Genomic DNA, 57,671 nt, shown 5'->3' with positions numbered 1-57,671 from the left:
TCGGTTTGCCGGCAGAAGCACGCTGCGTCCTGACGGGTGAGCGAACTAAGGGCTGGCGCTACGCCCCCGCAGTGCCATGCTCATCGGATGCATTCGCACTGGCGTCGCTATACTACCGTCGGTATGGCGATAGTGGTCAGGCACTGAGTCATTTGGGACGCGCGACGGATGGCGTGGCGCGGATGGCCGTGCCAATACTGAAGAATTTTGCGGCAAAGCAGAAGTGAATCCTAGCCTGTTCGCCCATCTCTGTCGCTGACTTCTTAGGACTCCTAGACAAGGTCCCGCTCCATCAGCATGGCGGCTAAGCGGCTTCGTGGCGGAGCCCGTTACTGGCCGCTCAGCCAACGCTTTCCAGTAGGCCGCGTTGCCACAGCCAGGCGGCGATGCGCTGGGCCTTGTGGCTGGGCATGCTGGCGGCCAGCATGTTAAGCAGCTGGGTCAGTGGCAGTGGCTGCGCCAGCCTGGCCAAGTTCGGAAACAACGCTTCGTTCTCCAGGAAGGCTAGCGGCCGCTCCAGCTGGGGATGGTCGAGCGCCGAGTGCAGGAACACCTGGTCGTCCACCACGCAGGGCAGCTCGACGATCGCGGCGTCGCCATGCAGGCGCAGCGGCAGGGCCGGGTTAAACCCGGCCAGGGGCTTGAGCACGGGCGGCTGGTACGCGGCCAGGCGTGCACGCTCTGTGGACAGGGTGGCCAGCAGGTCCGGGCCCGTCGCGCCGTCGCCGCAGGGCTCGCATCGCGCGCGGGCTTGCCAGAAGGGCTTCTCGGCGCACCAGGCCTGGCCGTAATACGCTTCAGTCCAGTGCGCATGGCGCGCGCAGGCCTCCACCAGCCGCCCCTCGAAGAAGCGGCGCGCCAGCGCGTGGCGGATTTTGCGGTCGTCGCTCAGCACGGTATGCAGTGCCACCGCTGCCTGCAGCGAGAGGCGCATCGCTTTTTCCACACCGGACGAGGAAACCGGATCGAGCGCGAAGGCCGCGTCGCCCAGCTTCAGGCGGCCGTCCTGCCAACTGTCGGGTGCAAGGTAGGGTGTGGCCGAGCACATTTGCACCGCACCCAACAGGGGAAGTTCGGCCGCCGCGCGCAGCAGCTGGCTGGCCGCGCAGGCGGCGCGAAGGCGGGACTCCGGCCCGGCCGGCTGGGCTTGGCGGGCCGCGAGTGGATCGAAGACCAGCATCAGCCGATAGCGCCGGCCGGGGAGGCAGCCGGCCCACAGCCAGCCGTGTTCGAGCGCTTCAACCTGGGTGGCGCCGTCCAGCTGCGGCAGGACCGATTGGTCGACCTCGCCCCACAAGGCCGCCAGCCGAGGCGCGCAGTTGATGCGGGGTGCCGCGCTGCGCCCGCTGGCGTCGAGGAGGTAGCGGGCGCGCACTTGGCGGCCGGCCTGGCCGCACTGCAGGCTGACGCGCCAGTCGCCCGCCGCGCCTGTCAGGTGCAGCAGACGGGCAGGCTGTTCGATCTCGACGCCACGGCGCCGCGCCAGCTCCAGCAGGGCCTCGTCTAATCGGCCCCGGTCGACGATGGCCGAACCGGCCGGTCGCAGCAGGTCGGGTTCCCGGTGGCGCCACAGCACCCGGCTGCCCGCGTGGGCGACGTGGGGCACCTCCGCCAGCGCGTCGTTGGCGTCAAGCAGGGCGATGATGTTGCGCACCCCCGGTGTGAGCGCCTCACCCACCTGCGCACGCGGCCAGACGGCGCTGCGTTCGACCAGCAGGACGCGGTAGCCCAGCTGCTGCAGGCGCAACGCGGCGCAAACGCCGGCCGGGCCGGCGCCGAGCACCAGTGCATCGTACGGGCTGTCGCCGTCGCGCATCGGACTCAGTCCGCTTTGCCGGCCGGCGCGGCGAACCAGTCAGGCGCCAGCTGCCTCAGGCGCTGGTGCGCGCCTATCGTGTAGTGCAGCCAGCCGCGGATGTAGTCGCAGGCACTGCGCCCACGCGCCAGCACCTCGTGGTGGCAGCCGCCGCCGCACAGATAGCGCGCCCAGCAGTTCGAGCAGGGCTGCTGCTGGTGCACATGACGTTCGCTGAGCCAGATCGCCTGGCGGGCGCGGTCGACCCCGCCATCGAGCGAGCCCATGGCGCCCTGCGCGTCACCGACGAAGCGGTGGCATGCCGATAGCTCGCCGTCAGCCGACACACCGAAGTAGCCGGCGCCCGCGCCGCAGGGGTAGGGCCGGTGCGTTCCGCGCTGCAGTTCGCGCAGCGCGTTCTGCATGTTCATGAACGGATAGCGTCGGCCCCGCAGCATGTTCTGCTCGAATGCCAGGCCGCAGGCGATCATCGCTTCCAACATCTCGGCCAGCTCGGCCTCGCCCATTTCGGCGCGGCCGTTGGCGGCGCGCAGCAGCGGCGAGAAGCCGACGCTGTGGAAGCCCATGCCGATGAACAGATCGAGCGTGCTCGGTAGGTTCAGGTTGAACGGCGTGACGGTGACGCGCGCCGACACCTGCATGCGGCGCTGCATCGCCAGCAGCGGCGCGATGCGTTCGAGGATGCGGTCGAAGGACCCCTTGCCGCCCTTGAAGGGGCGCAGCCGGTTGTGTTGTTCGGCCGCGCCGTCCAGGCTGATCGTGACGGCGTAGCCGTGCTGCTCGAAGAAGTCGGCGTCGTCCGCCCGCAGCAAGGTGCCGTTGGTGGTGATCGAGAAGCGGCAGTCGACCTGCCGCAGCGCCGCCTGCCGGCTGGCGTACTCGGTCACGCTGCGCAGCACCGCGCGGTTCGACAGGGGTTCACCGCCCATGAAGGCAAGGTTCACCTTGGCGCCTGGCGCCGCCTGCGACAACAACAGGTCGACCGCTTTGAGCGCCTGGGGCTCCGCCATGCTCTTGGCCTTGTCGCCGAACTCGCCCTGCTGCGCGTAGCAATAGGTGCAGCCCAGATTGCACTTCTGCGCGATCGCGAGCGACAGCGCGTGCATCGGCGGCGCGGCCAGCGGGGTGTCGTCGATCAGCGTCTCGGCGCGCAAACCGCAGCTGTCGACCAGTCCTTGCAGCCTGGCCGGGTCGTCGCTGCCCAGCGCCGCGCGGAACTGCTCGGTTAGCTCGGGCGGCAGGTGGTACAGGCGCGTGCCGTTGACCATCAACAGCTGCGCCCCCTGGGCGTCGTCGACCAAGTGGGCGTGGCGCTGGCGCGGCCGCGAGGCCGGCACGATGCGGCTTCTCAGCGCCCGCGCCAGGGCGGCGCCGTTTGCCGCATCGGCCATGGCGTTAGGATTCATCGGCATCCTTGCCACGGATGATGAAGCGCAGGTCTTCCTGCCAGGACTTGAATAGGTCGTCGTAGGAATACAGCCGGGTGTCGGCGCGGTTGTCCGGGATGTAAGTGCCGGTGCGCTTCTTGGCGAACCACATGTCGCCGTGCGACAGGCCGTTGACACCCGGTTCGACGTTGACATAATCGGGGCGCGAGGCGGCCCAGTAGTAGCAGGCGCACTCGCGGTAGTCGTTCTGCCACGGCGCGCACAGGCCCTGGGTCAGCTCGCCCGGCTGCAGCAGCGCCGGATTGAAGGCGGCCGTGTCGGGTTCGAAGAAGGTGCGTAGCCGCAGCTCGACGGTGATGGCGGGCGTGTCCGGGCCGGCCAGCACCTCGGTGCTGGCGTCCGACTGGGCGGTGAATTCGCAGCTGACCATCTGGCCCTGCAGGTGCAGGATGCGGGCGATCGAGTTCGACCACTCCATGAAGGACACCGCGTTCGGATTGGCCACCGAGGCCAGCGTGCCCGAGCTGCCGTCGGGGAACACCGGCCCGGTGGTGTTGACCATGGTGCCGACTTCCAGGCCTGCGAAGCGCAACAGGCGGCGCGTGACCAGGTGCTGGTAGGCGGGCTCGGCGTCGATCACGTAGTTGTTGTTCTCGACCAGCACGATGCCTTCGAAGGCGCGCCGCCACAGGTTGCGGAAGTCGAATTCCAGGCCGGGGAAGCAGTTGGAAATCGCGCTGCGTGGCAGGATTGAGGCCGGATTGCCGGCGCCGCGGTGGTGGATTTGCGCGGTCAGGTTGCTCGCGCTCAGGCTGGGCTGTTTGGCGGCCATCACAGTTCTCCTGCAGGGGTGTCGGGTTGGCTGAACATGGCGTTGCGGGCGGCCTTGACCACCATGTCGATGTGGCGCCGCGTCAGTGTCAGGCTGCGGCCGTCGGCGCCGCGCATCAGCGCCGGCATCTTGCGCAGCGCGATCGCCGACAGGTCGCCGATTTCCTCGGGCAGGCGCAGCGTCTGGGCGAACCACGGCGCGCCGCCGGCCGACAGGGCGCTGAACACCCGCTCGTGCAGGGCGCGCAGGGCTAGGTTGTCGACCAGCGAGGCGGCGGCGATCGGCTCGTAGTAGCGCTCGAAGTCGCTGCTGTTCTGGCGCACCATTGTGCTGGCCACGTTGAGGCGGCCGTTGACCGGGTTGCCGTTCATGACCGCCGTGTTCATCAGCCGCACCGTCTCCAGCGCGCGCAGCACCAGTTCGGTGGCCTGCTCCAGCGATACCTCCTGCTCCGGTACGGTGGGGCCGTGCAAGAGCTGCTCCATCTCGTCGGACACGACGCGGATAGGCAGCGTGTCCGGCGCGTAGGCCGGCGGGCCGGCGCCGATGGTGGCCTGGGCCGTCAAAGTGCTGCCGTCTGCCAGCTTCAGCACCACCCGCACTAGGCCGTCGCATTCGTCGTCCAGGTAGCCCCAGCTGACCTGCTGGCCCTGGGCGTTGGCGTAGCCGGCGTAGATACCGGCCGGGTTGGTCAGCGTCGGGCCGCTGCCTTCGGTGTAGTTGAGCCAATCGCCGCGCGCGGCGTCGTACAGCACCAGATCTTCGCTGTTGATGACGGGGTCTGGCACCAGCACCGGCACACCGTCGCCTTGCGGTTCCAGGCGCTGCATGCGGCTGCCATAGACCTTGCCGGCGGCCGGCGTGTAGCGCAGGCGAACTTCCGGGAATGCGTCGGTGGGCGCGATAAACTGCACGTGGCCCAGCGGCAGCGTCTTGCCTTGTTTGAAGTTCTCGCACCAGCCATTCAGCGCGTGGCGGGCGTGGTCCTTCAGGCCGAGCAGGTTGGCGTGGATCTTGTCGTTGCGGTTGTTGGTACGGCGGTAGATTTTGATGTTGCCCAGTTCGACGTCCCAATGCAGGTTGGCCAGCGCCAGGCCCTGCTGGGCCAGCAGTTCGGTGGTCAACGGCTGCAGCTCTTCAGGTTCCTCGCTGGTGCGCGCGTACACCTCGAGAAAGGGCGCGACCGGGCGCACCAGTTTGTCGTCGTCCTTGAAGCGGATGTTGGCGGGCACGTAGGCGCGCACGATGCGGCCGCTCTGAGGATCGACCTCGAAACTCTCGCGCGGCACGATGCGGCGGTAATTCATCGGGCTGTCCGGATCGGTCTCCAGGTCGAAGGCCTCGAGCGGCTCGGCGGCGCCGCCCAGGCGGGCCACGGCCAGCGGCGGCAGGATTCTCAGTTCCAGTATCGGCATGATGGACTCCTAGAGCAAGGCGGTATCGATGTTGCCCGAAAGGATGCGCAGGATCAGCTCGCGCATGTTGCGGTCGGCTTCGCGCAGCGATGCCAGATAGGCATGGCGGGACTCGGGGGTGAGCAGCTGCAGCGCCTCGACCACGCTGGCCGAGGCGGTCAGCAGGTCGAGGTGGCCGCGCCACTTGTTGGCCTCGCCGAACGGGCTGTTGAGGGTGTAGGGCATTTGGAATGGCGGCCCGGCGTAGCCGGCGGCCGGATCGTCGGCCGAGACGGGCGACTGCATCAGGATCTCGGAGATAGCGCGCAGGTTGTACATCTCACCGAAGGTGGCGTTGACGATGGCGCCGCGCGGCGTGATCGCGCCGGCCGAGTTCAAGCCGCCGTACAGCGTGAAGCTGTGGATCAGGTAGTTCAGCAGCATGCGGTAGCGGATGTTGTGCAGCGTGGCCCACAGCGCCGATTCGGGATGGCTGATGCGGGTGGCGGTGGCACTTTCGTCGCTGCCGTCGTCATCGGGATCGAGCGAGACGTAGGGGTTGATGGCCACTTGGCGGGCCGGCGCCCAGGTGGCACGCCCGGGGCGGGCGCCGGCCAGCAGACCGGCCTTGCTCTCGGGTTGCAGCGCCTGCCACTGCGGCGCTGCGAAATCGGGCGGGCGGGCCGCGTTCCAATGTTCGGCCGTCAGCGGCGTGCGCTCGATCAGCTCGCGCATCTCGACATAGATGCGCAGGAAGCGCACGAAGTGCGAGGCGGTGGTGCCGCTGGTGGCCTCGCCCTGCTGGGCGATGGCGTGCAGGGCGGCGACCATGTCGTCGCGGCAGGTCTGCGGCACCACCAGCACGTCCGGCGTCTGCGTCGGCTGGCCGCTGGGGCGGCCCCGATGGCCGCCCTGGTAGCCGCGGCCCCACTCGGCGAAGTCGGCCTGGGCGGGCAGGGTCGAGGCGTCGAAGGCGGCGTCGGGCAGGTAGTCGGGATCGGCCACCAGCGGAATGAGGGTGTTGAACAGCGCCGCCACCTGGTGCGGATCGGCGGTCTGGGCGTGCACGCGCAGGCGGATTTCGTCGCCCAGCGCACCGCCGTCCCAGTCGACAGGTGATTCGGCGTACACGTACTTGGCCAGCGAGTCGAGCGTCAGCGGTTCCAGCGTGAACGGGAATGGGTAGAAGGGCGAATCCCAGGGCTCGTCCTCGCGTTCCATGTGCAGCGGGGAGCCGATCAGGCGCAGCGCGTTTTGCACCGAGATCAGGTGGCCCATCTCCTCTTTCGCGATGCCCAATATCACCTCCTGCCAGGTCCGCACGCTGTCGCGAAACTCCTCGGGCACCTGGGGGCCGCCCAGCGAATAGGCGGCGTACAGGTATTGCACCATCAGACAGTGTTCAATTTCAGCGTCGATCGACAGCAGGTAGGTGATGTAGTCGCGCGGCGAAAATTCCAGGTTCAGTGCCGGCGCCCTGGCGGCTTTGGCGGCCGCTGCCGGCGCCACCGTGCCGCGCAACAGCTGTGGCGTGGTTGATGGCAGGCCGTGCTCGGTGCCGGTTCGGGGCAGGAGGGCGGAGGGGGCGCCGAGGTGGCGGCGGATCTGTGCAGCTCGCATTTCGTGTCCTTCTCATGTCGGACATCCCGAGGGATGCGTTGCGATAGGCGTCGGGACAAGCGAAGTGCTCTTCGGCTCAAGGCGACGGCGTTCAACGGCAATAGCGTGATCAGGCAAACGAGACAGGTGGTGCGCCGCGTCGCGGGCCGATCTGGAAAACTTGCGTCAGGCTGGCTTGGACAGGTGGCATGCCGGCGCCGCCAGGGCGGGCCAACAGTTGTGCGAGTATCGCAACGACTTATAAAATCTTCAACTATTAAAAATCGCCATGGTTGCGGAAACACCACCTGCAACGCTAGCATCATGCGTCACCGGGATTGATGATCTGGCGTGCTCATTGGGGTTTGTGACAGTTGGGAAACGTCAAGGGGGTATGGGCGGGTGTGAAGCGACCGGCGTGGATCGGGCCGTTTGACGAGTGGGAAGAGCGCGGCCGCGTTGGATTAGCCAACCTATCACCGGCGAACGTCAAACATCGTGTGCGGCGCAATCAGCTTAACCAGCGAGTATTCGATGGCATGGTAAAAAATGACCGCATGTTGCGCAAAACTCCAACGACCGCACTATGAAAGATGTTCCTGAAATTGGAGAAAAACGCAACACGAGCTAAACTACCATGAACGGTGATAATCCCAATTATCACCGAAGCGTTTATGGTATATTGGACGCTCGCGGCCGGCCTCTGATGGCCGTGCAAATACGGATGGCGTGTCCGTCCCTGCGGGCTTAGTCGGCGCCATCGCGCCGCGCCGGCGCCCCGGCCACGCACGCTCGCGGCCACGCTCGCCCCAACTTCCAACCCAGGATGCCATGCCCAAAGAACAGGAACCAATTGAATCTCCCGGCGCCGACTCGCTGACGGTGGACGATCTGGCCGGCAGCGGCTACGAGGGCGTGCTGGCCGCGGAACCGGACGGCCTGCAATATGGTTGGTCCAACGCCTTCCTCGCGCGCGCCGGCGCGGCGCGGGAGGCCGGCGCGACGCGCCAGGCGAAGGTGCTGGGCATCCTGGCATCGATCACCTCGATGCGGCTATCCCCCGAAACCAAGACCACGCCCTTCCTGCCCGGCATGACCTGGCCGGACGGCGCACGCTCCCCGCTGCCGGGCGACCTGGCGCCGGACGTTCCCGATTGGCTGGCGTTGGTGGCGCCCGGGGTCGCCGACGTCGCGCTGCGCACCCGCATGGCGGACCTGGTTTGGCTGCTGGGCAAGCGCCATGGCGTCTCGTTCGCCCAATTGGCGATCGACGGCTACATGGCCACCTCTCTGCGTTCGGACGAGTGGACCGAATCGGGTGGCATGTGCTGGCATCGCGCGCTGCAGCTGGCCAAGGGCATCGGCAAGGCCGGCGCCGACCGGGTGGCGCTGATCCGCCAGCGGCTGCTCGCCGCCTTCCATGCCAGCGCGCGCGACCTGGCCGAGGGGATGGCGCCGCGCTGGTACGTGGATATCCTGTTCGTGGAACGGTGCCCGGACGTCGACGCGATGACCGTCGCCGGCGAACTGGCCGATATCGCCCAGCGCCACACGGGGGCCGGCAACCACTGGATGGCGCGCGATTATTTCGACTACGCCCGCCTGTGGTACGGGCGCGCCCAGGATGGCGATCGCGGCATGGCCATGCTGCACGAGGTGGCGCGCAGCTGGGAGGCGCAAGGCGACGCCGCCGGCCCGGGCCCACTGGCCTTGCACCTGTATCAAAACGCCGTCAAGGCGTTGCGCGATCTGCCGGGCGCCCAGCGCGACCGGCTGGCTGGCTTTGGCGCGGTTGAACGGGTGCGCCAGAAATTGCTGCTGGCCGGCCAGCACGTGCTCGGCGACATGTCCACGCTCCAGGGACCGGGCGTCGCGGTGGACGATTTCATCGCCTACGCCCAGCAGCGTGTCCAGTGCCTGCGCCCGACCGACGCCCTGCTCGCCTTCGTCACCATGGAACAGCCGCCCAGCGCGGCCGCGTTCCGCCAGGGCGCGCTGGCGGGCCTCGATTCGAGCATCGGCCGGCTGTTCTCCTCCACGACGCTGGCCGGCGACGGGCGCGTGGTCGAGCAGCATTGCGGCGTCGGCGACGCGCCCACCGAAGAGCAGATCATGTCCGAGATGGTCAGGTCCTTCGACCGGCAGGCGCAGATCATCGGCGGGACCATGATCGCCCCTGCCCTGCATGTCATGCGCCAGCGGTTCTCGTTGTCGGTGGCCGACTTCGTGTTCATGGCCGAGCATTCGCCGCTGGTGCCGCGCGAGCGCGTCGACCTGGTGGCCAAGGGCCTGCACGCCGGCTTCCATCTCGATTTCGCGCAGGCGACGCACATCCTCCTGCCGCAGTTCGAGCAGATGGTGCGAGTGCAGCTGAAGGCCGCCGGCGCCCTGACCAGCAGCCATGAAGGCGGCGTCGACATGGAGATCGGCTTGTCGGCGCTGGCTGAGCGGCCGCAGATGCGCGAGGTGTTCGGCGAGGACGTCACGTTCGAGATCCGGGCCCTGATGTGCCATCAGCAGGGCGCCAACCTGAGGAACGCGGTTGCCCACGGCCTGGCCGACGGCGCCCTGTGCGAATCGGCCCAGGCGGTGTACGCCTGGTGGTTGATCCTGCGGCTGGTCCTGCAGGCGTTGCGGGCGATGGTGTCCGCCGATGGCGCCGCCACCCAGGCATCTGGATCCTGAGCAGATGGCCAAGACGACCCAATGCCTTCCGGCGGACGTCCGCCGCTACAGCCACCTGGACTATGTGGCGCTGCGCGCATACTGCGCGCATATGCCGCCGGCGCGCATCGCGCAGCTGTACTACAGCCATGACAGCGAGCCGGTGCGAATGGGGCTGGAGTCCTTTCTCACCGGGCTTCTCGACACCCTGGTCGAGCAGGCGGCGCAAAACGACCCGACATGGCGCGGGACGATCGCGGCCGCGCGCAAGGATGGTGCGATACCGGCGGCGCTGCTTGGCGAACTGATACGCGTCGCCGACCTGCCCGCGCCCTCCCCCTCCCCCGGCGATCAGATTTCGGTGTGGTTCCGCCCTTTGACGGTGCGCATATTGGGCGCCGAAGGCATCCATACCGTGCGGGATCTGACCGACCTGGTCGCGCAGCGGGGGCCCGGCTGGTGGCGGGCCATTCCGCGCATCGGCCACGGGCGCGCGGGCGCGATCGCGCAGTGGCTGCGCCGGCATGGGGAGCAGCTCGGTGAACTGCCGCTGGCGGCGCAGGAAACGCGGCGCGCGCCGGCGTTGGTGATGCTCGATCCGGCCGCCCCGCGCCTGGCGCCCTTGGGCAGCTTCGTCCTGCCGGCCGGGCTGGACGGCCATGACGGGATCAACCGCGGCCGGGAATTCTGCTTCATCGGCGCCAAGGACGACCTGGAAGCGTTCGATTGCTACCTGTCCAAGTACCATCACCAGCCGCATACGCTACGGGCCTATCGGCGCGAGGTTGAGCGCCTGGTCCTGTGGTCGGCGTTCGTCGCCGGAAAACCCGTCTCGTCACTGCTGGTCGACGACTGCGAGGCCTACATGCGGTTCGTGGAAAACCCTTCCGAAGAGTTCCGCGGCACGAAGGCGCCGCGCTCGAGCAAGCTGTGGAAGCCTTTCGCCCAGGAGAATCTGGATCCCGGCTCGGTGAAGTACGCCATCAAGATCTTGCGCGGCGCTTTCGACTACCTGGTGAAGGTCCGTTATCTCGGCGGTAATCCATGGGCGGTTGTCGCCGACCCGGTCGTGACGCAGGGTGTGGAGCAACTTCAGATCGACAAGGCGCTGAGTGAAGATGCGTGGAACGGCTTGATCACCGTGCTCGAGCGTCGCGGCCAGGTGGCCGGAAACAGCCAGGACCGGGTGGCGTTGGCGGCGATCCTGCTGATGGGCGACTCGGGCCTGCGCAGAAACGAGGTGGCGGGGGCGAACCGGGCGAAACTGGGGCCGTGCAAGGTGCCGGGCGCCATCAAGGGCAAGGGGAAAGGCGGGAAGGCGGAGGGCACCGTGTGGATGCTCTCGGTGCTGGGCAAGCGCAGCAAGTGGCGCAAGGTGCCGGTCAGCCATCGGACCATCGCCGCCTTGCGCGCGCACTGGAACGACCTGGGCGTCGACTTCGATGCGCCGGCCGATCTGCCGCTCGTGTCGCCGGTCGTGATCCCCGGCACGCAGGCGGCAAGATCCAAACATGAAGGCGATGCCCCCCGGGGATATGGTGGCGGGGCGCTATACGACCTGGTGAAGGCGGCGCTGGGGCGGGTGCGTCGTGATCTGCAGGCGCTGGATGGCGATGGTGGGTTGCCTGAAATGGCGGTCGAGGACATCGAGCAGTTCGGCACCACGTCGCCGCATGCCTTTCGGCATACCTTCGGCACGCTGGCCGTCCGCAAGATGCCGGTCACCGTGGTCCAGGAGATATTGGGCCATGAGGATTCCGCAACGACGAGCATCTACGTGCAGGAGAAGGAACGGCGGATCGCCGACGAGGCCGCGCGGTACTATGCGTCGCTGGATCAGTCCGAGTCCTGAATTCCACGGATGAAGCACGTCGTGTCCGAGTCATGACGTGGTTCGATTCCCCGTTTGCATAAAAAAAAAGACGGTACCTTCGAAGGTACCGTCTTTTATTGATGCCTGGTTCTTATCCAGCACCGCTAGGATCCGTGTCCATCTTAAACACGGTTGAATCGCGAGATGGCTAGTTCCTTGGTTTGGCCAGGACCATGGCTTCTACCGCCATCACCGCGTCTTTTCCGATCACTGGCTCAGCCCATTGACCGAACTCCACAAGCGCGTATTGCAATTGCGCCAGCTTGCGTTCGTCGGTGCTTCCGAGAAAATGCGGCACTCTCGCATCTTCGATATTGCCGGTATCGTAATCGAAGACCTCGAGCCAATTTGGACCATCGACCATAGCGGACAGCTTAGCAAACAGCGTGTCCAATTCCGCGTCCCGGTATTCCGATCCAGCGCATGCAAAGTCGATGTTCAGTGAGAGCGAGCCCCCATCAAACTCGATACTGCCTTCGTTCATTGCCTGCTCAAAATCGACGTGTTTAACTTGCAGGAACGGGGCCATAGCCGAGTGGATCATTTCAATGGTGGTAGCCTCGTTGGTATTGATGATGCCGGATAAGCGGCAGTCGTGTTGCGACATAGCGTTGCTCCTTGAATGTTATGTTGGCGATTTCCGGGCATTGCGGCTTAATGCAGACGGTGCATGTCGCCGTGCAGGAACGCGATGTAGGCAGAAGCTTGTGGTAGTGATGCGAAGCGAGCGTGCACACCGAAATTCCCCTCCACGTCTGCGATGTGCAGTGCGTGTGGATATTCCTTGTGCTCGTCCAATTTGAGCTCCATGGCCGGCAGATGGAATTGCTTATGGCGGTAAAGGTCCATGCCGGTGCCTACGTCGACGATCCGGATGATGCTAGCGTCCAATATGCCGCATCCGCCATATTCACCTTCGGGTACCAGCAAGGGAATCTGCAGGCTGCCTGCGGAGCGCCCGATGCGGCCGACCACGTCGTGCTCGTCGAGCCAGCTGCGGCCCGTTGTGGTGTCGCCATAGAAGACGCGCACGGTGGTGCCCTCCTCACGGCATTCCTCCAGTACCTTGCGCACCGAAGCTGCCGTATTGAAGTTGAACCAGGTGCCCACTTTTCGTGTACCGATGAGCTTGACCAGATCTTGGTACTGCTGGTACTGGTTCAGGGTACCAACTTCGTCTTGATTGATCTGGGCGAGGTTCGAAGTCGGCAGCAACATCTTGAGGCGTTTCAGGCGCTTTACCAGCTCGCGTATTTCGTCTAAAACGTTCTGGAAGCCGTGGCAGCTGTATCCGCTGCCGGTGTTGATGACGAAAAGTTGTTGTTCTGGATTCAGGGTAACTTGCATGATTAGCTCCTAGTGTAGAAAGCGGAGCCCCCACGAGAGGGGTTCCGCGGGTTTGAAAGAAATGGGTGCGTCCCACGTGGGCCAATGGCCCATGAGACAGAGGTTGATGATCGGTTGGGCTGCGATCTATTGTGATTGCGTCCCGGTCGATCTGGTGCTTGCCGTGAGTCGGGTGTTAATGCTCGACAGTCGTTTCCGCGCGTTCGGAATTGGATTCCTTGCGTGGCTCGCTATGCTCTTTGTTGCGGCCAAAGAGTCCGAACAAGCGCCCGGACGATTGACGTCCCGAGTAGCGGACGCGGCCAGGCGTAAACTGCCCGGACCATGCTACGCCTTCACATTCGGCTTGCCGGCGGATACGCAACTTGTGCGATTCACCGGTATGCACCTTGATCAGCTCGCAGTGGATTTCTTCGACTTTGAGCAGGTAGCCGATATCGCTTTGCGCCAGCTTCAGCTTGTCTTGCAGCGCTTTGATGTTGGCAAAGCGTTTGCCGATCAGCCCCGTGATGAGAGCCGTGACAATGCCACTGCCGGCGGCAATGAGCGATGGGATGATGCTCGGTTCGATATGCATGATGTCTCCTTATGGATGAGAATCCGCTTGCGCGGTTGGGTTGAAATACTTGAAGGGAAAGACGACGTTGCAAGATGCGTGAGCGAGCTCACACAAGTTTCCGCCCTGGTTGGACGACGCACGCGATGTGCGATAAGCCGATGGACGGCTCAGAAAATCAATACCTAGGGATGCACTGGTGGACACCCATAGGAATTGGTTTTTCGTCGGAGAGCGCGGTGGCGCCAGAGGTGGCGCTGAGGTAGGAATGTTGCTGTCAGATGGCTTGTGACGCCTAGCTTGCGGATAACTGAAGTTATCAAGATCAGATTACCATGCTCTACTCAGGTGCGCAATGCCTACCGCCACCGTGCTGCAAGCGGTACGCCCGACAGTGGCCCCTAAGCGCCCGTGCAACGCTTGATTTTGCGGATGGGCGCGGGAGCGCCGGCCCTTACCGCCGCCGTCTACATCCCCGCACTATTACGCAGGAACCCTTTGACGCTGGTGTGGACCGCGTTGAGCATCCGGGTGCCGGCCGTCGAGTCGACGCCGGCGTCACGTACCAGTATGGCCGCGTCCTGCATCGCCTGCTGTGCCGTACGCTCCAGCTGTGGCGTATCGAACTTCACCATGACGCGCCCCGCTCCGGCCTTGTTCAGCTGCATGATCGCAACGACGGCGCCGAATACCACGACGTATGCTTCTGGGCGCAGGAGACAGATCCACCATGGACATTGCGCGCAGACCTTCTTGAGGAATTGCGAGACCTCCGGCACCTGGTAGATTTCACGCGCGTCGCTGTCATAGCCTTCAAAACATAAAACGATCGACTGGGCATGCTTGAGGATCGCTTGGGCGGAGCCGACCATGCTTTTCAAAAGACTGACCACAGCCTCAGTGCGGCAGAATTCCACATGGGCCCGCGGGATGCTGATAAATTCGGCGCTGGTTTCGCCGCCGCCCAGTCCGCCGGACATCTTCACAGTCTTCCGTGATACCGTCCCCAGTTCCTTAGGCGGCTTCGGCGCCGCCGCGGCCAGCCGATGTTCGTACGATCCTCTTTGTTTTGCTTGCCCCATTGTTCCCTCGTGGTCTGGAGTTGTGTAGTCATGAATAGCGTGCCGGTTGTGCTTGACAGCGCCTAGGTGCGCTGGCGGGGCGGCAATATAAAATCGGGAGCGATTTTGCGCCGATAGAGGATTTCCCCCGTCGCCTCCAGTAAGCAAGTGATCGAAGCCGCCATGCAAATAGCCGCAAGCCCAGTCAGAAACCCGAGGACCCAAGTCGCCCCGATCGCTGCATAGAGAAATGCCGACGTTACGCCGCCTGGCTGGCGTTTCCAGAAATGGCGCAGATTGTCTGCCATGTTGTTGATCCAAAGACGACGGATCAAACTGGCGTAGCTGGCCGCGCAAGCTGCGACAATCAGCGCGATAAGTGTTGCTGCTGCTTTGTGACCCATGTGTCCCCTGCTCTACGATTGTGGCCGACGGTGAGTTCATCCCACGCCCACTTGGTGCTCTGCTTACTTGCCTGCCAGCGTTTGATAATTCGCGGCCCCGGCCCTGATCTGCTTGAGGCCAAACTTCGCCTCTGTCACAGTGATGCCCGAGACGAGGCCAATAAGGAAACCGCCCGTCAATCCGAAGAGGATGTTGGCGAAGTTCATTCCCCAAATCCCAGTCGCGCCCGCGACGGTCATGGCGATCGATACGACCCAGCTGATGATGAAGTAGCGCATTTGGCCCCTGATCTAATTCTTCGGACAGTTCGACGATCTTTCAGGTTGATGCTTCGCACCGTATCGGCAGCCCGTTAATGGTTTCACACCGGGCCCCCCATTGCAAAATACGCCCTTGCCCGCCACACCATTAGAGCACCACGCTGTGACGACTAGGCCTGCTTATGACGCCCATTTCGGCCACGTTGTGCGCTTTTCCGTGATTCACGCCGAGTTAGACTGCGTCCACTACCGCTAACCTGAGGAAGCAATGATTGAGAGCGTGGCATTTATGTCAGAAAAGGCCGCTTGTGCGCTGGAACCTCGCCCAGGAACTGCGTTACTTAGCATTTCAAATCCCGGCGTCCATACTGTCCCACTCCAGGAAGGCTGGTCACCGCTCTTGCGTGTCTACTTCCCCGATGCGGGCTGCGATGCAGGAATGCTCAACTTTCTGGGCGGATACGATAAATATCTAGCACTCGGCTTTCCGAATCATGAGCATGCGCTGGCGATGCGCGCGTTTATCGAATCGCTGCGGCAGTCTTCATCGCCTTATCATCTGCTCGTGCACTGCCATGCAGGTAGGAGCCGTTCGGTTGCGGTGGCCAAGTACGTTGCGGACCTTTGTTCATTGCCGCTCGAGGGCGATTTGTCTCGCCTCAACGAGACTGTCCTGAACCTTATGCGTGATCCCTATTACTACGCGCCTGTCGGGTACGCGCACCAGGTTCAGTTAAGACCTTCAGCCAAGCATCGGCTCCTGCGATTTTTCGGTCTGGCCAGGTAAATCTTCGGTGTCGGCGGCGCTTGCGATAGGTGATCCGCCTGATTTTCCAATACCGCTTAGCCTGTGTTTGCTGTGGTAGTAAAACTGTTGGGCAAAGGTCATGATATTGGTCACGATCCAGAACATCGCGACACCTGCTGGCATAAACGCGAAGACAAGCGACAGGCCGAACGGGAATGCGTATGCAATGTAGGGGCTGGTGGGCGCCACGGGCTTAGGACTGAGTTTGACGGTCAGCAGCATGGTAATCGCGTAGAGGACTGGCAATACGAAATACGGATCCGGCTGGGTAAGGTCGTGGATCCAGCCCACCCAGGGGGCGCCACGCAGAGCCACCGACGATTGCAGAACCCAGTACAGAGCCAGGAAAATCGGCATCTGAACCAGCAGGGGCAGACAACCGGCCGTGAGACTGATGTTCTCCTGGCGATACAAGGCCATAGTTGCCTTGTGCATCGCCGCCGGATCATCACCCATTTGCTCTCGAAGCGCTTGCAACTGAGGAGCGAGGAGTTTGATTTTCGCCATCCGCTTGTGCGTCGACGCCGACAATGGCAAGAAGAGTATGCGCACCACCAGGGTCATCGCGATGATGGCCCAGCCCCAGTTACCGATTAGCGACTTGGCGATGCTGAGCATCGTGTACATCGGCTCGGCAACAACGGTCAGCCAACCGTAGTCTTGGGTTAGGTCCAGGCCCGGTGCTTCCGTTTCCAGCAGCGTTCGGTCGATTGGACCGGCATAGATGTCGGTTCCGATGGTGCGAACTTCGTGTGGCCTCAACTCGCCTAGGGGGATCTTGTTGCCGAGCGTATATGCGTTCTGAGCCACCTTTGTGGCGTAGATTTCGCGCGGCGTGCCGGCCTTGGGGATGACCGCTGTGACGAAGAAATGTTGTGGAATCGCGAACCATCCATTGTCGGCGGTCCGGACGTGACGGGCGATGCCTTTATTGAGTGCGGCAAAGGTCAACTTTTGGTAGCCGCCTTTGTCAGAATAGATGACCGGCCCACTAAAGCCTCCGCTGAAACGTCCCTCGCCTTCGGGCTTGCGGCCGTCGTGTCGCAGCTGCAGGTAAAGAATTGGCGCCGCAGTGCTGGCGCGATCGTTACGGATGGCCTCTTCGAGCGATATTGTGTAGGAATTCGATCGGAAAACGAATCGCTTCTCGAGGGTAATATCGTTTCTATCGGCCTTTATCGTAACTTCACCTGCCCTACCCTTCTCGCCGCTGGTTAGGCTGGCGATGTGGAACTTGGTGTGGTGATCTGGCAAAGCGCCGTCGTGTTCGACCAGGCCGGTTTGCAACGTGAACTGGCGCCTTGGGCTGCTGTCTATGAGAACTGCCTTGCGGCCCGTGCCGCCAGCGTCCGCATACTTCTTTAGTTCCACGTGCGTTAGCTGGCCGCCAATTAGCGACACCCGCGCCTTCATGACATTCGTCTCAATTTCTAATGCCCCCTCCGGTGCCATAGCCGGGTCGACCACGGTAACACGGACGGCGTCACTGTCAGTGGTGGGCGCGGAGTGCGTGGCTCCGTGCGGCTGCCCGGGTGAAGTTAGGCCTCCGGGCTTCGGTGCCGTGGTGATATGCACAAGGACCGCTACGCAACTGCAGATCGCGAGCGTGGCGAGGATAATCTTGGTTAGACGACGCGATGGTGATGGCTGGTTCATGGTTGTGTAGGGGATGCTTATGAAAGTGGCGTTCCGGTCTAGGACGAAGTGCCGTCGTTCTAATCCAGCGGCGCTCGTCGTCGGGCGTTTACGTCTTGTCGTTGCCTTCTACGAGCATCCGCCGCTTCCCTTTGTCATTGGTGCAAAAATGTGCACCTCGATTGGTGACGCATTCTGCATGAGCGGCGCAGCTGCACCTGCCATCGGCACCAATTGCCTGATTTGGATTGAGCTTGGCACGGTCGAACTGCTGCCCGTCCATAGTCTGCGTGGGTATGGTGGCGTTGTGGTTCGATGGATGCGTCTGCTTTTTCGTTGGTGCGCCCGCCTGCTCGGTCGGTTGTTGCGCCACGTTGTCCGAAGCCGGCGGTTGTTTTGCGAACGATGCCTCTGGCGACGCCAGGGACCAGACAAGCGTTAGGATGGTGAGTATCGACTTCTTCATGTGGAAGGCTCCTTTGTGCAACGGCAGCTATTTGCTGTTTGATGCTGTTCTTTGTTTGCGCTGGCGCCTAGTCTGCCGCGCGGGTTCAGAGGTGTCTCCGCTCTGTTGGCCTACGTGTTGGTTATTTGCAGAGGGCAAGTCGTGCCCACCGTTTCGTACGGTGGACAGCCGGCCGCTTCTGAAGTACGCCGGAAGCCCGAATCCGATGCCCACTACGCCAACCCCAGCCCAGCCTAACTGGGCAAGCCAATGGATTTTTAGGGTCGATCCCGCCAGGGCGATGGGTAACAGGATGATTGTCGGCCACAGCCATCGCGCCGTTGTTTTGGCTACGCGAGGGATCTTGTGTTCAAGGCTAGTACTGTTCATATCCGGTCGGCTGGTTGATGATGGTTTTTCAATCTGAAGCAAATGTTTTCAACGGTTGCCAAATCCTTGCGCAAGTTCTCGGCTCGGTCCACGACCTGCAGAACCTGCGCCAGGTCCAGGCGCAACTTGTAATCATCTGGATCTGCAGCGGTGGCAGCAGCGCATTGCGCGAGCGCCCCGGCGAGATGCGTCGTCAGCGTGTTGAGTGCGGCCGACACTTCCTTGGTTGTCGCTTCGCGGCGCGGCTCCGACGGGTCGAAACTGGACTCTGTGCCAAGGTCGGTATGCGAACCCGTGGTTTGCTCTAGCCCATTGACCTGTTGTTCCGTCGGCAGCTGGCTTTCTTGCGTCGGAGCGCTCTGTGTTGTGTTCTCCTTATGTAAATCCTGTGTCAGCTGTGCCAGTGAAACATTCAGTTCGCGAGCGATTCTCGTCAGGTATTGCTCGTCGCAAGGGATAGTCTCGTTTTCGATGCCGTTGATGGTTGCTGTGTCACAGCTGCACGCTCTTGCCAGCTTGGCCACCGGCATCATCGTGGCCATCCGTGCAGACCTGATTCGGGCACCTACCCCCATGGCTATCCTTTGAAATTCCCGCGAGCTGCCGTTGGCGCAGTTTCAGGTTGAACATTGAGACACCACGCTATGGTATAGGCGGCTGCTGTCGCGCAACCGATGTAAGGCGCCATAAACGACTGCCTTACGCAGAAAGAGTGCCGCGTGGATGAATTACGCTCGAGTTGTCGGCCTGTATGGTGTAGTTGTGGTATTCACCTGGGTCCTTTAGCGTTTCGTCTATTTGCTGACAATGATTCCCCAGTCCTTTATCAATTCGCTACTGGATCGTCTGGATATCGTCGAGGTGATCGGCTCCTCGATCCCGTTAAAAAAGGCTGGGTCGAATTTTGTCGCGCCGTGTCCATTTCATAGCGAGAAGTCAGCGTCCTTTACAGTGAGCCAATCCAAGCAGTTCTATCATTGCTTCGGCTGTGGCGCGCATGGTTCTGCGATTTCCTTCGTTCTGGAATACGAAGGTGTCGGGTTTGTGGAGGCCGTCGAGCGGCTCGCACAGTCCGTCGGTCTTGCATTGCCCTTGGAACAAAAGCTGTCGTCGAGAGACCAACAATCTGGCTATGATGCTTGCTCTTCAGCGATCGGTGCTGCAGTGTCCCTGTATCATCGCCAACTGCTCGCTTCGGAGGTCGCCTTGGCTTACCTCAATGGGCGTGGCATATCGCAAGCGACGATTGTCGAATTCCAGCTAGGCTATGCGAGTGAAGATTGGACACAGCTGAAGCAATCGTTTGGGGACTACGCGACTAACCGGGTACTCAGTGAGGCAGGTTTGGTCATTGACCAGCCCGCGCCGCGCGCCAGACGCTACGACCGGTTCCGCTCGCGTATCATTTTTCCGATTCGGAGTAGAAAGGGACAGCCCATCGGGTTGGGTGGCCGAGTTCTGGACGACGCGCTCCCCAAGTACCTGAACTCACCGGAGTCGGTATGCTTTCACAAGGGCGAAGAGTTCTATAGCCACGTGGGGTTCCAGAAAGCAGTACGCGTTGAGGGATGCGCGTTGGTGGTGGAAGGCTATCTGGATGTCATTCAACTTTACCAGCATGGCATTGCGCACGTAGCTGGCACCTTAGGCACGTCCACCACTGCCCAGCACCTCCGGTTGCTCTTTCGGTGTACCGATTCGGTTGTCTTTGTCTTCGACGGTGACAAGGCCGGCTTCGCTGCGGCGTGGCGAGCGATGGAACTCTCGCTTCCCTACGTCACTGACATGCAGACTGTGTCCTTTGTCGCGCTGCCCAGCGAACATGACCCAGACAGCTTTGTTCGGGACCATGGGGCCGCTCGCTTCCGCGCCTGTGTAAGCCAGGCTAAGCCACTTTCCCGTTTCCTACTGAGCACACTGGTTGACGCCCCGGCGACGGGGAGTTTTGAGGAAACGGCTGTGTTGCTCACGAGAGTGGCGCGGCATCTCGGCAAGATCGAGCGCGCGCCTATACTGCGTCAATTGATACTCGAACACTTGGGCATCCTCGTTGGATTGTCAGTGGAGACATTGCGTCCTTTGATGCTGCCCGGAGCCGCGGAGAGTGAGGTTGGCCAAGTAGCGAGCATCCTATCCAATCGTCCTCAAACGCCAGCCACCCGACTATTCCAACTCTTCGCGATGGAGCCTGGTCTTGCGCGACGCAAACCGGTTCGCGTGGCGCCATTCGAAGATGACGGTAGCGCGCAATTGGTGCAGCTTCTGCGCATCATTCTGACCAATCCGGACATTCGCACCCTGGCATCATTAACGATGCATCTTGAGGGTAGTCCATTGCGAGCGTTCGTCGTTGATGCGGTGTCGAGCGATCCGGTACTATTGCATCCCTCGTTCGACGTGGAAGTGGAAGTGGAGCACACGTTAGCCAGCTACAAGCGGTTTGTCGCCTTGAGAGAGTTGGAGGTGGCTGCCGGTCTTCGCGTTGCGTTCATGCCACCTGGCCATGCACCTGGTCGCGTTCAGGAATGCCAGGCCGAAGAAGGTTGACTGCCCGCGTCTAGCCAAGCGACCATGGCTTTTTCAAGTCCTGAGCTGGAATGAATGATTTCTGCCGCCAGATCTTTGGAAATCAGAGGACGGTCCAGTACGTGCTTGCCATCACGTGCAGCAACCGTCAGTTGGGTGGCGGTCCCTCGCATCAGTTCGCTTCGCGCGTAGTGGCGTGGCGCCAGCTCGCGTATCATCGCTTCGCCCTCGTCGTGTTCCATAACAAAAAAGCGCCGCTTTTGTCGATCGAGAATTAGAATATTCCGTGCATGGTAGTCCCTATTGCCAAACGCAAAGGATTCCAATGTTGGAGCGATTTTGGGATGTTCGCAAAAGACCGACCAGCTGTTTCGGCTGGCGATCTGATCGCTGTGACCGTCGACCATGACACAGTCGTCAAAGATGCAGTCCCAGTAGAAGCCCACCAAGGTTGCGTCGCCGGCGTACCACATGGCCCGCTCAAACATGGGGGGTACTGGAATGGCCAGTTCGATTCGGTCTTTCATGGGCTGTCTTGTTGGCGTCTTGTAAATTGTCACTGCGGTCCCTGGCGTCTTGCTCCCATCTGGCGTGCAAGGGGGCAAGCTCACGCTTCAAAAGAATATCCAGAAAATTGGAATGAACGCCGCGGTCGCTACGGCACCTGCGAGCCAAACGGCGCCTCGACGATACTGTTCCGGGTATGTCGTGCCCCAACGCTGCGCCGAGTTGATCAAGAACGCAACGTAGATACCCAGACCGGAGAGTATAAACAGAATTGCAAAAATAAGAAGGCCACGGCCGATTCCCGGTGCGCTTTTGCTCTTGTTCACACCGCGCTGGTCAGCCAGCGCTACTTGATGCTCAGTCTTGTCATCGCGCCGCTTGGCGCGTGTGGCGTGGTCGCCCTGGCGGCCGGTATTAAGCTTTAAGCTCGTCCACGATACGGCATCTTTGTAAAAGTGATCGCCAGGCTGTAGTGATTGTGCCCTTTCGTACTCCGACAGCGCTTGCTCAGCTTTCCCCTGGAAGACATAGCTGTTACCCAAATAGTAATGCGCAAGCGCATTATCAGGTGATAGCTTGACCACTTTCGAGAATGCCGCTTCCATACCTTCTGGATCCTGCAATCCGGCGTTGGCTTGACCAAGGAACATCCATGCATCAGCTGAACTGGGTTGGCTTACCGTCCAGGCTTGCGCGTGTTCCTTCAATGGAGCCCAGTCGTTACCATTGAGGAGCCGCTTGGCTTTGTTCCATCGATCACGTTCCTGCTTTGGCGAAGTTGCGTAAAATTCCTGGTCGACATTGGTTGCTGTCATCACGCGGGCGTTGTCGATGTTCCCTGGCTCGATATTGACCAAGTCTTCCATCAGTGAGCGAGGCGGCTGAAAGCCATAGCGCGATTGATCTTGCCCTATGGTTCGTATCCATTCGACCGGTATGCCGTACTGTATGTTGGCACCGCTCTTAGTAGTGGAGGTCAGGATACCTACCAGTTCCGATCGTTCGTTGAACAGGCCGGCGCCGCTTGATCCTTTGTAGGCCGGTGTCGTGACTTTGATGATGCGAGCGTCCTGGATCGGATACAGCCCTGCAACGATGCCAGTACCGATGATGTCGTCAAGCGATTTTGGCGCTCCCAAGCTCCAGATTGGCTGACCTTGTTTTAATGCAGCCGACGAACCGAGTCGCGCGGATGGCGCTTTGAGTCCTGGAACTCTGATCAGGCAGATGTCGCGCCGGAGATCCGATACTGCTGATTCTGCTCGATAGTAATTGCCGTTGTGATGCACCCACAGACCAGCGTTTTGTCCGATTGCATGACAAGCAGTGACAACTTGACCGGGGCTGACAACGACGCCACTACCGAACGCTCCAGTCGGCTTATTTCCAACTTGAGTGAAGACCGCGACGATTGTCTGGTTCACCTTGCCAAACACGTCTTGTGCGGTATCTGCGCTCGCAATGACCGGCAGGCCCAGGATGGTCGCCATGATGAGTCTAGTCGCGATTGGATACACTACCAACGCCCCTTTTTGATATGGAACTGTGATCGTTGATCGATCGCAGTGCCTATTCCCGATCTAACGGTACTTTCGTTGGACCAAAACGCATACTGGTTCTGCGCTCGCCGTACATGTCGCGCAACTCGGCGATCGACAAATTGGAGGCGTCATGCATACGCAGCAGGAGCGTGGCGCCGATCGCAAGTCGGCGGTTCCGCACCTTGCTGATGACGGGAGGTTGTACGTCGAGTCTTTTTGCCAGCGCAGCGTCATTCTTCAACTGCATGCGCTCAATGAGCCCGTCAACGAGTCTCGCCGGGTCGTACTCGACTTGCTTGGATACTGTGTTGTGTTCACTCATCATCATCTGAAGCTTGCGGTTTGAATCGAAAATTGGCGAGGTCGATGCGTCCGAAACTAGAGCTGCTTGCGGCATGATCTATCTAGCCCCCTGTCGCTTCCCTAGGGCGCTTGCTTGCAGCTGGATGCTGCGTAAGCCAGGTATAGCTTACTGCGTCGTGATCATCTACTGGAGCGTTGAACTCACCGCGTTACGCTTCTTGCGGGGTTTGATCCGGCGGCTGGTTGATGTCCACTATGTCCATTTCCGCATCCAATGCGCCGAGCTTTGCAAAGAACTTGTCTTTGTCGAACTCCATCCCCGGACTCAACTCCATGCTGGCAACCACTTCAAAGAAGGCCGGGTGCAGCGCGCCGACCGTTCCGTTGGATTCTGGCATCCATGGTTTGATTTCTTCCATCAGCAGAATTTTTTGCATCGCGATGAAGCGCATCAGGAACGCGAAGGCACCGGCTGGTTCGTTCAGCTCCACCCAAGCCACGCCGACGACGCGCTGCGCCATCTTATTTTTGAACACTGGATTCGCGTCCAGGAAATGCTTTGGGAAGAGGCTGGTTGCGATGGGCGCCTTCATCGCTTCTGCCGCAATGATGTTGTCGAGCATCTTGCGGAACTGGACGACAGGGAAAGTGCGGCATTCATGGGCCTTGGGTGCTGCAGGTACAACTTGGGGCTGCGGCTTCGGGCCAAATGGGAATTTCATAGCGGTCCTCGTGTTCTAATGTGGTCAGGTTGATCCCGTGTTTGTAGTCACATGTAATGGGGCGATTGTGGCATGAGGGCTTGACGCGCAATTCTTTCAAAGCATCACGTTTGGTCAGCTTAAAGTTCGATGCGCTGCAAATTGGCGGGAGGTCGGATTTTGTAGCGAGTGTGCTCGTCTTCTCAGCGCAATAGAGCCACGCTTTGCCCCAAGGTAGTGCCTTTGCGCGCGTCATACTGAATGGGTATTGGTGTAATGCCTGCTGCAAGTAACGCGTTTGCTGTTGCCGGGTTAATGTTGCTTTCAGAAGGTTTGACCGGCACCAAAAGTGTGCCCTTTTCCCGGACCGCTGGCGGTAACAAGATACCGGACAGCGGCGACCGATAACTGATGATGTCCGCTAGCGATGCAGGAATCTTCGTGACCTTGTATCCCGCCCGCATGAGTATGTCGGTGCACTTTTCAATGGCGATAACGTCGTCTTTGGGCAGTGCGGCATCGATCCCCTTGCCGTCAATAATAACGGCGCTTTTCTCGCCAACAATTTTGACCATGGCGTTCAGATTGCTAAAGTCCGGTCCCAAAGGTAGTTCCCAGACATTGACCGCGCCGAAAATTTGGCGGTAGCTCGTCAGGAAGCTGGTGCGATTGGTAACGGGCAATGAGAGCTGTTCGCGCTTAGCCGCTTCGTCTGCAATGGCCTTCTGGCTAACAAACAGGTCTTTCTGGTCGCCGATACCTAGCAGCAGGTCAGTGGAGGCTGCGGTGATCGGAACATGCATTGCCTTGGCGTTAATCCGCGCAGCTGCCTTGTCGATATAGGCTGTGTCCGGCCACGTCAGGTCAACCGCATGGCGAAGGAATAGAGTGTAGGCCAGCGTCCTGGTGGCGGTAATTGGCAGATCGTAGATGGCATCTGCCAGGTTGGCGGCCGCCTCGTACGGTGCTTCGCCATCACGCTGCATCTCGTCGGCTACGACAGCCAGTATCGTCCTCGGAAAGCGATGCACATGCGTCTTTTGGCTGTCAGCTGCCGCCACACTTTGGACCACGACAATGTCCATGCTGGTTGGCAGCGTACGTGCCAGACTACGAATATTGAACGTAGACGTGTCACTTCCGTCGTCGGCTATCAACGCAAACCGCTTGACCCCCGAATATGCGGTGGGGAACAATTCGCCAGTGGCAGTATTCTCGGTCTCAGCTGCCGCCTTTCTGAGGGCCACGATATTCAATTCCCGCAGACCGATACGAGCATTGATTTCATGGAATTTCGCCTCGGGCAGGTTTTGTTGGAGAGTTTGGAGCTCATCAGGTACCCGATATGGCCGCATTCCCGGTTCTGTCAACGTCCAGCTGGCGGTGCGGTAGGGCAGTTCAAGCATCTGCGCAAGTTTGCTCTCCTTGCGTATCTCGCGCATCGCTTCATACCAGACGACACCGGCCGTTAAGGTGATTGCGGCAAGGGCGATCCCGGTTACTTTTGCCACTTTGTGCACGGTCGACTCCTGAGTAAATGGGTGATTGCGGGAAGTTCCCCGAATGGCAGAATTTACTAGGAGGTGCGTCTAATTTGTGGGGTGTGAGGCATCCGTTTTGGACGCGTTACGCCTTTTCACAGAGTCTATACGGGAGATGCAGAAATCCCCCTTCTTGCGCACGCTCACGCTCAGTGCCAACCCTTCGCCTTAGTGTGAGCAGAACCTCGACGAGTGTCGTTAGTATTGGTTAGGTTCCCGAGGTCGCATCCGGCTCGGCTGCAGGTTCGGCACTAGTGCGGGACTGGCAAGGCGGCTTGCCAGCGTTCAGTTGTTCTTTCAACGCTTTGCCCGTCGTGAACTTCACGGTGTTGTGCGCTTCGATAACGATGTCTTCACCGGTTGCGGGATTCTTACCCACCTTGGCCTTCCTAGGTACTTTGACAAAGGTGCCGAAGCCCGATATCTGGACATGCTTTCCATTGGCGACGGCGTTCGCAATGGCATTAAAAAAGATGTCCACAATTTCGTTGCATCGACGCTTTGTGAGCTGGGGGTTTTGCTCACTAATGGCGTTGGCCAGGTCACGTTTATTCATGGCGCCAATTTGGTTTTGGGTGAGAGCTACAGGTTATGTTAGTCCTTCCCTCAGTGGAATATCGCTCCCGTCACTTTCGAAAGGATTTTGTTGGCCATTGACCAGTTGCCGGCCAGGGATGTGTTGACGGTCACGCAGCGGCAAGTTCATTTTTGGCTACCATGCTGCCCACAAACTTATTGAACGCTCCGCGCAGGCCTTTATCTTCGATGTACATCCAGTCGTCCGGGTGGGTTTCGATAAGCTGCCTGTACAGGGTGTTGTAGGATCCGATCGCGAGAAAGTCACCTTGCAATTCTTGCAGGTCAGCTTTTGTCAGGCCCTTGACGTAGTCCACGCCCTTCGCCTCGAGCCTGTCGCTCGCTTGTTTCACTTTCTTCTCTTCATTTGCATGGGATAGGCGACAGGCCTGCTTGTTCGCCAACTTCTGCTCTTTGTCGCGTAAGGCAGCCTTTTGGTCGGCAACGGATTGGATGGTATAGCCTCCTTTCAACGCGCTGACGATGTATCCAGGCAGATTGAACCGGTTGCCTTCGCCTTTGCTTACCGCGCGATTCCTGGCGCGCACCGAATAGGCGATGGCTTCCATGACTGTCACTTCCGGATGTTCGATGGCCATCTGTTCAGCCATAGTCTGGTGCACTCCGTGCGACATTAGATGCCGGACAATATCGGCGTTAAAGCACGTCGAACCGAACCCATCGAGATCTGCTTGGCGTGCCGCCCGTTCAAGTGGTTTCATTGCCACCTTGAACTTGAATGCAGTGATTTTGCGATTGACCCTTTGCGCTTCATAGGAGACTTCGATGTCTGACTCGTCTGTAACGACCTCAACTGCCGGCGTCAGGATTTTCTGTGTCAGTCGTCTGGTGTCTGCGTAATGTCGATTGTGGCAGGTGCCGAGGTGCGCGTGCAGTAGGTCAAGAGGAATCCAATTTGTCTCGCCCGCAGTTCGGAAGTAGTACAGGAGCTCATACAGAGCCAGTGCGGGCTCGCTCGATATTTTACGAATCGTTTCAATGTTGATCTCTGACCAGCGCCGCGAGTTGCTGGCATATTCGGCGACCGACGGGCCGAGCATGTATCGTATAACGGAGTTACCCCTCTCGTCGTGCAAGAAGTAGACGTCGCTCATGAACTGCGAAAAACCAACGGCCTTCCCGCGGACCTTCGGCTCGTTCAGCAGCATGATGCCTTGGTCTGACAGGTCGAAACGTTCGAAGAAGAACTGAACTTTGGCCAGTTTGCGCATGGATTCGAACAACGACTGCCGGTCACGTGAGTGTTCCCAGCCAACCTGTTCGCACAATGTGCGGGTTTTGATGAAATGGTAGACGTGCTGACTGTCGCGGTCGGTGTGATAGCTGTTGGCCAGCAGTATGGTCATCAGCTTGCGTTGCACCAGCGAGAGCTTGGTATCTGCCTGGAAGTGAATCAGCCGAAGGTCCTTCTGGTAGCGTTGCGGAAAGGCGCCCTCGGGGGGCCATCCTTGCGGTGGCAGTTTGGGTACGATGATCCGCGACGTGTTATCTTCCATGTCTGCTGCTTTCTTCGATTCGTTGTCAACTTCGCGCTTGCCGCGCGGTCAGTCATTTTTCGACGGCTCGTTTTTCTGGTCACGCCACGGACTGCAATTTACGATTTTTTTCGCCTGCCCGAAAATAGGGTCACTTGCAGTGAGGCAAGTTATCTGCCCGAATATTGGGTCATTAGGATGAATTGCAGGGATTTGTCATGGGTTTTGATCGAAAGCCGACCTAAAAGGCCCTGTTGTCACACTGCACCGGTTTAAGTTGTGCGGTTAGGTCATTTGACAGGGGTTGTGCTCCGTCTTGGTTTACGCCTGAGCTGGTTTTCGTACAGGTGCATTGAAGGGTGTTTCAAGGCTTCCCCGTCCATGGTCATGTGGACTGGGGAGTGAGTTGCGCGTTGAATGGCCGCCTCTAGTTGGTCAGGGGACGTCGCCCTGATTTTGGGTCATTACTTTAAGATCAATAACTTAGCCGTGCACCGGGCACGGCGCCAGGCCTGTTCAATGGGGCTCTCGACGTTCAACTTGGTGACTTCGATAGCGAAAATTGCACTGCGGGAATAGCGCTGCATTCGAGAATCCCGTTTACAGGGTCTTTTTCTCCACGGACCCAAAATGCAGGCCCCCGCTTTCAGGGTCATGACCCTGTTTTCGGGCCCCACGAATCGTGGGTCATTACAGCTAATCGAGTCCCTACATCGTTGATTTTATGCAGATAAATATTTTGCGATGTTTCCCTATATGTTGTTTATATTTTTAAAAACAACAACATTGGCTTCTCCGAAGTTAGCGAAAAACGGACTTCCGATATCAACTTGCATGAACCTTGAGAATCTAGAGGAAATGCTCTAATAGTGCGTGTAGCATGCCTACCACGATCTGGCTGTCCAGGCAGATGCAGCTTGATCACGGTGTCGAATCTGGTCAGCGGCCTCGTGTGTGCTCATCTACAGCCAAATCGCTGTCGTGATGAGCGGTCAACTAATACTGATGCGGGTAAAGTCGAAACATTACAGAATTCTGTTCGCCTAATGTCCCGCTACTTGCTCTTTGCTCGACGATTTGATGCCGGGTGTTCGGAGGGCGTTTGTTCTGCCTATGTCAAGCGCGCGTCCGTTGGACGTGCCTGTCGTTCGATCGTAATGGGCCAAATCGTAGCCAAGGCGTCAAGTTGTCCGCAATCCTCAGATCGCCATGCTAGTTGGTGGGACCTGCCTTAGTATCATGGTTGAGCGAGATTGCCTGTTTAGAGAAGGCCGCGCGATTTGGCGTTACCGGGCCGGAGGCATTTCTACGATAAGCAATTGTCCTGGCCCTGGCGTTATGCTAATCTCAGTCCCGGCACTGTCCCGCAAGCTAGGCGTCACAAGCATTCGAAATTCCTGATTCAATCAGCCTCCCAATTGCCGGCTTTCCCTAGCTTGGCCGACCTTTAGCTCTTCCTGCTCATACGTGTCATTGAGTCCGCTTTCGTTGCGTCCATACGCAACCAAAGCAGATTTTCTTGGACTGCTGTCGCAGTCTAATCGCGCGTAGCGTGCGTTGCCTTCGGGCAGAAATTGGAGCGCCTCTCTGGCGCTCATCTTCCATGACCGGATCCTCCCTGGTCATCTCATCAAGCTGTTCTTTCTGGCTGCTAGCTGCCTGATTATTGTCGTTGCACGAAGTCCGGTTCCTGATTTCATCAGGCCTGGCTTGGTGCGCCTTCAATTTCGATTCTTTCAAAGATATCGAGAATTTTTACAAGGGGAGTAACTATATGAAGAAATTTTTTGAGCTTGTGCTCAAAGGTTTTGATGGCAGCTCCGATGCCACCGACCATCTGATCCTTTGGGTGAAAACGTCGTTCGATATGGATGAACTCGTAGGCTGGCTAATCGAGGAAGGTCTGTATGGTGATTGCGAATCTGCAGTGATTCACGCTGTTCTGAATCTTCCTGACGTTGTAGACGAGCCTGGCTTGGATTTCGATTTGCCTTTGCAAGCAGCCGAATTCAAGCTGCGCGTATCAGCGTTGTGTGCTCAGCCGATCGAAATGGATCAGTAAGCTTGTTGATAGCGGCGTGTGTCATATGGTGTGCCGATTGATTTTGGTCCGCTTCATGCACACTATTTTAACCATTGCGGTTGCTTCTTCCCGCAATGGGAGGCCCGCGCTTTTATGGAGTACTTCAATGTCAGAGGTCACGTTGAGTTCTGGCCATTATCGATATCGCTTGTTTCGATTGGGTAGTCTTGCCGGAAGTCTGCACACGTGTGAGGTATGCGAGCGAGTCGTTCCCTTTCCGTTCTATCAGGAAGAGCAGCGATATTGCCGCTACGTGTCCACTACCGGAACGCAGTTGGGTGCCTGCTGGAGTAACTTTGGCTGTGCTTGCGTTGTTGGGCACTTCCATTGCTTGTTCCACCTGCGCCGAGGGCACTTCCTTGGCACATTCCGTGATGTCAACGGTGGTGCATTCCATCTGTACACGCCAGTCTTATCGATCGTGGGGTCTGGTTGATGTCCCGGCCTATTCAATTTATACCGTTTTTCTATTGAGCTGACGTTGATGTTTGCGTGGCTTTTTTCAATCGATTATTTTTTTTGCGAGGAGATGAAATGGAGACTTCGGAATTTGGCTTTACGGTGAGTGTCGACGGCTGCTTCCCATACAATCCGCTCGATCACAACCTTGAGTCGTTTGCTGCAGCTCATACGGCTGCAGGGAATTTCTTAGCGAGCAATCCGAATCACAAATGCGTCGAGCTGTTTCGACTAGACTACGTCAACGGGAGGCTCGTCGATGATGCGGTTTATGACTACGATGCTCTTGACCAGGTCGTGACATCTGCTTAGTCAGGTTGCACGCTCGCCAACCGTCCAAGCAGCATGTGTTTGATCGCTGCTGCCTGGTAGAACGGTGCACCAAAACGACGTGACCTGCAAATCAGCTGCGCAGCGAATGTTGTTTGGTCTGAAGCTAATACCGCACCCTCCTTCCCGAGGGTGCTTTTTTTTTGTCTGAGGCGCCCTCCCCTCGTCTTGTTTTCCTCGTTGCCCCATTGCGACGGGGCGCCGATCGAGCAAGCGCTTTCTGGACGGCGATGTAGGACAGTTTTGCGGTCTGAACGGTAGTGCCATACTGATGATATTGTTGGCCAGCTAGCCGTGTGCCAGGTCGCGCCGCGCAGGCAGCACGCGTTCAGTCTCAACCTGTTCGCGCGCGGAAACTGGTAAGCCTGTGAACGAATCGTCATCCTGGCGCGCCGTTTGAACGTGCCGCCTGTCTTGCAGCACTCTGGATTGCTGGCGCGTTGTGAACGTTCCATGGCGCGCTGTAGCTGCCGCGTCTGGCGCCAGCTGGGGCTGTTTGACCTTTGGATACAGCGGCTCGAGCGCGAAGGCCTGCTCCGGGATGGACACTACGGCGATCGTGGAGGGCTCGACGTCTAGGCCGACAATCCCTTCGCGCAACTCGCGTTTGACGGGCGTATGCCCCTCCTATACCAGCCGCACGAACCGCCGGCGCCGGTCCTTGACCAGCCGCAACAGGACGGGGCCTATTCGGAGCGATGGACCATCGATGCGGCGATCTATGGGTCCTGCGCCGCTGCAGGCAACTGGGAGGCGAGAGCCTGCTGGCCCCACATCATGTAGCCAATGGCGCCAGCCCGCGTGATGCCGGGGCCGGCAGTCTTGCCCTCGAGTGTATGAAGTGGACGGCCTTTGCTCGCGAAGCGGGAGCGGTCGCGCACGCCCTGGCAGTACTGGTTCACCGAATGAAAGCCGTGCTCTGCCACGCGCTGCGTCTCATTCGCGCCCACCCTGGCGCCACAGCTCCCTCATCCCATCGCGCTTCGTTCTCGCACCTGTGACTTAAGCCGAGGTAGAGCCTTAGGCCGCTCGTGCAGCCTTGAACGCATCGGCGTTCCTTGGTGGTTGCCTGGCCCCGTAGCGCCTTGGCGCGCGCCCAGGCGCTTGAATCACGTGGGCGGTCGAGTCGCCATAGCGCTTCACCCAGGTACTGAATTCCGTTTAACCATCAGTTTCGGTAACGCTAATTATCAATAAAGGATTAATAGATGTTTTCCGCGTTTTGGGCTAGTATTTCGGCTTGTGGAGCAGATTTTCGGGAATTGATGTGGCGGTTTGCCAGGCGTTTTTTGAGGGGAGCGAGCCGTTAAATGGCCCAGAACGTCGATATTTTACTAGGGAAACTGACCTATACGCGAGCAGATTACACCGCATTGCGGGCCTATGTGCAACGTGTCCCGGTGCAGACAATCGCGAGTCTGTACTACAGTGAGGATAGCCCCCAGGTCGAGCAGGGATTGGAGCGTTTTCTGCTCGACATGCGGACCGATCTGATCGAGCGTTGCATCGAAAATAACCCAGCTGCTGCGCAGGCTTTGCAGCACGCGCGCGCTGGCGGCCAGATTACTTTGGCGGCGCTCGAGATATTGATTCGAGTCGCAGATGTTCCTCAAGCCGTTCCTAAGCGGTCTGATCCAATTGCGCAGTGGGTTCGGCCGAAGACCGCCAATGCTCTGAAGCTGGAGGGCGTCCAAACGGTCGATGGTTTGATGGCGCTCATAGGCCGAAGAGGAGCGTTATGGTGGCGTGGTGTCCCGCGTATTGGAGCCAAGCGAGCCGCTGTGCTGCAGGCGTGGCTACAGGGGAATGAACACAGCCTGGGAAAACTAAATGTTGTTACATTGTTATCAGACGATGAACTAGTCCGTGTCGATTTGGAATTCCATACGACAGCTGCCCTACCCCCGCTCGCGCGGCTACGGCTGCCACCGGAACTGGACGGATCTGTTGGTGTGAACAGGGCGAGGCGCCATAGTGACATCTTTGCTCATGATGATCTCGCGGCAGTTACGGCCTATCTGGCGCGGTTTGTTGATCGTCCCGAGACATTGCGTGCCTATACGCGCGAGGTAGAGCGTTTTGTGTTTTGGTGCGTACTAGAGCGTGGAAAACCTCTTTCATCCGTCTCCGCTGCCGATTGCGCGCAATATCGCTTGTTTCTACAAGCGCCTTCTGAACGTTTTATCGGGCCCAAAACCAAGCGCACATCGCCATATTGGCGGCCGTTTGCCACGCGGTGGCTCAGTCCAGAATCCCAACACTTTGCCGTGCGCGCAGTCATGGCAATGTTCAAATACCTGGTGTCTCGATCCTATCTGGCCGGCGATCCGTGGATTGGCTCTTTGCCTCGAGCACCGCATGCTATCGCAGCCACCGGTCTGCAGCTGCCGGCGGCCGACCTCGGCCGAATTTCACCCGAGATTTGGGATCGGGTGTTGTGCCGGTTGCGGGTTCTCGCCGCAGACGACGTCGAGCATCAGCTTCGTACTGCGCTTGCTGGCATATTATTGATTGGTGAAGTTGGCTTGACCCGGTCGGAGCTTGTATCCGCCGAAAGAGGTGACGTTGCTAGCTATGCCCTGGATGCACGGCGTAAGGCATTGCGTGTTCCAGGCACCAAGGGACGACCACGGGACATTGTTCTGGGGGCTGATGTGCTTGAGGCGTTGAATGCTCATTGGAGTGACCGCGGACTCGATTTTTGGTCCGGCGGTGCTGCTGGGCCCTTGCTTGCGCCTTTAATTGTTCCTCCTGTGGGGAGTTCACAGCGTCGACATGGTCTATTGAGCGTTGCTGGCTATACCGCGGATGGTATCTATAAGGTTGTCCGAAAAGCGCTAAGGCGGGTTGCCAAGGATCTGGTTGTGACTTGTCCAAATGATGCTGATGAGTTAGACCGTGTTAGTAGCGCTGGGCCACGAGTCATTCGTGCGCTGTTCGAGTCTCGGCTACGTTCCGCGGGCGCTCAACCTTTTGATATTGAACAGATCCTTGGGCGGAAAACCTCGTAGTAGTCAAAAATTGAATTCGCGCTTTAGTGTTCGGGGAACAATGTGAATATTCGCCTCATCACCACCACCCGTTCTCGTAGATCCCCGCCATTCATTCGCCTAGCACGCCGCCACCCTAAAGATTGCAGGCTGCAAAAAGCCGACCATCGTTGCACCTGGTCGATGTGCACGCCGCCAAGGCCTGTTTATAAACAGGGTGGCGAGACGGCCCGGCCTGAGCTGCGTGCGGCGTCTTGGGCGTCCAGTCGGTGCGCATAGAGTGGACGGCGCCGCCGACGCTCGCGCTGCTCATTGGGCCGCAGCTGGTGTTGGTGCACACCGTCCAGGGCGGCTGCGATCTACTCGATTGGCTGGTTGCGATTCAGGAGAATCGGTGGCGGTGATCTAGGCCATTACGTCGCGGCGATTGCGCGAATACTGAAACAACGCATCTTGCTCAGGCAATTTGAGTACCGCTTATGATTTAAACCTGGTTGTTTGCCGAGTGTTGACCGGATTGGGAACTACTCGGAATTCCGGTGATGTCTAAGGTATGTACACTTGCGCTTGGTGAGGCTCCTATCTGCGTGGGTTACTAACATGTTCGTTAGAAAAATTTGCTTTGTGTTAGCTGCGATTCTGGTCTCCAGCTCGGCGCTCCCCTCCCCTGCTCAAAAGCTCGTCGTCATTGATGTCACGCAATCTAAAACGCGCCCAGGCACCACCAGTGCGTATGGGGAAACTGAATGGGACTTCAATCGAGTGGTTGGTGCGGATCTCGATGCCGCGTTACGTGCCCGTGGCTTTGCTACTCGCGTGGTGATAGCCGATGCCAATAGTCGTGCGGAGTTGTCCATCGTCGATCGGATGAAACAGTTTGCCGGTGCCAGTTTGGTCGTGTCCGTTGCCGGCGATTCTATGCCTGGTCACTATTATAAGTATTGGAATGCGAGTGGGCGACGGACAGCCTACGTTGATCGGTTTAGTGGGTATTCGGTGTCGGTCAGCAAGGTTGCTCAGTCTGAAGATAGCTTGCTTTGCGGCGTTGCGATAGCAAGTGCGCTGAGGCTGTCGGGTTATCGCTCCTCTGATCATCGACCAGAGCTGGTTGTCGTTGGTGACCACGCTGCGGCGATAGCTGATGCGGACGGTCCTGTCTTCTTCGACGAATCCTATTCGCCCTTGAAGCTGGCTTCGGTACCGATCGTCTTGTTAGAGGCGGGTGTCCTGCAAAATCCTGACGATGAGACGTTGTTAAGGCAAGTCCCATATAGAAAGGCTATGCTCGATAAGGTCGCCGCAGGGATTGTCGGTTGCCTTGGCAATTGAATTGAGCATTCTTTCGATTTGCCCGTGCTACCGTCGCGTAGTAATCAGTTTTTTGGGCACAGCTTCGCGTTGCATATGCTTGGGATAAGGTTCGGTCGCGTAAGCGGCTTAGTGGCCCATTCCACTGATTTCCCCAGCACCTGTGCCCAAGTTAAAAGTCAAAGGCGGACCAGTCCGGATCGTCATCCTTTGTCCCGCCGTTGGCCTTGCCAGCCCTTCAGCGACATACCAACTTGGTCGATGGGCAGGCGTGCCAAGAGCATCTCGCGCAGTGGCAGCTGGTTCGAGTCGAGCAACGTGCGAAGTTGCAATCGGTGCTGACACCGGTATCCAGCCCGACGGCAGCTAATTGTCCACCTGCTCCCTTGAGAGTGCACGTCGAGGACCTGTGCCGTGGCCAATATGCCATTGCCTTGGAGATGCGGAGCTTGAGTGTTCTGGAGGACGATCTGCCGGGCGTACATTGGTCGGGTTGGCCAGGACACGTTAATGGATCAGCGCGATCCTATAGCCCGAGCTCTGTTTGATCGCTACATGGCGTTACTTGAGGAGAACTCCTTGCAGGTTGTCTAGCATTACGGCGCGGTTGATTATGCAGAACTGTCAGAAGACCAGCTTATGCGGTCCAGCTATATTGTGTTGGACGAGTTGATCTTGGCTCGAGCCAAGATCGATGCTGACAGGTCGCGTCGGTTACCGACAGTATTAGGAATAAATTGATGCTCCTAATATATTCGTCCGCTCAAAATAGCAATGGGCGTCTTGGCTCGAGCCAAGTTTCCATACCAGGCAACAGCATCTCAAGTACAGGACGATGTCCTAGGCTATTTGTTAGGTCAACCATCAAGTGCTTGTTTAATCGGGGCGAAGGTTGGCTCGAGCCAAGATTCGATTGCCTATAGGAAGGTGCGGTTTGTTGCGTCCTTCACATAGCAAGCAGCGAGATTCGTGTTGATTGAACCGAGCTCCCCCGTAGCCGCGCCAGCAGACCATTCTGGCATCATGCCACCCCACAATGACTCGTGCGTTCACCGTGACACGAGATCGCGTGTGTAGCATGGGCTAGGCATGGTGGCTCGCGGCTTGCATCGCGGCTGTCGATTGTGGCCCGGTGCACGCTACTGTTAGTCATCACAGGTTATGTGGCGTAGGTGATGCACTCGAGGCCGATATCGGCGGCGTCCGTGGACGCGGCGCCCCCCTCGCCCTGCTGCCAACTACGTCAGTCAGCGGCACAACTCGTCGATGGTGTCGAAGCACCGGCTCAGATGCGTGGTGTTCGGGTATGAAGGATGGCTTTTGTTGTCGTGTCCATGCAGTTCGGGTCGCGCACTTTGCCCGGATTAGCGATGGCCCATAAGTTAGCCAGTGCGTCGCTCAAAACCTGGTTCGAGCCTTGTACGAGCAGGTTTGCCGTTAGGATGGCGCATTCAGATTGCTAGCTCATTTAGATCCTGGGCGACTATGGCATTCGGACACAGACTTCCATAGTCAGGTGGATCTTGGCTCGAGCCAAGATCCACCTGACTAAGCCGCATTTGCTGCCCTGATTCCTAAAGAGGTGCCGGCAAGCGTGACTGAATCGATCATGCATCAACAATCATAGGTTTAGATCCACTCGACATCAACTAGCAGGATGCAGATTCAGACACGTTCGGGAATGCGGTTATTTAGTTATTGCAGGAATCGGCAAGTGATGACGCATGCTTGCGAGGGTTGGCTCGAGCCAGGAGCTGACAGCATGCTAGAGAATTCAGTCGGTTGATCCGGCCGTATGGATGGAGAGAGCCTGTGTGGGTGGAGCTTGTCGCCACTAGGAAGGAACGGGCACGTTTAGCTAACCGTGCGCTCCTGGTGGTTGGTGTATCGCATTCTTGGCTCGAGCCAAGAGTCCATTGCGTTCGACGCAGTTCATTGCGTTGGTGAGAAACCTATTGTATTTATGTGATGTTCAAAAAACCGAAAGAAAAAGGCATTTTGAGGGATTTAATAATTTGAATACGTTTGGAAATTTTGTATAATTCTGCTTGAAAATTAGATCTAGTTCACCGGACATGTACTGAATTAAGCGAACACTAAATGGAGGTAACATGGTAATCACGATTGGTGCAGAAAAAGGTGGTGTGGCAAAGACTCGTTTAGCGACGCACATTGCTGCGCTCGGCGCATCCCAAGGAGTTGATGTCGTTTTGCTGGACACGGACAAGCAAGGTTCAGCGATGAGTTGGGGCAGTATTCGAAATGAGGAAGGAGTTCAACCAAGCATTCCCGTTCTCTCTCTGCCGGCGAAGCCAGCAGCTGAAATCGCGAATTTGGCAGGTAAGTACAGTTTGGTTGTTGTCGACATCGGCGCGCAGAACTACAGGACGATGTTGGAGTGCGCGCAGCTATCCGATCTGGTTCTGGTTCCTTGCGGCCCAGATCAGCAAGAAATCGAATCCACACTCAACGTATTTGAAGCGCTCAGGGCGCTAGACCCGCGGCACGAAAAAGGTCGTATTCCTGCGCACGTCGTCTTGACGCGCGTGTCTACAAAGGAAAATGCGAAGGCTACCTTAGATCTGCGTGCGATGTTCGCCGAGGAAGGTGTCCCTGTGTGTAAATCGCATATAGCACAGCGCGAGGCCTGGAGAGCTACCGGTAAAACCGGGCGCGCGCTCCATGAATTGAAAGGTTCCGACCGGTCACTGAAAGCGATTGACGAAATGCAGGCACTGTACGACGAAGTCGTTTCGCTTGCCAACCAGGAGTAAATTATGTCAGGCAAAGCCCCATTCAGGAAGAGAGTTATTAGCCCCGAAGCCGTTGCTCGGGCCGAAGCCAGTGCAGCGGAGGCGCCAATCAACGGTGACCCGCGCCTTGGTGCGGACTACGAAGCCATACGTCCAGCTGCGATAGGGGAAGGAGCCGGTCGTGATCTTGGCTCGAGCCAAGACCCTTTGCATGGTGCGGTAGTTGGTGATGTCGTCAATGCACCGCTAACGCGAGTAAAGTCCAATCCCTTGAACCCCCGCGCGGTTTACACAACCGCGGCAGTCGATGAGATGGTGATGTCGCTTCAGGCCAACGGCCAGCAGGTTGCGGCGACGGGATTCTTGGACGAAGAGGGTAACGTTGTACTGATCGAGGGGGAAACGCGCTTACGTGGCGCTCGAGCCGCCGGACTTCCTACTTTGCGTATCGAGCTGCGGCCGAAACCGGATAGCGATCAAAAGCTTTACGAGAGCGCTCGAGCAGCGAACGTTGACCGTCGTGATCAAACGCCACTGGACGACGCGATTCGTTGGAACGACTTATTGATTCGCAAGGTTTATCCGACGCAAGTGGCGCTGGCGAACGCCTTGGGATTGAAGGAAGATCTGGTAAGTAGAACGCGGAACCTTGCTTCTATGCCGCATAAAATGATCTTGGCGGTGTCCGAATATCCCGATCTGCTGACGCTGAAAATGCTGAACGCCATCCGCGAGTTCTTCGACCAAGAAGGTGAAGAAGAAACGCTGGACCTGATTCACTTAGCGGCCAAGACAGGGATGGGTTATCGCGACGTCGTAGCTAAGCGAAAGATGGCGCAGAAACCTCCAGGTAAGCGTCCACGTGCAGCGAAGGAAGATTTGTCGTACAAGGGAGCAAAAGGACAGATCAAAACGTTCGAGGAGGGAGGGCGGTTAGAACTTGTCCTGCAAGGACTCTCAAAGGAAGATTCCGATAACATTAAGACAAAAATTATGGAAATGTTCCCGGAAAAAGCGGCGTGATGCGTTATCGCCAAGTTTGCAAATGGAATTTGGCAAATCTGTCCCAAGTTGTCGGAATCGACTGTCTCTTTGTCGAGATATGCCGCGCAGCGTGAATCGACGGCATGCGGCCCGCGCCGTCGACGTCGCGGGCCACCACCCAGCTACCGCGCGGCGCGCTGGCGGCAAGGGCTTTTGGGAGGCCTTTGAGAGGCCTTTGATGGTGGCCTGCACGTGCAGGCCGTGATTACGATGCCCATCGTCGAGTGAGCGCATTCCGCGCACTCCGACAGGACGCACACAGGGCCGCACGCTATGGAGTACAAGCGGCCGTCGATGTCGACGTGGTAGTCGACGTCGACCGGCCATCGTACTTTCCATGTATTGGTGGACATGTTCTGGCAATGCGCAAAGTATCTGACCGTCTAGCTCGGCCAACGCATTGGTGCGGCAACGCGGCAACTTCGTGACCTAACAATGGTTCGAGTCAGACCGCGCGCTGTGCGGGCCTCGATTCATCGTATTGAGGCTGAAGTGTCACTAGCGCGGGGCCGTGCCAATCCCCTTTGCGTGACCACCAGTGAATATTCGCCTCATCGCCACCGCCCGTTCTCGTAGATCCCCGCCATTCATTCGCCTAGCACGCCGCCACCCTAAAGATTGCAGGCTGCAAAAAGCCGATCATCGTTGCACTTGGTCGATGTGCACGCCGCCAAGGCCTGTTTATAAACGGGGTGGCGAGACGGCCCGGCCTGAGCTGCGTGCGGCGTCCTGGGCGTCCAGTCGGTGCGCATAGAGTGGACGGCGCCGCCGACGCTCGCGCTGCTCATTGGGCCGCAGCTGGTGGAGGTGCACACCGTCCAGGCCGGCGGCGATCTACGCGATTGGTTGGTTGCGATTCAGGACAATCGGTGGCGGTGATCTAGGTGATCACCTCGCGGCGATTGCGCGAATACTCGACCACCAGCACGCCTTTCGTCCCTCCCATGGTCTTCGCTACCGAGCGGGGACTGTGAGCAGGTAGGAAGGGCATCAAGCGGTGCTCTGCCAGGTTGTGGAAGCTCGCCGTAGCGTCGGGATTGTAGCTTGTCGCAACTGACAGGCTGTTGCCTAGGACAAGCGCAGCGTGAGGCGCCTGCAGCGCGTCTTATTGTGTACCGTTACCGGGGCGGCGCCAAGTCCGGTTAGACTATAGCTGGAGGGTAGGGGAAATAGCATCCGTTCCAGCCGAGAGTCGCCGTTCCGTGGTGGCACTAGATGCTATAAGTTTAAGCTTTTGGAATCTTCTTCTCGAATAGATTCATACTGCTATCGCCCTTCGCTGCCTTGTTTGCTTTTTGCACTTTGAGTGCGACGAAACTACCGAAGCTCGTGTGCACTATGGGATTGGTTAGGTGGTTAGGCAACTCGGATGGTTCAATGTCCAAACGGCGGGCCAGAAACTCCGACGTTTGCTGACTACAATATTCTCTGACAATCGCGGCCTTGTTATCGTCCTCTAAGAGCTCGAACGCGTCCCAGCCCAATGCTGCTTGTTTCAGTTGTTTGGCGGTTGTTTCTTGGTCGCTTTTCTGTTCGCGCGCAGTCTTGTTCGCTGTGCCTTGTTTACCCTGTGCGATAGCAGCTGCGTTACGCTCGTGTATTTCCTTGTCCAAGCTACCCAGTCTAAAGTCTTCGCGAAGCGCCTTCATGAAGTATCCACCGGCGCGTAGTTTGACTTTGCCAGCCTTCACCTGGTGGCGGGTGTACTCCATAGCTGAGTTGATGCGTTCATCAGTGAAAATGTCGCGGTTCTTGATGATCTCTTCGATTTCACTGCCATTAAGGGCGAATTCGCTCTTGAGTGTTTCATAAGTCTTGCGAAGGACGATGAACTCTACATTTTGTTCCGTAGCTTTTTTCGAGGTGTCCCACTTAAATCGCACTTGGCCAATTTTCTTAGAGCCAGGTACATTTTGGGTTATCAGCTCTAAGCCTAATTTTGCAACTTCGTTGATTTCGTCAATCGCAACATCTAGTGCTTTGCTTCGGAAATACTTAAAGACGTTGTATGTTTTTTTTTCACACTGAAGCCATACACGAAGTGTCTCCAGGTCGAACCAAGGGGTTATGCCTTCTTCAATAAATGGTTGGAGTTGGTCATACAAAATTTTGGAGAAGATGGATTTGAACACATAGCGCATGCTCAGAAAGTGGCTGTGTTTTGGGTTCTTGATCGCGATTTGTAACCGCTCAGCCAGTTCGAAAACGAACTCGCCTCCAGCCAAGAAAGCTGGACCCATGAGTGGTACTGAACCCCAGTCTTTTGAGTGGTCCTCACCTGTGTCGGCATCGATGATATCTGGGCCGTTAATCTCGATTGCACCTCGCTGTGCTTCGCGGATGAGTTTCTTTAGGTGAGCGCGGTTTTCAGTAGTCGTGGAAAGCAGCCATTTGAAGAGGCCGGCATCAACTCGGTAGATTTTTTGAATTTCAGGGTCGGTAGCAACGATGAAGTAGGCAACATCGAGAAGGCGACGTGCAGCGAGACTTAGGTCGACAATCCGTACAAATGCATTACTGCGCTGAAAGCCAAGTGACGTAGGAGCTTCAGTGACACTTTTCCCTTGAGGAGCCAGGTTCTCAAAGAGTAGAAGCGCTAATTGTTGTCCATCGTCCATATGAAAGATCCCTGAGGCAATTTACGAGATGATGCACTTGAAAAGTCACCTTGTCAAAATTTCTTTTTATGTAGAAATTTGGTGTGCTGTGGTCAGTTATCCACAAAGTTCGAGCTAGAAGTATAGTTTCTTTTTTTAAACGAAACTAACATACAGGGGAAAAGTGAATATCAATAAAATCAATAGCTTAGCTTGGAAAGGTTATCTTTTGGGTGAGCAAAGTCACTAAATTTGTAGGACAAGGTCATTTTTTTAGGAGCAATGGTTACTAAGTTTGTAGGTCATCGCTTTGCAGGTGCAAGGCAAAGTCACCAAGGCTGTAGGCCAAAGTCACTTGAATTGTAGCTTGTCTTATTTATAACTTCAGGATGTTTGGTGTATGCCTTTGCTGCAAAAAGTTGCAATTAGGAATAGTGCGAGGCCTCTAAGTGTTGTATTTTAAGTAATGTTATTGCGCGAAACGCCCGAGTGTTGCCGATTTGATCACGAAATTTTGGCTAGCACAAGTTAGTGCCGGCTCAAGGATGAAAAGTCACCAAATTTGTAGCCTTACGCAGGATTGCTACAACGCAAAAATTGCGGTCATTTGCGTTTCGGATGGTCGGTTTACGACGGGGAAGAGCTGGAAAGGTCACTAAAAATGTAGCGGGTTAGCAGCTGCTAACCGGTTTTTCCTGTGTCTGGTGGGTAACTCGGTTGTCTTCGATCCGGAAAATGCCGGGCCTGCAGGGGAAAGGTCACCAATTTTGTGGTCTTTCACTGGTTAGGGGGATGCAAAGTCACTAAATTTGTAGCGTTTGCCTGTACCGGCGAACGGCAAAGTCACCAAATTTGTAGCAGTTTGGTGGGTGTGTGCTCATAAACATGCTCTAGATGCAATATTTTGTGGTTTCGCTGCCTGGAAAGGTCACTAAATTTGTAGCGTATCGGAATCCATAGGCTGAAAATTAGACAGTGAGTACTTACACTCACGGGAAGCGACTGGCAAAGTCACTTAAATTGTGGTGTTTTCGATTTGCTGGGTTACCGGCTGCGGCGTCGGAAGGGCGTGCCAGCCTGATGCTCCAGGCAAAGTCACTAAATTTGTAGAGTGCCTTCGGCTGTCGCGGTATCGTAGCGTAGTGGAGCTATTTGTTTATACGGGGAGCTTGGCAGGTCTGCGCGTGCTTAGCATCTACGGCAGACGATACGCCACAGATTTGGTGACTTTGCCCCCCCTTGTCCTGCTAGATTGAAGTTGTGCATCGCTAATCGGGGATTGGGACGTTGTGTTCGATGTGCTTTGGCATCTTCGCCACGTCTGTAGTGTCGTATTTCCACTGCGCTATCTCTTCATCTGGGATGCGATTCGCACGCAAGTCGCGTGCAGTCCCGATGATATGTCCCGCGAAGGCGAGGGGTAAGAGTAGGGCGATCGCTATCTTTAATCCCCTGGTGCTGATGTCAGTTTTCGTAAAGTGTTGCCAAAGCTTTGTACCATATCGCATCAGTAGAAGTGCTAGGGCACATGCGATGATGATGGTGCTCAGTCCCTTGCCGGCGAGCTCCGATGCTGCCCTGTGCAAGACAAAGCGTGCCGTCTCGATTGTCGATAGGTCAAGATCCAGGCGCCAGACTTCGCCCAATTCGGGATGGATGACGGAGCTGCCGTTGGTGGTAGCGGCCGGTTGCGTGATAGCCTGGGCGAATTGGCACACGAAGCCGAACAGCGCCACTGCGGCGCCTCGATTATAGGAGTAGCTACCCATCTTGTTGGTCCTTGCGTAGTGAAGTCGCAAAGACGGTACCATCGAATGGGTATCCTGAGCCTGCACTATGCGCCCGTAACGGGCAACTTTCAGGCTTTTCAGTGCACCACGCCACTTAGCGTTGCCACATGCTGCAGCTGCGGATTTGCCGCTGCATATGCGACACCCTTTTTGATGTTGTCGAGGGCTGCAGCAATAACGAGCTCCCGTGACGGGCAGGTTGAAATGAGGGCTCCGAGTGTGAACGACAGCAGCATCATCTGCATCATTGGGCCGTCGGCATCTGCCAATGCCTGCTTATGAAGGGCAGTGTCGCATGCGCACAGAAGGGCATTGACGCTGCCGTTTAGTTGATCCAGAGTCATCACTGCTGGGCGCGTATTTTCTTCGATTTGTTTTTCCATGGTGTTCGTCTTCCTCAATGATTGCTTTCAGCCCAACGCACGCCGGGCCACTTGCGTGGTGGCGCTATGAAGTTCTGCTGTCGCGTTTGAATCTACATGGTCAACGTTGGCACTTGCTGAAGCTGAAAATAGATAGTTGCAGTTCAGTCGAGCGGGTCTGTTGACCAGTAGGTGGGTAGGAAGTTACGCGGCTAGCTCCGAAAATCAAATTGTGGTGCTCAGTCGGCTGGCAAAAAGCCGCTGGCCATCCGGACGGCATTTCGATCGAACGGACGGTTTGGCTTCTATCCCCCTCGTACTTCGACCATGAAGGTGAGTTCTGGGCGATTGCTCATTGCTATGCTTTGGCCGGCCTATTGGTCGGCGAACGTTCGTAAGGCGGGGAAGAGGATCACAAAGAACTGGAGCCGAATTTCTGCGCTTTTTTCCACTTTTTCTGTGGACAACTATGTTGATAAAACACCTCCAACGGCCAAAACCGCTGATCCGGGGCGGGTTTCCACACTTTGCCTAAGCGATTAGCACAGCAGCTGGTCGTGGCCATATGCCCTTGCACGAGCTATACCGGCCTAGGGATCGAGCATGGACATGTAGTGGGCACCAGAATATCCCCGACCATTTGACTGCACTTCCCCGCACAGATCACCTCAAATCGCGCGCGGGCGATGCTCTCCTCGGTCCATTCGACTGCGGTAAGAAAGGCCGACTGCATGGTCAATGCGGCGAATATGCCCGCAGGCCCCCCACAGTTGGGCGAGGCGAAGGTTCCACTTGCCAGGTCTTCGACGATGACCCCGTGTTGCCCCCCATTGGAAACAAAGTGAACCTTCTTGCGTCGGCCGCAGATGCTTGCGGTCTTCGTCGTGTCGATTTGTGCCAGTCCGATCATGATTTTATAGTTAGTTTGGCCAGAGAGATCCCGCCAGAATACTGATAGCTGCGTATTGCGCCACGCCCTTATCTGAACCGTTTGGGAACGTTCCATGGCGGAAATTCAGACAGAGAAAAAAAGTTGCATTGAAAGTGACCAAATATGGCACCTTTCACCGAAGTCTGGCGCACGCCTCTGTGTGACGATAGCGCATCATTTCGCGTGATCTGAGGTACGCCATGCAACAGATCTCCATTTTTGGACAGAGATACGAGCTCGAATGGCTCGTCGACCGCTCAACTGGTGGGCAGGAAGTGCTACGTGCTGCCTATGACGCTGGCCATACTCCACTTTGCATGTGCCGCGATGACGGCGTTGGTATTTCGATGTACATCTCCCGTCATACCCGTTATTTCGTGGCCCGGCTTCCAGAGTCGGGCAACCTGCATTCACCCAGCTGCCCGTCGTATCAAGAACCAGTGGAACTCTCGGGGCGGCGCAACTATACCGACACCGCCATGGCGGAGCGAGACGACCAGTACTTCGTCTCACCAGGCTTTGCGCTTCATGGCTGGTGGAGCGCCGCAGTGCAGACAACGCCGCCTGCGAGTGATCGGGAGGCGAAAAAGCATCATGTTGTGGGGTTGACTGGGTTGCTGAACTTGCTGCTCGATACCTCACGCTTTACTACCTGGCATCCCAAGATGGGTGGCAAGCGCAACTGGCCGGTGTTTCGTCATCATGTGCTTTCAGCCGCCAAACGGATCCATGTCGCAGAGGACACGCTAAGCGAGTGCTTGTTCATGCCCGAGGGGTTTGACCGTAGCCGTAGGGAAGCTCAAATCGATAACTTGCGTAACGCCATTGACTGCATCACTGGTCGCGTGGACGGTACGGCCCGGCACCTATTGTTACTGGGTCAAGTTAAAGCCCACACCAAGACGAGTCGCGACGATCGCATCATGGTGTCGCATCTTCCCGAAACGCCGATTTGGATGCCAACTGCTTTTCGACCATTGATAACGCGCGCGGTAGCCGAGTTTGAACCCTTCGGTGAGGCTGCTGATTGCCGGCTGCTGATACTCGCCCATTTACGGGTTGATTCACGCGGTGGATTCCAAATGCAGGATTGTGCGTTTCAATGCGTTGACCGGGAGTGGATCCCTGTCTTTTCTCGGCTTGACCAGAAGATGGGGACCGAGCTGCGGGGGCAGGGAAGATCCTATTCCAAGCTGCTCCGATATGAAACTACTTCTGATCCGTCTTTCCCCGATTATCTTCTGCTCGATGTTGGCGACCGACCGGCATGCCTAGAGATTCTGTCTGGGTTTAGCAGTCGCCGTAGTCAGAAAGCCCGCCTGGACGCCATTGCCGCGCGCAAGGCGGCTGGTTCGCCAACGTGGGTATGGGATGTATTGGCGACCGGGACCGGAAATATGCCCGCATTGCCGAGCGCCTTACGATACTAAGGAGTCAACCTGATGTCAGACAACAAGGAAGCCGCGCTGCAAGAAGCGCCTTTGTTAGCACTCGCGGCCCATGAGGTGCGCATGATCGATATGGACCTGTTGGAACCGGATCCGAAACAGCCTCGGGACGATGCCCAGGAGCCGCAGGCATTGGGCGTCCTTAAGACCTCCTTCAAGTGCGTCAATATCATCCATCCCATCACGGTTAGGCCGCATCCTACAAAACCTGGACGGTTCATGATCGTGGTTGGGGAACGTCGCTGGTGTGCTGCTGCAGGTCTTGGGGCAAGGAAAATGCCCGCCATTGTGCGCGAGAACTTGACCGATGTGGATGCCTTTCAGCTGCAGGTTGCAGAGAACTTTAAGGGTGGGAGCGTTGGTTGGAGCGGTACGCAACTGGCGAACGCCGTCGAGCGGCTGATGAACGACATGAAGATGGACCAGATAGCCGTCGCTGGCTATCTCGGTATGTCGCAGCCTTGGGTCGTCCAGGTGCTGGCCCTCAAAAATCTCGATCCGCAGATTGCAGCGTTTAGGGATGCTCATCCCGAAATTACCCGGGACAAGACGGCATTGATCAATCTCGACAAGTTGCATCGACTGGACTCCGCGGCGGCCAACAAAGTCATGGAACAGGCCGTCGCCGGGAAGAAACTGGCGCGTCTGGATGTGTCGAACGTACTGAAGGTGACTAAGCAAGAAAAGGCGCCGCCAGGTAAGCAGTCTGAGAAATCGAAGCCGAAAGGCACCTCGCAACTGGATGGGATGCTCGGTCCAGACGAAGCCCACGCCGGCGACGTTGCATTTAAGGCGGACTTTGCCTCCAATGCACTGAACGGAGCTGCAGGTGCAGGTTCGACCGAGATTGGTGCGCCGGATGCGCCATCAAGCGTGATCACGCAGGTGATTCGTCCAGAGCGTGTCAGCCAGAAGAAAGTGCGTCAGGTGGTCGCGCTGCTTGGCTTACCGCAAACACCGTCGATGGAAGAATTGCTCGACCGGCTCATGGATGAATACGTCCAGACCAAGGCGGCGACTGTGGATGTCGTCGGTGCAGCACAGAGTCAACGGCCGGCCGCACAGCTGGCCGCCAACCAACACTAGACGAATCCTCACCTAGGTTTTGAACCTTGCGGCACTATCGTACACACCGATGCCCACTGAGCGTGGCGTCGCCTTAAGCCGGCTTGCAACTATCCCGCTTTGGAAGAGCCTCGAAGCGGATGGCCTTGCGACCAAACAGATCAAGCGCGTGGACTTGATCGAGGCTTCCGATGGTTCTGCGCCAGCTTACGACGAACGCTTTGACAGCGGATTGGCGCTCCGCACAAAGGAATTAAACAGCATGCTGATCGACCTGGTACAGACCTGTGGTGGTCTGGCGGTCAAATTGAAGGCGGCTTGAAAATGAAAGGCACCGACTACCAACATGGATAGCCGCATACGACTTCCTCGCCAAGCTGCGCATCATGCCCGGCACGGCTTTTTTGACGGCATTGTATCCTCGATCGATCTACCTCCAACAGCGGTTGACAAGGCGCTTGGGATGGCTCCCTATCATGTGCGTTCTTCGCCCGATGTAATCAATGATCCCGCGCAGGGCACGTTGCTCATTCCATTTCGTGCGAACTTTCACGGGGGGGAGCAGGTGTTCCAGTATCTGATACGTCAGATCGGCCATGAGGTGCACATTAGTTTGATACTAAAAGGGGAGAGTGAACTGGCTCCACTGTTGGACAGCTCGCTATCGATTGACATATTGTGGCCAGGCACCACGCCGAAGGTTTGTTCCTTCGGTGACGCCCTGCATTACGAGTGGCTATTTGCGGAACCGAATTTGCTTATCGAGTACTTGGCGCAGGAGAGGTTCGTGCTAGGCATTAGGCAATTTCACTTTAGGGTCGCGGCTATGCTCCATAGTGGCCTCGCTCCGTCTGGCGATCGGATCGAGTCTAGCGCCGTTCGTGGTCCACGTCGTATCGCCGCCGCAGCATAATACCGCTCAGCGCGTCGCTGCAAGGCTTGCGCCATGGCGCGCTAGCGCCGCGGTGGCGCCGTTAACTCGATGTCGTAGTGCATATAGTCTGGGAATTTGAATTCGACGAGCGGCGCTGGCACACTCCAAGCATTCAATCTGGAGATGGTGATGGCCGGTGCACTAGGGTCCCAAAGTTCTTTCTCGCCGACAGCTGTAAGGGAGTTGCTCGTGCGTTGCGGCGTCGCTATACCGCCTGGCCTGTCGGTAAGCCACATCATTCGTTCGTCTACGCGATTTCGTCAGTTGGTGCGTCCGCTTGCAGGCTCAGCGAACGTGGCCGGCGTCGACGCTATCGCAGAGCTGCAGCAGTGTATTGACACGGTTGTCTTGGACTCCGTTCGAGTCTCGGTGGGCCTCGTTCCATATGTCTTGCCAGCACGTGCTGCCAGCGAAGAGTTTCGCTATTGGATGTCTTTGGTCACTCAGCGATCTCATCCAGAACGGTGGCGTGCCGTGGATGAAGTCCGCAACGCGCTCGACGTGGTGCGCATAGCCTCGTCCGGAAGCTGGCGAAATCGTGTGGGAGTAGCTGCATCAGTCGCTGCTCTACTGCGCTGCGTCTATACTGTGGGTCCGCAGTTTGTGGATGCCGTGCGCGATCTTGAACGCATCGAAGTTACAACCGATACCGTCGCCTGGATTGCCACCTCACTGACCAAGGCATCATTTGACGTTTCCGCGTCCCCATCATCCTCGCGTCCCGTAGGGACCTCGTCGCAAGACGCCAGTCGGCTGATGGATGTTCCCGATGGTCTGCTGGGAACGTCGACGGCGCGAATTGTTGCGGACGGCCAGTGTAGCGACGCTCGGGAGCGCGCTAGCCCAGAGTCTTCGGACGGCGCCGATCTCTCCATGGACTTCATGGCCTCTTCGGCCTCGCCAAGTCCTTCAATTGATGAACCGCAGGCACCGCCACCCGTGCACGTCTCTGATCCTCAGGTCACAAGTGGTCGTGACCTTGTTCTTCGGGTGATCAACCCAGGTCGTTCGATCCTTGCGGTTCATCAATCGCGATGCCCCTCTAATGGTGACGGGAAACCATTGGTGACTTTTGAGATTTCGCGACAGGATGATAATGATACCGACCCATTGACGTTCAGCGTAACGCCATCGTTACGCGAAGCGTTGCGACGAATTTTGGACGGGACGCTTACTACGGTGAAGGTGCAGAATGCCGCGGCACGTAGCAACCTTTTTGTGTCCCGCAAAGGGGATGGCGCACTGGTACGGGCAATTGGGATGTTGCAGCAGGGTATAGATGTGCGGCTGGGAGCGGCAGAACTTGACTCGCTAGCGCTTGTTTTTGCCTAGCGGGCGCATGGTCGTGGGACGGGCGCGCCTTGCGCGGTCTTTAGCCTTGCCCCACTATTGACGCAGCCGTGCAAACAATCGTCGAATAACGTTGTTGTCCACCCTCTGAAAACCATAAGGCTGCCGTCCATGAAAGCGTCTTCGCATATGCTTCTCGGAACCGCGCTGTACGCCGGCTACGTGGCGATGACTGGCCGTCCATTGAGTATCGTCGAGATGGCGGTGGCGGCGGTCGCATCCTTGCTGCCTGATATTGATCATCCTAAGTCCACTTTTGGGCGTATCGTCCCTATCATTTCCGTACCGCTCTCAGCGATCGTTGGGCATCGTGGTATTACGCATTCGCTGCTTGCGGTATTTGGAATGGCGCTCTTGGGGGCAACATCCTTTCACTCCTCCAGTCTCGCCATGGCCTTGGTGATTGGCTACCTGTCCCACCTCGTCGGCGATTTTTTTACTAACTCGGGTATCCCACTGGCCTGGCCGTTGAAGCGCCGCTACGTGATCCCGCTGTTGAAGACCGGAAGTTTTGCCGAATACCTCTTGATGGTGGTGCTCTGCTTCGTCCTCTTTTGGTTGATCGCTATCGATCTTCCCAGACTCACCTGGTGAGCGCCGAGTGCTGTGGTCCCCGGTATCCCCCTTCGTCGGCGCTTGATTTCCTGCCTTACCAACGCTCTTTCGTGGTATGCCGTGTCGCGCTGGAGAAAGCGTCGTCTCACTTGGCTTGTAAAGGTGAAGTAAGCTCCCGGAAGCTTAACCAAATCGTCGAGTCAGCCGCCATGTACCCCCGTGGTTTTCCCTCTTACAGATACCCAAAATAGCTAACATGGAAGTGAGTGGAAGCCCGCAGAACCTGGTTCTGTGGGAATTTGTTTTTTCCGAACAATTCACGTTGCTGTGGCTTCTCAGGCCATTATTTTGACAAGCACAAATTTCGCGTGTCGAACTATGATGGAGCCATCTTTGGAACAGAATTGGAAAATGAAGATGAATACTCGTCACATGATTATCCTGCTCGCTGCGGCCTTGATCTCCGGCTGCTCGTCGACTAGCTCGCGCCAGGATGCGGCGAAAGATGAAATTAAGGCGCAAGCGATCCGCGCCGAGGCGGTGCAAGAGAAAAAGGCCAAGGCGCAGCATCAGGCCGAGGAAATGATTCAGGCCGTGCCAGCCTGGTCTCTGGAACCGCCCAAGCCCGATGGCACGGGTGTCTATGCAGTGGGTATGGCGGACTCCGAAAAGCTTCCGATTGCGCTGCGCAAGGCGATGCTGCAAGGTGAGTTCGGGCTGGCCAAGATATACAGCCAGGAGATCTCCGGCTCGGAACGCTCCTATGTTCAAGACAACGGCAAGTCGGGTGTCACCGAGCAGTTCACCGGCCTGATCGATAAGCTGGTGATGCAGGTGCCACTTTCGGGCATCGAGGTGGTGCGGCAGGAAATCAAACCTATCGACGGGACCTACCATGCGTTCGTGCTGCTGAAGCTGCCGTATGACCAGTTCAATGAGGTCTTGCACAATCAGCGCACGAAGACGCGGGACACGGCGATCGCGGCTGCGTTTGATGATCTTGAGCGGCGGATCAAAGAGCGGCGCAAGCAGCGTCAGGAAGATGCGGCTCAGGTTGAACCGGCGGTCAATGCCGCGCGCGCAGATCGGGCGCCTGAATCGGCCGGAACTTTTGCACCAAGCGCCCGTGACGTATCGCCTTTGGTGGAGCCAGGCGTCGCACCAAGCGGTCCGCCATCTCAATTGAAGGAGCAGTAAGCACATGGCAGTACGAATCCCATCGATGGCTAAATGGCTCGCACGCGCGGTAGCTATGGTCGCGTGTGCGGGATTCGTGCTGCCGGCAGTTCCAGGTGAGCTGCGCCTGCAGACGTCCGCTGCAAAGCCAATCGCCTACGTCAACGGGCCGTCGTTTCAAGGGTGCGCTGCGGCAAAGGGGCCGGATGATCCAGTGGCGCTGCGAATGGCCGTGCTGCAGGCCAGAGCAGTTTTGTCGCGTTCGCGCAGTCTGACCGTTGGCGGTGTGGAAAAACTCGTCGCCGGCGACGGCGGGTTGCACTTGGTCGGCCAAGTGCGCGAGGTTAGCGAAGGCTTTCAAGCTCCCGTGAGCATTGTCGAAAAGAGTTACGTTAAGGATGACGGCGCGTTGCAACTCTGTGTCCTGATCGTTGAAAATTCCGTGAGTTAATACACGCCCCGCCTTTATCCTATGGAAGCCCTGAAAATTGTTCGTGTTGCAGCGTTCGCCGGCATGGTCCTGTGTGTCATGACCGCGCGCGCTGACTTCACTGGTCCATTTAGCACCGAGTACGTCATTGGTGATGGTGAAACCAAGGCCTCGGCGCGCCTGGTGGCTATGGACCAACTGAAGAAGGCCGCAGCGGCGTCAGCAGGCAGCTATGTGCAGAGCACGACCGTTCTCGACAATTCAAAGGACCTGAAGGAAAGCGTCGAAGTACTGACGGCATCTGTTGTTCGGCTGTCCAACGTCAAGGAGCGTTCGTCGCTGAATAGTGCTGGCCAGCTGGTCTTGCAGTTGTCTGCGACGGCGACGGTTGACGAGACAGAACTGGCCCGTCGCGTTAAGGCCGTGCGTGAGGACCGGGCGAAAGCCAAGTTGCTCGAGCGTGTACAGGCAGAAAACGCGATGCTGCATCGTAACCTGTTGCAGATCCAGTCGTCGCTGGGTAAGAAGATCGATCCTACGGCGACGTCCGACTTGCTGCGTCGCCAGGCTGCTGCCCTGAAAGGTATTGACGACAACGTCGCAACGGTGGAAGCAGCGTTCGAACCGGGATCGATTATTCGTGCCGCGGAAGAGGACGAGGCGAATTTTACTGCTGCCAAGCGCATAGTCGATCGGTTGGTGGTTGACGCCGTCTTGAGCTCGCCGGTGAATGTCGTTCTGGACGGCGCGGAAAGGACGGGGGGGCAGTATGTCATCCGGGCTCACGTTGCGTGGCAGTTTGACGCTGCCGAGCTTGCGCAAGCATTGCGACAGTTTTTGAACGTTGATGTGGTCAAAGGTGATATCCATATTTCGGAGTTCAGCAATCAGAACGGCCGAGGACCAGATCCGCTCAGCCAGCGTCTTTTCCAGTACCTGAGCACGCAGGGGATTGACCTGGTCGTGAGCACGGGGGCGAGGGAAGTGCGAGTGCCAGTTCTTTACTATGGCGACGACTTCTCAACTTGCGGTCCTTATGGCTCGATTCGGTCCTACACGATCAAATACGTGTGTCTGGTTTCGAAGGATCGGCGTGCGGCGAGCCGCCGTGGCGAGCTGGGTTCTGAAGGTGACCAGGTGCGCATTCGCGTCACGGAAAATGAGGCGAAGAAGATCTCGCAATTGAACGCGCGCATGGTACTGGCGAACGCTGCACGGTAACGCCGCCGCGAGAGCGGGGAGTCGCGTTTTCAATACGCGATTCCCGTCTCCGCGATAAATCGGGATCGCTCGTTCTTATCAATGCTGTAGGTCAACATGACTCGCTCCCTGGCGCGCGTCAGCCCAACAAAAAAGAGGCGCCGTTCTTCGGCAATCGCATCCTGGCTATGCTGGTGAGCCGGGTCAACTGACAGCGCCTGTTCCGAAGGAATCACCTTCTCTTCACAGCCAACAATGACAACGTTGGTCCACTCCAGCCCTTTGCTGCCGTGCAGGGTCAGCAACTCAACCCCGCCTTCACTTGTCGCTTCGGTTTGTTTCGTCGCTTGAGTCAAATATGCCAAGCGGCGGCCGAGGGTGCCTTTCAGACGCTGCACGGCTTCCGCCGCCAGGTCGATGTTGCTTTTGGCGCGGTTAGAATCGGCTTGCTCCTTCATGTAGTCCCGGGCGAGGCACAACACCAGTTCATCGTTACTGGACGACAGTGCGCTCTTAATTCCTCGCAGTGCGTTTTGCAGCGCAGCCACCTTTGCGGTGACATGTGCTTCAAACCCGGTCATATTGACCTCTGCGGTCCTCATTCGGCCTAATTTTGGACCCAGTTGCTGGCGTAGCGCGGCCAGCGCGCTGCCAGGCACGTGCGACCAGGTAAGAACCTGATCGAGGCTGTTGTAGTTACCCGTCACCGTTCGCAGCAGGCCTAGAAACACGACGACTTCCTGTCTGTCCCAGAAAGACTCGCCCTTGGGCCGCGTATAGGGGATGCCAAAGGAGAGGAGGGCGGTCTCCATCTTGTTCAGCAGCCACTTGTTTCTGGCCAGGACGGCCCATTCCTTTTTGGGGATGTCGTAGGTATGCTCGCCGGGCGCAGTTCTCGTGGCCTGGGCGATTATCGATGCAATGTGCTTTACTTCAGCCTCCTTGTTGGGGAAGCGCTGGATTTGTATCAATCCACCTTTTCCGTTGTGCGCATCGAAACGCTTTGGCACCCGGTGGGCATTGTTGCTGATCAGAATATCGGCGCAGCGGACGATCTCAGTGCGACTGCGGTAGTTCATCCCGAGGGTGATCACTTGGGCTGAGAAATCCTGGATGTAGCGCATCATGCCTTGGTAGCCCATCGCTTGGCGCCAAGCGTAAATGCTTTGATCGTCGTCGCCGACTACCGTGTACACAGGGCGGCGAGAGTATGGCGCCCTCGCCAGGAGCATATAGATCTCATATAGCCAGCAATACTGCACGTAGTCAGTATCCTGGAATTCATCCACAAAGACGTGGGTGACGGCGATCGGTGCCACGGTGCCGCTGCGCATGCCGCGCACGCACCGCATCAGAATTTCCTGGAGGTCGATTACCTTTTTATCGGCGGCGAGGCTGTTGTACACCTCGAGGAGCCGCGCCGCTACCGGCGCTGGACTTTTGGGTTCAAAGCGGCGCTTCAGCCCCTCAATCAAGTAGATGGCGTCTTGCAGACAAATGCGGTCCTCATCGGGCAGGTCGTCAAGGCACATCTCGGCTTTAACCTGTTCATAGGCCATTTCGTAGAAGATGTGCTGTTCGGGCTCGGAGATGATACGCGGCATTTGGCGCGCATTTTGCAACTGCTCGATGGCAATGGAATGGAACGTGCCGGAGATGATCTGGTCTGCGTATTCGTTACCGACCGTGTTGATGATGCGGGCTCTGAGTTCGTCTGCCGCATCGCGCGTGAAGGTCACGGCGAGAATACGCGCGTTTGGATACTTCGTGAGGATTGCTTTCGCTTTAGCTTCCAGTAGCTTCGTTTTACCCGAACCAGGACCTGCAACGACCAGACAGGAACTGTCGATGGTGTTGCAGGCGATTTGCTGATCCGGATTGAGCTTGGGGCCAGACAACTTATACCGTCTCAGCTACGACGCCTGTCGTCTGTTCATCCACCGTTGCTTCTTTTGGCGCCGCCGGCTTGCGGGCCCGGGGTTTGGCTGCCGCCACCGCCAGGTCGCCGGCCGGCTGCGCACCATATTCGCCAGCTGCTTCGCCAGCTGCTTCGCCGCCGGCTTCGTCATCGTGTTGCTGGTCGTCTTCGGAGTCGACCAGAGCCGGTACTTGACCCTTGGCGTTCAGGCGTTTGCGCAGGCCCATGAACAGTTCGCGTGCAGTGGAGGCGATCGCGCGCATCTGCTTTTTCACCTCGCGCTCTGTGCGCGCCCGGGTCTGGTCGTCCATCAGGTCGCCAATCCACAGCGTATGGACCTTGGAAATGTAGGTGTCGGCCAGGATCAGCAGTTCGAGATGGCGGGTCGAGGTCCGGGAGGTCAGTTTGACGCCGCCTTCGGACGGTGCCTTCCAGTAGAAGTTGCCCAAGTTCGCGTCTTCGATCTCGAGGTTGGCTGCTTTGATTACTGCTTCCAGGAAGTCCTTGGACTTTTGCATACGTTCGTTCAGGTGGTCTTCGGCTTGTTTAGCCTGCTCTTCTCCGAGCAGTACGCGGCCAAACACCGAGATGAAGTGGCAGTTGCGCGCCGTGATGTAGAACGTCCGTTTGAACAGGTTTTGAACCACTGGGCTGCCGAACTGGACCTGCTTTTCCAGCACCGCACCGGTGAACTTGTCCATCCACGCGGCTTTCGCGTCCTGAATTGCGGGGTTGGCGATTACGCCGTCGGTTCTCATTTCCACGAGATGCTCCTTGCAGTTTATTGTTGGTCCCCAAGTTGGGACGGATTGTCACCACACGGACATATTGCCATGTGCGTGTCAACGGAAATTTCCGCAATGTGGTCCGTTTTGGGCACTTTACAAACTTTTCGGTGGCAGGCGACCTTGTCCGACAGCGGGCGGTTCAAGGGAGCGTTGACAGCGCCGAAGTGCAGCGTTAGCATGGCAACGTCTCTGTACGTCTTTCGGGACCGCAAGCTAGGCGTCACAAGCATGTTGCATGTCACAAATTTCCCTCCGAGCTCTTACGCTCCCGCGCCGGCATCCGTGCGCTTTTCCAATTCATTCGCGTACGACTTGACCATTTGAGTCGATTCGTAGCTGCGTCGGCCGAAGCCTATTTCCCGTTGTGGAGTTTTCTCCATAGCGGAAAATCTGGTTTCTTTGTGCTTTGCACAGCCGTCCATCGCGGACGTGCGAGCTAATCTGATTAGCTCGAAGAAGGTGTGTGAAGGGAACGGCTTCCTTCATGCGCATATCGATACCCACTTGGGAGACACTTTGCCTCCCTCATGGGTAGCGTCGTGTCTCCGATCTGGGTTTCATGCCCCAGATCACAGCTCATCTCTTGCTGTGTCTGGCCTGCCGTGACACTCGCAGCGAAAGCTGTTTCTAACCTTAGGAGGATGCACAATGCACAAACGTTACTACTATCTGGCCCAGATCCTGTTGGCTACCGCGCTCGGCGTCTTTGGCGTCGCAGCGATGCGTGGTGATCTCGATCCAAAGGCCCAGTCTGATAAAGCTACCGCTATCGGCGCCGTTCAGGCCGCTATCGAAGCTCGCATGCAGCTGCTGGACTCCCTGGACAAGTAAGCCCGATAGGCTCGCCACGCATTCGCGTTGCGGGCCTTGTTCGGCCCACTTGATCCGGTGAATACCCAGAGCTCGTATTGCAGTGTGCCCACCGGGTGCAGTGCAATGAAAGTTTTTCCCTGGTGTGGTTTGCTGACTTCCTACCAAAGTCGCTGTCCTCGCGGATAGCACCCAAAACAGCATATCGCGATATGTCCAACAATCCCTGGCGGGGTCCGTTTCAGATCCCCCTCCAAAAGGGATCCGTGCGCCCGCCGATTCTTACTTGGAGGTGCACCATGAGCAGTACTATTCAATTTCGGCAGCGGCCACATCGCGGCCGCCTACGTCACGATCCAGCCTGGATTAACACCCGGGCGCTTGAACTACATTGCGCGTTCGCTGCCGCCGCCGGCGTCAGCGAGGACGACTATGTTCATCCGATCAAGCGCGCTTCCGTGATGTTGAAGGAAGAGATGGTCGCCAAAAAGCTGAGCTCTATCGCGTTCAGCCAGACCCGCAAGGTTCAAATCCCCGGTACCAAAGTAAGCCTGCACTTCTGGGCTACTACCGGTGGTGACGTACTGGTTCTGAAAGAGGAGACCGGGCGCAAGCCAGGTAGTTTTGTCTTCGCTGCACGGTACCCGGGCAAGCTGTCGTTTGATCAGGTCGTCGAGAAGTATCAGGGTTTGGCCAACGACTTCGGCGCACGCTTAGCCTCTATGGGCGAAGCCGATATCGCTCGAGCTGCTTGAGGTGCGAATGATGAATACCGTTCGCATCCCCAAAGGCTTTACGCCACCTGACTATCAACCTGCACCGTTCCTGCCTGGCATGGATGATCCTATCCTCGTTGAGTGGGAACGCAACAAGTTCGTTCGTGCCGCTGCCCGTGAGTTTCGTCTGCAAACACGTGCTTTGGCTGTCGAGTCTCAGCCAAAGTTCCGTTCGCGCGACGACTTCACACTGGAGTTCGAGTTTCACTTCGATGCAGATTTCGCTCCGTTGGATCTGCAAATCGACGACATTGACGTTGACCTTCGTTTGGGCGGCTTCCATGCTCAGACTCAGGTCTCCTTCGTGAACCTCGAGGCGCCGGAGATGCACCAGCCCCGCGCGGTGCTGCATCCTCAGCCACGTGCCAAGCCGGGTCGTGGACGTCGCAATCCTGAACCCTTGGTGAAGGATGAGGTTGTTTTCTGGACCGACGCTGAAGAGCTGGTGATGAAGCATGAACTTATTGCCGAATCGCTGCAGGCTCTGGCTCGTTCCAAAAATGCTGACGAAAAGGCTGACGTTCTGGTCTGGATGTTTGGCAATAACGAGGATGACGCGATGAGCGACTACTCGTTCGAGAACGTCTGCGCTGATCTGAACATGGATGCGCATGCTATCCGTGCAAAGTTGGTGCAGCACATGCGTGAATGTGTTCCTTCAGACGATGAGATCATTTTCACGTTCGCCAAGTCGTACAAGCATTACTTCAAAAATGGGAAGTTCACTGAACGTACAGTTCCTGTGAAATATTCGCTTGATCTCACTGATTCGTCTTACCCCTTGCTCGAACTGGAAACCTTGGATCGTACGCATAAGGACATTGTCCCCGCGTGCTTTACATCGTGCCTGGTTCGTCGAGAAAGTGGACGGTCCGATCGAGACGAAGTGAAGCCCGAAGTTCTTTAAAAC

Annotated in this window: 49 protein-coding genes (1 of these 49 cut by a window edge); 22 read left to right on the top strand and 27 right to left on the bottom strand. The window is 57.7% G+C overall.

From position 1 onward, the window contains the following. A protein-coding gene (locus GTP90_RS02805; protein WP_161082045.1) for an alpha/beta hydrolase crosses the window boundary here: on the top strand, window positions 1-227 show its 3' end. 1,579 nt of this gene lie to the left of the window's left edge; 227 of the gene's 1,806 nt are visible here — the last part of the coding sequence; its start codon lies off the left edge, out of view; the stop codon is at window positions 225-227. Window positions 228-340: 113 nt separating this feature from the next. On the opposite strand, the gene qhpG is transcribed toward GTP90_RS02805, so the two are convergent. Genes qhpG through GTP90_RS02780 form a run of 5 tightly spaced genes read right to left on the bottom strand, consistent with a single transcriptional unit; the run spans window position 341 to window position 7,050 of the window. Then, window positions 341-1,816, bottom strand: coding sequence for a flavin-dependent monooxygenase QhpG (qhpG, locus tag GTP90_RS02800; protein ID WP_161082044.1), 1,476 nt, complete (start codon window positions 1,814-1,816; stop codon window positions 341-343). 5 nt (window positions 1,817-1,821) lie between these two features. After that, on the bottom strand, window positions 1,822-3,222 hold the full coding sequence (locus GTP90_RS02795) for a radical SAM/SPASM domain-containing protein (RefSeq protein ID WP_254451687.1): 1,401 nt from the start codon (window positions 3,220-3,222) through the stop codon (window positions 1,822-1,824). Continuing rightward, window positions 3,212-4,036 (bottom strand): hypothetical protein, encoded by an 825-nt coding sequence (locus GTP90_RS02790; RefSeq protein ID WP_161082043.1) that lies wholly within the window; start codon window positions 4,034-4,036, stop codon window positions 3,212-3,214. Before GTP90_RS02790 ends, GTP90_RS02795 begins: the two co-directional genes overlap by 11 nt. Beyond that, the gene (locus GTP90_RS02785; RefSeq protein ID WP_161082042.1) at window positions 4,036-5,451 is read right to left on the bottom strand and encodes a hypothetical protein; all 1,416 of its coding nucleotides are present in this window, start codon (window positions 5,449-5,451) and stop codon (window positions 4,036-4,038) included. Before GTP90_RS02785 ends, GTP90_RS02790 begins: the two co-directional genes overlap by 1 nt. 9 nt (window positions 5,452-5,460) lie before the next feature. Continuing rightward, window positions 5,461-7,050, bottom strand: coding sequence for a ferritin-like domain-containing protein (locus tag GTP90_RS02780; RefSeq protein ID WP_161082041.1), 1,590 nt, complete (start codon window positions 7,048-7,050; stop codon window positions 5,461-5,463). A gap of 810 nt (window positions 7,051-7,860) precedes the next feature. Between GTP90_RS02780 and GTP90_RS02775 the strand changes: the two genes are divergently transcribed. Beyond that, window positions 7,861-9,714, top strand: a complete 1,854-nt coding sequence (locus GTP90_RS02775; protein ID WP_161082040.1) for a DUF7380 domain-containing protein — start codon at window positions 7,861-7,863, stop codon at window positions 9,712-9,714. Window positions 9,715-9,718: 4 nt separating this feature from the next. Continuing rightward, complete coding sequence (locus GTP90_RS02770; protein WP_161082039.1) at window positions 9,719-11,545, top strand: site-specific integrase; 1,827 nt, start codon at window positions 9,719-9,721, stop codon at window positions 11,543-11,545. Between the two features lie 169 nt (window positions 11,546-11,714). Here GTP90_RS02770 and GTP90_RS02765 read toward each other — a convergent pair whose 3' ends face one another. The 6 genes from GTP90_RS02765 to GTP90_RS02740 all read right to left on the bottom strand — a co-directional run bounded on the left by GTP90_RS02765 (window position 11,715) and on the right by GTP90_RS02740 (window position 15,213). After that, window positions 11,715-12,173, bottom strand: coding sequence for an RNA-binding protein (locus GTP90_RS02765; protein WP_161082038.1), 459 nt, complete (start codon window positions 12,171-12,173; stop codon window positions 11,715-11,717). Between the two features lie 47 nt (window positions 12,174-12,220). Beyond that, window positions 12,221-12,913, bottom strand: coding sequence for a hypothetical protein (locus GTP90_RS02760; protein ID WP_161082037.1), 693 nt, complete (start codon window positions 12,911-12,913; stop codon window positions 12,221-12,223). 175 nt (window positions 12,914-13,088) lie between these two features. Further along, window positions 13,089-13,490, bottom strand: a complete 402-nt coding sequence (locus GTP90_RS02755) for a hypothetical protein (RefSeq protein ID WP_161082036.1) — start codon at window positions 13,488-13,490, stop codon at window positions 13,089-13,091. A 446-nt stretch (window positions 13,491-13,936) separates the two neighbouring features. Then, window positions 13,937-14,551 carry a hypothetical protein gene (locus GTP90_RS02750; protein ID WP_161082035.1) on the bottom strand — a complete coding sequence of 205 codons (615 nt, stop codon included), beginning with the start codon at window positions 14,549-14,551 and terminating at the stop codon, window positions 13,937-13,939. A 62-nt stretch (window positions 14,552-14,613) separates the two neighbouring features. Beyond that, on the bottom strand, window positions 14,614-14,934 hold the full coding sequence (locus tag GTP90_RS02745; protein ID WP_161082034.1) for a hypothetical protein: 321 nt from the start codon (window positions 14,932-14,934) through the stop codon (window positions 14,614-14,616). Between the two features lie 63 nt (window positions 14,935-14,997). Next, a complete protein-coding gene (locus GTP90_RS02740; protein ID WP_161082033.1) occupies window positions 14,998-15,213 on the bottom strand; it encodes a hypothetical protein in 216 nt (71 codons plus the stop codon). 250 nt (window positions 15,214-15,463) lie between these two features. On the opposite strand from GTP90_RS02740, the gene GTP90_RS02735 reads away from it, so the two are divergent. After that, window positions 15,464-15,982, top strand: coding sequence for a hypothetical protein (locus tag GTP90_RS02735; RefSeq protein WP_161082032.1), 519 nt, complete (start codon window positions 15,464-15,466; stop codon window positions 15,980-15,982). Here GTP90_RS02735 and yidC read toward each other — a convergent pair. From yidC to GTP90_RS02720, 3 genes are all read right to left on the bottom strand, one after another. After that, window positions 15,938-17,659 (bottom strand): membrane protein insertase YidC, encoded by a 1,722-nt coding sequence (gene yidC, locus GTP90_RS02730; protein ID WP_161082031.1) that lies wholly within the window; start codon window positions 17,657-17,659, stop codon window positions 15,938-15,940. The genes GTP90_RS02735 and yidC overlap by 45 nt on opposite strands. 88 nt (window positions 17,660-17,747) lie before the next feature. Continuing rightward, a complete protein-coding gene (locus GTP90_RS02725) occupies window positions 17,748-18,104 on the bottom strand; it encodes a hypothetical protein (protein WP_161082030.1) in 357 nt (118 codons plus the stop codon). A gap of 365 nt (window positions 18,105-18,469) precedes the next feature. Further along, window positions 18,470-19,015 (bottom strand): helix-turn-helix domain-containing protein, encoded by a 546-nt coding sequence (locus GTP90_RS02720; RefSeq protein WP_161082029.1) that lies wholly within the window; start codon window positions 19,013-19,015, stop codon window positions 18,470-18,472. Window positions 19,016-19,280: 265 nt separating this feature from the next. On the opposite strand from GTP90_RS02720, the gene dnaG reads away from it, so the two are divergent. Beyond that, complete coding sequence (gene dnaG, locus GTP90_RS02715; protein ID WP_161082028.1) at window positions 19,281-21,020, top strand: DNA primase; 1,740 nt, start codon at window positions 19,281-19,283, stop codon at window positions 21,018-21,020. Here the strand turns inward: dnaG and GTP90_RS02710 are convergent. The 7 genes from GTP90_RS02710 to GTP90_RS02680 form a co-directional block, all read right to left on the bottom strand. Continuing rightward, window positions 20,993-21,526, bottom strand: a complete 534-nt coding sequence (locus GTP90_RS02710; RefSeq protein WP_161082027.1) for a hypothetical protein — start codon at window positions 21,524-21,526, stop codon at window positions 20,993-20,995. The two genes, dnaG and GTP90_RS02710, sit on opposite strands and share 28 nt — an antisense overlap. 87 nt (window positions 21,527-21,613) lie before the next feature. Next, window positions 21,614-22,996, bottom strand: coding sequence for a S1 family peptidase (locus tag GTP90_RS02705; RefSeq protein WP_161082026.1), 1,383 nt, complete (start codon window positions 22,994-22,996; stop codon window positions 21,614-21,616). A 79-nt stretch (window positions 22,997-23,075) separates the two neighbouring features. Then, window positions 23,076-23,444, bottom strand: coding sequence for a hypothetical protein (locus GTP90_RS02700; RefSeq protein ID WP_308937292.1), 369 nt, complete (start codon window positions 23,442-23,444; stop codon window positions 23,076-23,078). Between the two features lie 115 nt (window positions 23,445-23,559). Then, window positions 23,560-24,072: a hypothetical protein gene (locus GTP90_RS02695; protein WP_161082025.1), complete on the bottom strand. Its 513-nt coding sequence runs from the start codon at window positions 24,070-24,072 to the stop codon at window positions 23,560-23,562. 182 nt (window positions 24,073-24,254) lie between these two features. Next, window positions 24,255-25,571: a hypothetical protein gene (locus tag GTP90_RS02690; protein ID WP_161082024.1), complete on the bottom strand. Its 1,317-nt coding sequence runs from the start codon at window positions 25,569-25,571 to the stop codon at window positions 24,255-24,257. Between the two features lie 229 nt (window positions 25,572-25,800). Further along, on the bottom strand, window positions 25,801-26,148 hold the full coding sequence (locus GTP90_RS02685) for an HU family DNA-binding protein (RefSeq protein ID WP_161082023.1): 348 nt from the start codon (window positions 26,146-26,148) through the stop codon (window positions 25,801-25,803). Between the two features lie 130 nt (window positions 26,149-26,278). After that, entirely contained in the window at window positions 26,279-27,685 is a 1,407-nt protein-coding gene (locus GTP90_RS02680; protein WP_161082022.1) for a replication initiation protein, read from the bottom strand. Between the two features lie 1,753 nt (window positions 27,686-29,438). On the opposite strand from GTP90_RS02680, the gene GTP90_RS02675 reads away from it, so the two are divergent. The 6 genes from GTP90_RS02675 (at window position 29,439) to GTP90_RS02650 (ending at window position 38,610) form a co-directional block, all read left to right on the top strand. Further along, a complete protein-coding gene (locus tag GTP90_RS02675) occupies window positions 29,439-29,726 on the top strand; it encodes a hypothetical protein (RefSeq protein WP_161082021.1) in 288 nt (95 codons plus the stop codon). 555 nt (window positions 29,727-30,281) lie between these two features. Then, entirely contained in the window at window positions 30,282-30,518 is a 237-nt protein-coding gene (locus GTP90_RS02670; RefSeq protein WP_161082020.1) for a hypothetical protein, read from the top strand. Window positions 30,519-31,846: 1,328 nt separating this feature from the next. Continuing rightward, the gene (locus GTP90_RS02665; RefSeq protein WP_161082019.1) at window positions 31,847-33,547 is read left to right on the top strand and encodes a site-specific integrase; all 1,701 of its coding nucleotides are present in this window, start codon (window positions 31,847-31,849) and stop codon (window positions 33,545-33,547) included. 579 nt (window positions 33,548-34,126) lie between these two features. Next, on the top strand, window positions 34,127-34,855 hold the full coding sequence (locus GTP90_RS02660; RefSeq protein WP_161082018.1) for an N-acetylmuramoyl-L-alanine amidase family protein: 729 nt from the start codon (window positions 34,127-34,129) through the stop codon (window positions 34,853-34,855). A gap of 2,090 nt (window positions 34,856-36,945) precedes the next feature. Then, window positions 36,946-37,608: a nucleotide-binding protein gene (locus GTP90_RS02655; protein WP_161082017.1), complete on the top strand. Its 663-nt coding sequence runs from the start codon at window positions 36,946-36,948 to the stop codon at window positions 37,606-37,608. A gap of 3 nt (window positions 37,609-37,611) precedes the next feature. After that, window positions 37,612-38,610: a ParB/RepB/Spo0J family partition protein gene (locus tag GTP90_RS02650; protein ID WP_161082016.1), complete on the top strand. Its 999-nt coding sequence runs from the start codon at window positions 37,612-37,614 to the stop codon at window positions 38,608-38,610. A gap of 1,247 nt (window positions 38,611-39,857) precedes the next feature. On the opposite strand, the gene GTP90_RS02645 is transcribed toward GTP90_RS02650, so the two are convergent. The 4 genes from GTP90_RS02645 to GTP90_RS02630 form a co-directional block, all read right to left on the bottom strand. Next, on the bottom strand, window positions 39,858-41,249 hold the full coding sequence (locus tag GTP90_RS02645; RefSeq protein ID WP_161082015.1) for a replication initiation protein: 1,392 nt from the start codon (window positions 41,247-41,249) through the stop codon (window positions 39,858-39,860). Between the two features lie 1,247 nt (window positions 41,250-42,496). Beyond that, window positions 42,497-42,997: a hypothetical protein gene (locus GTP90_RS02640; protein WP_161082014.1), complete on the bottom strand. Its 501-nt coding sequence runs from the start codon at window positions 42,995-42,997 to the stop codon at window positions 42,497-42,499. 98 nt (window positions 42,998-43,095) lie between these two features. Then, complete coding sequence (locus GTP90_RS02635; RefSeq protein ID WP_161082013.1) at window positions 43,096-43,401, bottom strand: hypothetical protein; 306 nt, start codon at window positions 43,399-43,401, stop codon at window positions 43,096-43,098. Window positions 43,402-43,960: 559 nt separating this feature from the next. Further along, a complete protein-coding gene (locus tag GTP90_RS02630) occupies window positions 43,961-44,386 on the bottom strand; it encodes a hypothetical protein (RefSeq protein ID WP_161082012.1) in 426 nt (141 codons plus the stop codon). A 125-nt stretch (window positions 44,387-44,511) separates the two neighbouring features. Between GTP90_RS02630 and GTP90_RS02625 the strand changes: the two genes are divergently transcribed. From GTP90_RS02625 to GTP90_RS02590, 8 genes are all read left to right on the top strand, one after another. After that, entirely contained in the window at window positions 44,512-45,741 is a 1,230-nt protein-coding gene (locus GTP90_RS02625) for a DUF1173 family protein (protein ID WP_161082011.1), read from the top strand. 12 nt (window positions 45,742-45,753) lie between these two features. Next, window positions 45,754-46,845, top strand: a complete 1,092-nt coding sequence (locus GTP90_RS02620; protein ID WP_161082010.1) for a ParB/RepB/Spo0J family partition protein — start codon at window positions 45,754-45,756, stop codon at window positions 46,843-46,845. Between the two features lie 49 nt (window positions 46,846-46,894). Next, complete coding sequence (locus GTP90_RS02615; RefSeq protein ID WP_161082009.1) at window positions 46,895-47,146, top strand: hypothetical protein; 252 nt, start codon at window positions 46,895-46,897, stop codon at window positions 47,144-47,146. Window positions 47,147-48,232: 1,086 nt separating this feature from the next. Next, entirely contained in the window at window positions 48,233-49,090 is an 858-nt protein-coding gene (locus GTP90_RS02610; RefSeq protein WP_161082008.1) for a hypothetical protein, read from the top strand. Between the two features lie 129 nt (window positions 49,091-49,219). Next, window positions 49,220-49,702: a metal-dependent hydrolase gene (locus GTP90_RS02605; protein ID WP_161082007.1), complete on the top strand. Its 483-nt coding sequence runs from the start codon at window positions 49,220-49,222 to the stop codon at window positions 49,700-49,702. A gap of 372 nt (window positions 49,703-50,074) precedes the next feature. Next, window positions 50,075-50,860, top strand: coding sequence for a hypothetical protein (locus GTP90_RS02600; protein ID WP_161082006.1), 786 nt, complete (start codon window positions 50,075-50,077; stop codon window positions 50,858-50,860). 4 nt (window positions 50,861-50,864) lie between these two features. After that, the gene (locus GTP90_RS02595; protein WP_161082005.1) at window positions 50,865-51,290 is read left to right on the top strand and encodes a hypothetical protein; all 426 of its coding nucleotides are present in this window, start codon (window positions 50,865-50,867) and stop codon (window positions 51,288-51,290) included. Between the two features lie 21 nt (window positions 51,291-51,311). Further along, complete coding sequence (locus GTP90_RS02590; RefSeq protein WP_161082004.1) at window positions 51,312-52,490, top strand: hypothetical protein; 1,179 nt, start codon at window positions 51,312-51,314, stop codon at window positions 52,488-52,490. A 29-nt stretch (window positions 52,491-52,519) separates the two neighbouring features. On the opposite strand, the gene GTP90_RS02585 is transcribed toward GTP90_RS02590, so the two are convergent. Together GTP90_RS02585 and GTP90_RS02580 are read right to left on the bottom strand one after the other, a co-directional pair. After that, a complete protein-coding gene (locus GTP90_RS02585; protein ID WP_161082003.1) occupies window positions 52,520-54,367 on the bottom strand; it encodes an ATP-dependent helicase in 1,848 nt (615 codons plus the stop codon). 1 nt (window position 54,368) lies between these two features. Continuing rightward, window positions 54,369-55,151, bottom strand: coding sequence for an AcaB family transcriptional regulator (locus GTP90_RS02580; protein WP_161082002.1), 783 nt, complete (start codon window positions 55,149-55,151; stop codon window positions 54,369-54,371). Between the two features lie 672 nt (window positions 55,152-55,823). On the opposite strand from GTP90_RS02580, the gene GTP90_RS02575 reads away from it, so the two are divergent. From GTP90_RS02575 to GTP90_RS02565, 3 genes are all read left to right on the top strand, one after another. Beyond that, a complete protein-coding gene (locus GTP90_RS02575) occupies window positions 55,824-56,006 on the top strand; it encodes a hypothetical protein (protein WP_161082001.1) in 183 nt (60 codons plus the stop codon). A 278-nt stretch (window positions 56,007-56,284) separates the two neighbouring features. After that, window positions 56,285-56,740: a hypothetical protein gene (locus tag GTP90_RS02570; protein WP_161082000.1), complete on the top strand. Its 456-nt coding sequence runs from the start codon at window positions 56,285-56,287 to the stop codon at window positions 56,738-56,740. 7 nt (window positions 56,741-56,747) lie between these two features. Then, window positions 56,748-57,668, top strand: a complete 921-nt coding sequence (locus GTP90_RS02565) for a hypothetical protein (protein ID WP_161081999.1) — start codon at window positions 56,748-56,750, stop codon at window positions 57,666-57,668. Window positions 57,669-57,671 lie beyond the last annotated feature (3 nt).

This window comes from Duganella vulcania (genome assembly GCF_009857655.1).
GTDB classification, from domain to species: domain Bacteria; phylum Pseudomonadota; class Gammaproteobacteria; order Burkholderiales; family Burkholderiaceae_D; genus Rugamonas; species Rugamonas vulcania.
The sequence above is the reverse complement of the archived record's forward strand: the minus strand, read 5'-3'. Positions and strand labels throughout refer to the sequence as shown.

What these genes read in the sequence shown, in the direction of transcription:
- qhpG (WP_161082044.1), bottom strand. Translation starts at nt 1,816, where the DNA reads ATGCGCGACGGCGACAGCCCGTACGATGCACTGGTGCTCGGCGCCGGC.
- GTP90_RS02795 (WP_254451687.1), bottom strand. Translation starts at nt 3,222, where the DNA reads ATGAATCCTAACGCCATGGCCGATGCGGCAAACGGCGCCGCCCTGGCG.
- GTP90_RS02790 (WP_161082043.1), bottom strand. Translation starts at nt 4,036, where the DNA reads ATGGCCGCCAAACAGCCCAGCCTGAGCGCGAGCAACCTGACCGCGCAA.
- GTP90_RS02785 (WP_161082042.1), bottom strand. Translation starts at nt 5,451, where the DNA reads ATGCCGATACTGGAACTGAGAATCCTGCCGCCGCTGGCCGTGGCCCGC.
- GTP90_RS02780 (WP_161082041.1), bottom strand. Translation starts at nt 7,050, where the DNA reads ATGCGAGCTGCACAGATCCGCCGCCACCTCGGCGCCCCCTCCGCCCTC.
- GTP90_RS02775 (WP_161082040.1), top strand. Translation starts at nt 7,861, where the DNA reads ATGCCCAAAGAACAGGAACCAATTGAATCTCCCGGCGCCGACTCGCTG.
- GTP90_RS02770 (WP_161082039.1), top strand. Translation starts at nt 9,719, where the DNA reads ATGGCCAAGACGACCCAATGCCTTCCGGCGGACGTCCGCCGCTACAGC.
- GTP90_RS02765 (WP_161082038.1), bottom strand. Translation starts at nt 12,173, where the DNA reads ATGTCGCAACACGACTGCCGCTTATCCGGCATCATCAATACCAACGAG.
- GTP90_RS02760 (WP_161082037.1), bottom strand. Translation starts at nt 12,913, where the DNA reads ATGCAAGTTACCCTGAATCCAGAACAACAACTTTTCGTCATCAACACC.
- GTP90_RS02755 (WP_161082036.1), bottom strand. Translation starts at nt 13,490, where the DNA reads ATGCATATCGAACCGAGCATCATCCCATCGCTCATTGCCGCCGGCAGT.
- GTP90_RS02750 (WP_161082035.1), bottom strand. Translation starts at nt 14,551, where the DNA reads ATGGGGCAAGCAAAACAAAGAGGATCGTACGAACATCGGCTGGCCGCG.
- GTP90_RS02745 (WP_161082034.1), bottom strand. Translation starts at nt 14,934, where the DNA reads ATGGGTCACAAAGCAGCAGCAACACTTATCGCGCTGATTGTCGCAGCT.
- GTP90_RS02740 (WP_161082033.1), bottom strand. Translation starts at nt 15,213, where the DNA reads ATGCGCTACTTCATCATCAGCTGGGTCGTATCGATCGCCATGACCGTC.
- GTP90_RS02735 (WP_161082032.1), top strand. Translation starts at nt 15,464, where the DNA reads ATGATTGAGAGCGTGGCATTTATGTCAGAAAAGGCCGCTTGTGCGCTG.
- yidC (WP_161082031.1), bottom strand. Translation starts at nt 17,659, where the DNA reads ATGAACCAGCCATCACCATCGCGTCGTCTAACCAAGATTATCCTCGCC.
- GTP90_RS02725 (WP_161082030.1), bottom strand. Translation starts at nt 18,104, where the DNA reads ATGAAGAAGTCGATACTCACCATCCTAACGCTTGTCTGGTCCCTGGCG.
- GTP90_RS02720 (WP_161082029.1), bottom strand. Translation starts at nt 19,015, where the DNA reads ATGGCCACGATGATGCCGGTGGCCAAGCTGGCAAGAGCGTGCAGCTGT.
- dnaG (WP_161082028.1), top strand. Translation starts at nt 19,281, where the DNA reads ATGATTCCCCAGTCCTTTATCAATTCGCTACTGGATCGTCTGGATATC.
- GTP90_RS02710 (WP_161082027.1), bottom strand. Translation starts at nt 21,526, where the DNA reads ATGAAAGACCGAATCGAACTGGCCATTCCAGTACCCCCCATGTTTGAG.
- GTP90_RS02705 (WP_161082026.1), bottom strand. Translation starts at nt 22,996, where the DNA reads ATGGCGACCATCCTGGGCCTGCCGGTCATTGCGAGCGCAGATACCGCA.
- GTP90_RS02700 (WP_308937292.1), bottom strand. Translation starts at nt 23,444, where the DNA reads ATGCCGCAAGCAGCTCTAGTTTCGGACGCATCGACCTCGCCAATTTTC.
- GTP90_RS02695 (WP_161082025.1), bottom strand. Translation starts at nt 24,072, where the DNA reads ATGAAATTCCCATTTGGCCCGAAGCCGCAGCCCCAAGTTGTACCTGCA.
- GTP90_RS02685 (WP_161082023.1), bottom strand. Translation starts at nt 26,148, where the DNA reads ATGAATAAACGTGACCTGGCCAACGCCATTAGTGAGCAAAACCCCCAG.
- GTP90_RS02680 (WP_161082022.1), bottom strand. Translation starts at nt 27,685, where the DNA reads ATGGAAGATAACACGTCGCGGATCATCGTACCCAAACTGCCACCGCAA.
- GTP90_RS02675 (WP_161082021.1), top strand. Translation starts at nt 29,439, where the DNA reads ATGAAGAAATTTTTTGAGCTTGTGCTCAAAGGTTTTGATGGCAGCTCC.
- GTP90_RS02670 (WP_161082020.1), top strand. Translation starts at nt 30,282, where the DNA reads ATGGAGACTTCGGAATTTGGCTTTACGGTGAGTGTCGACGGCTGCTTC.
- GTP90_RS02665 (WP_161082019.1), top strand. Translation starts at nt 31,847, where the DNA reads ATGGCCCAGAACGTCGATATTTTACTAGGGAAACTGACCTATACGCGA.
- GTP90_RS02660 (WP_161082018.1), top strand. Translation starts at nt 34,127, where the DNA reads ATGTTCGTTAGAAAAATTTGCTTTGTGTTAGCTGCGATTCTGGTCTCC.
- GTP90_RS02655 (WP_161082017.1), top strand. Translation starts at nt 36,946, where the DNA reads ATGGTAATCACGATTGGTGCAGAAAAAGGTGGTGTGGCAAAGACTCGT.
- GTP90_RS02650 (WP_161082016.1), top strand. Translation starts at nt 37,612, where the DNA reads ATGTCAGGCAAAGCCCCATTCAGGAAGAGAGTTATTAGCCCCGAAGCC.
- GTP90_RS02645 (WP_161082015.1), bottom strand. Translation starts at nt 41,249, where the DNA reads ATGGACGATGGACAACAATTAGCGCTTCTACTCTTTGAGAACCTGGCT.
- GTP90_RS02640 (WP_161082014.1), bottom strand. Translation starts at nt 42,997, where the DNA reads ATGGGTAGCTACTCCTATAATCGAGGCGCCGCAGTGGCGCTGTTCGGC.
- GTP90_RS02635 (WP_161082013.1), bottom strand. Translation starts at nt 43,401, where the DNA reads ATGGAAAAACAAATCGAAGAAAATACGCGCCCAGCAGTGATGACTCTG.
- GTP90_RS02630 (WP_161082012.1), bottom strand. Translation starts at nt 44,386, where the DNA reads ATGGAACGTTCCCAAACGGTTCAGATAAGGGCGTGGCGCAATACGCAG.
- GTP90_RS02625 (WP_161082011.1), top strand. Translation starts at nt 44,512, where the DNA reads ATGCAACAGATCTCCATTTTTGGACAGAGATACGAGCTCGAATGGCTC.
- GTP90_RS02620 (WP_161082010.1), top strand. Translation starts at nt 45,754, where the DNA reads ATGTCAGACAACAAGGAAGCCGCGCTGCAAGAAGCGCCTTTGTTAGCA.
- GTP90_RS02615 (WP_161082009.1), top strand. Translation starts at nt 46,895, where the DNA reads ATGCCCACTGAGCGTGGCGTCGCCTTAAGCCGGCTTGCAACTATCCCG.
- GTP90_RS02605 (WP_161082007.1), top strand. Translation starts at nt 49,220, where the DNA reads ATGAAAGCGTCTTCGCATATGCTTCTCGGAACCGCGCTGTACGCCGGC.
- GTP90_RS02600 (WP_161082006.1), top strand. Translation starts at nt 50,075, where the DNA reads ATGAAGATGAATACTCGTCACATGATTATCCTGCTCGCTGCGGCCTTG.
- GTP90_RS02595 (WP_161082005.1), top strand. Translation starts at nt 50,865, where the DNA reads ATGGCAGTACGAATCCCATCGATGGCTAAATGGCTCGCACGCGCGGTA.
- GTP90_RS02590 (WP_161082004.1), top strand. Translation starts at nt 51,312, where the DNA reads ATGGAAGCCCTGAAAATTGTTCGTGTTGCAGCGTTCGCCGGCATGGTC.
- GTP90_RS02575 (WP_161082001.1), top strand. Translation starts at nt 55,824, where the DNA reads ATGCACAAACGTTACTACTATCTGGCCCAGATCCTGTTGGCTACCGCG.
- GTP90_RS02570 (WP_161082000.1), top strand. Translation starts at nt 56,285, where the DNA reads ATGAGCAGTACTATTCAATTTCGGCAGCGGCCACATCGCGGCCGCCTA.
- GTP90_RS02565 (WP_161081999.1), top strand. Translation starts at nt 56,748, where the DNA reads ATGATGAATACCGTTCGCATCCCCAAAGGCTTTACGCCACCTGACTAT.